This is a genomic window from Marinobacter sp. (assembly GCF_048269445.1).
Lineage (GTDB): Bacteria > Pseudomonadota > Gammaproteobacteria > Pseudomonadales > Oleiphilaceae > Marinobacter.
Genome location: NZ_JBLXIQ010000002.1, coordinates 457082 through 514015 on the forward strand (window position 1 = coordinate 457082; position 56934 = coordinate 514015).

The window sequence follows — 56934 nt, forward strand, 5'->3', positions numbered from 1 at the left end:
TCGCGGCGACAGTTGCGGGCAGCGCGGACACCGATCGCCGTGTGGGGGTCCAACAGATACTCGTTTTGTTCGTAGGTCTCGCGGATAGTATCGCAGGTGGTTTTATCATCCACAGCGTCACTGTCAAACAGCTTGCGGGCATGCTTCCAGCGATAATCCTCGATACTGACCGGGCCTTTGGCGGCATTTTCCAGCAGTGCTTTCACTGCCAGCCCATCCCGGCCATGAAGGTCAAACAAAAGGCGCTCGAAGTTGCTGGACACCATGATATCCATACTCGGAGAGAGCGTGTGCTCAAGCTGATGCTGCTCGTATTTATTGCCACTCATGAAGCGATGCAGGATATCGTTCCGGTTGGTGGCAATGACCAGTTGAGAAATCGGCAGCCCCATCTTCTTGGCCAGGTAGCCCGCAAAGATATCACCGAAGTTGCCGGTGGGGACTGAGAATGCCATGCTGCGATCCGGGCCGCCCAGCGCCAGTGAGGCATGGAAGTAGTAAACGATCTGGGCCATGATCCGTGCCCAGTTAATGGAATTCACAGCAGCAAGCTGGGTCTTTCCGCCCAGGAAAGACTGGTTGCCAAAGCTCTCCTTCACCATCCGCTGGCAGTCATCAAAATTGCCGCGCACGGCAATGTTGTGAATGTTTTCACCTTCAACGGTGGTCATCTGGCGGCGCTGGACCTCTGACACCCGCTGGTAGGGATGCAAGATGAAGATGTCCACGTGTTTACAGCGACGGCAACCTTCAATGGCCGCCGAGCCGGTATCACCGGAAGTAGCCCCCATGATGACCACATGCTGCTGGCGCTTCTCCAGCACATAGTCCAGCAAACGACCCAGCAATTGCAGAGCAAAATCCTTGAACGCCAGAGTCGGACCATGGAACAGCTCCATCACCCACTCATTGGTGTCCAGCTGCACCAGCGGTGCAACGGCCTTGTGAGCAAACACGGCGTAGGTTTCTTCCAGCATCTTGCGGAAGACGTCCGCAGGAATGGCATCATCTACAAACGGGTGCATGACGTTAAAGGCAAGCTCGCTGTAGGAAAGCCCGCGCCAGCTACGGATTTCCTCCAGACTGAAATGCGGGAGCGATTCCGGAACATAAAGGCCACCGTCGGTGGCCAGTCCAGTCAGCAAAACGTCTTCAAAGCCCAGTGCGGGCGCTTCACCCCGCGTACTGATGTATCTCACGTGCGTACCTGTCAGTTAAAGTTTTCAGCGCGGATGCGGACAACCTGACCATCGGTGTCGGACAGGGCTTCCAACTCTTCGATCGCACGGTTGATCTGCCGTTCCTGAACCGTGTGGGTCAGGATAATCACCGGAATTCGGCCGTCTTTCAGCTCGGACTCCTTCTGCATGATCGACTCTATATTGATGCCGTGCTCACTCAGGATGGAGGCAATCTTCGCCAGCACGCCCGGGCGGTCCAGAGCAGTAATGCGAAGGTAATAGGCTGACTGGATATCCTCCATGGGAAGAACATCCAGATCCTCCATGGCATCCGGTGAGAAACCGAGGTAAGGGACACGCTGCTTGCTTTCGCTGGCCACGGCGCGGGCGACATCCACGATATCGGCGATAACGGCAGAGGCGGTCGCTTCGTCGCCGGCGCCCGGGCCGTAGTACATGGTCTGACCCACGGCATCGCCATCAACCAGTACCGCGTTCAGTACGCCATCCACCTGGGCAATCAGGTGGCTCTGGGGAACCAGAGTGGGATGTACCCGCAGTTCGATGCCATCGTCCCGGCGACGGGCAATGCCCAGATGCTTGATTCGATAGCCCAGCAATTCGGCGTGGGCGATATCGTAGGGAGTTATTTTCGAAATCCCTTCGGTGTAGGCTTTTTCAAACTGCAGCGGCACGCCGAAGCCAGCAGAGGCGAGAATGGTCAGCTTATGGGCTGCATCAATACCTTCCACGTCAAAAGTCGGATCTGCTTCGGCGTAGCCCAGATCCTGAGCCTCCTTGAGCACTTCGGTAAACTCCCGACCTGCACGCATTTCGGTGAGGATGTAATTGCCTGTACCATTGATAATGCCGGCAATCCAATCGATACGGTTTGCCGCCATGCCTTCACGCACAGCCTTGATCACCGGAATGCCACCAGCTACACCGGCCTCGTAGGCAACCACAACGCCGGCCTTCTCGGCGGCCTCGAAGATTTCGTTGCCGTGCACGGCAATCAGGGCCTTGTTGGCCGTCACAACATGCTTGCCATTGCGGATGGCCGCCAGCACGAGTTCACGGGCAGCGTCGTAACCGCCGATAAGCTCCACCACGATATCCACGCCTGGATCATTCACCACGTCGTAAATGTCGGTGCTGAAGGGTACGTCTCCGAGGTCCATGTCCTCGCGAGCGCGGCGACTGGCGATCCGGGCAATCCGGATATTGCAGCCGGCCCGACCGGCAATAAGCCTGGCATTTCGGGTCAAGACATTAAAGGTTCCGCCGCCGACGGTTCCCAGTCCGCAGATTCCGACACTGACGTCTTTCAAACTCTCACCTCTGATCCCGAAGGGGTGCTGATGAATTGCAATAAGGGGGCATAGTATACCGATTCAGGCGTCACTGAATAAGCCCTGAATCGGAACCAACTCAAATACCGAAACTTTCCGGGAGCCCTCACGATCAAAACTGCTGTCAGAGCAGCCCAAGACCCTCTGCCAAACGTTTCGCCGGGACATAACCACGGACCATGTTGCCATCTTCCAGCACAATGGCCGGCGTACCAGTTACGCCAACCCGGCCGCCAAGCTGGTACTGCTCCTGAACCGGATTTTCGCAGTTTGCCTCATCAACCTTGCGGCCTGCCTTGGCAGCGTCCATGGCAGCCTGCTGATTACCCGCACACCAGACCGATTCGTACTTCCTGAATGACGCCGTATTGGGGCCTGAGCGGGGAAACGCGTAGTAATTGACCGTAATGCCATACTCGTTGAGTTGCGGCACCTCGTCGTGCAGCTTCCGGCAGTAAGGGCAGTCGATATCGGTAAAGACGCTCACCACGGCCTTTTCATTCTTTGCCGGAAAACTGATTACGCCATCGTCACCAAACTCCGTCATCGTCGCTTTCCGAGCGTCCGCACGGGCAACTTCAGTGACGTTTGCGATGCCCTGCTCAGTAACCTTCAGAAGGTCACCGGTCATCAGGTACTGACCATCTTCGGTGGCGTAGATGGTATCGCCATTATTGCTCTGCACCTCATAGAGGCCTTTCGCCTCCGATTTCCGCACCGACATAACTTTCAGACCCGGCACCGCTTTGGTCAGGCTCTGGGCAATCCGATCTTCCACTTCACCAGCGCTGACGCTGGCCGCCCCCAACAAGCTGGCAAAGACACCGAGCACCACGACAAGACTTTTAATGTTCATTCTGGCAGACAACCCTTTTACAGTAATCGGTTAAATAACCCGGGCAGTATTGCCACAGGCGGGGAATCAATTCAATGCGACATCCCGTTGCCGGGAAAGTTCACCCTGAACCCTGCCTTCACTCAGCCACGGGGATGATGGGCCTGGTGCAGCGAATGCAGCCGCTGGCGAGCCACATGCGTGTAGATCTGGGTGGTGGACAAGTCCGAGTGACCGAGCAGCATCTGGACAACCCGCAAGTCTGCACCATGATTGAGGAGATGGGTGGCAAACGCATGCCTGAGCGTATGGGGCGAAAGGTGTTTCCGGATACCCACTCTCAGGGCGTAGTGCTTGATGCGATGCCAGAAGGTCTGACGCGTCATGGCAGCCGCCCGGTTGCCCGGGAATAGCGCATCACAGGACCGACCCTTCAAGAGTCCAGGACGCCCCTCTTTCATATACTGGAGCAACCAGTCCACAGCCTCTTCTCCCAGGGGTACCAGCCGTTCCTTGTCACCCTTACCGGTAATCCGAACCACGCCCTGGCGCAGATTCACCTGATCTACCCTAAGCTCCGTCAGCTCGGACACCCGCAGACCACAGCCATAGAGAATCTCCAGCATGGCCTTGTCGCGGAGCTCAATGGCAACACCGGGGTCGGGCTCGGCGAGGAGCGCATCGACTTCCTCCTCCGTCAGGGAATCCGGGAGACGTCGTGGCAACCTCGGACTGTCAATACGCAGGGTCGGGTCCTCGGCGATAAGGCTTTCCCGCAACAAAAACCGGTAAAACCGGCGAAGCCCCGAGAGGCGTCTTGCGGCCGTGGAGCTCTTTATCCCTTCCGCCAGTCCTCGGGACATCCAGGCCAGAAGGTCGGTTCGGCGAACTTCCTTCAGTAATGGTTGACCCGGCTGGTCCATTAGCCATTCCGACAACCGGGACAGATCACTCCGGTATGCCTGCCTTGTCTTTTCGCCAAGCCCGTCTTCAAGCCAGATGGCATCAACAAACCGGGCAATCATTGATTCGTCTTCTGATCTCACGCCCAAGCCCTCAAACCGTGATTAAGCCACAGCAAGCCTACCGGATCGTCAGACGCAAAAAAGGCAGCCGTGGGCTGCCTTTTTTCTTGCCTGGTGTTCAGCAATACGCTGATCAGCCCAGCTTTTCCTTGATACGAGCAGCCTTACCAGACAGGTCGCGCAGGTAGTAAAGCTTGGCCTGACGCACGTCACCGCGACGCTTCACGCTGAGGCTGTCAATCAGCTTGGAGAAGGTCTGAAACGTACGCTCAACACCCACACCGTAAGAGATCTTGCGCACGGTGAAGGAGGAGTTCATACCGCGGTTACGCTTACCGATGACAACACCTTCGAACGCTTGCAGACGCTCACGGTTACCCTCGGTTACGCGAACCTGAACGACCACGGTGTCACCCGGCGCAAACGCAGGGATTTCCTTGGCCATCTGTTCTGTTTCAAGTTGACTGATGATGTTGTTCTTGCCGCTCATCGTAATGCTCCTGATACCCAATCTGTTAATGCCCTGATCATTCAGAGGCACCCGGTTCGTTCAAAATCTCTTCCAGCAACTGACGCTCTTCTTCCGTAAACACCCGCTTTTCAAGCAGGTCGGGGCGTCGCTGCCGGGTTCGCCTCAGCGACTGCTTGAGTCGCCAACGCCGGATCTGATCATGGTGACCGCCCAATAAAACATCCGGCACCGCCTGACCTTCGTAAACCTCGGGCCGGGTGTAGTGCGGACAATCCAGCAAACCGTCAGCAAAAGAATCCTGCTCTGCCGACTGCGCATGACCCAGCGCTCCGGGGATGAGGCGTGTAACCGCATCGATAACAGCCATCGCTGCCAGCTCGCCACCGGAAAGAACAAAATCACCCAGTGACACTTCCCGATCGACTTCCGTCGTTATCAGGCGCTCGTCAACACCTTCGTACCGGCCCGCCACCAGAATCAGCTGCTCTTCGGCCGCAAGCGACTCGACGACAGTCTGACTCAGCGTCTCGCCCTGGGGCGATAGATAAACCACGCAGGCCTTGCCAGGCGCTGATTCCCGTGCCGCATGAATGGCATCCCGCAGGGGCTGAATTTTCATCAGCATACCCGGGCCGCCACCATAGGGCCGGTCGTCCACGGTGCGGTGCCGGTCGTGGGTATAGTCTCGGGGATTCCAGCTCCGGAAAGTCAGAAGACCGTCCCGGACTGCCCTACCCGTGATCCCATAGTCCGTTACCGCACTGAACATGTCCGGAAACAGACTGACTGCGCCAATCCACACTCGTCAGAACTCCGGATCCCAGTCCACAACAATGCGCTTGGCAGCCAGATCAACCTTCTGGACCACTTGGTCTGGAAGGTAGGGAATCAGGCGCTCACGCTGATCGATGGAGCCCACTGTCGCTTGCACCACCAGAACATCGTTGGAACCGGTTTCAATCAGATGATGCACTTTACCAAGGCACTCATCGTCGACCGTGAAAACTTCAAGACCTTCCAGCTGAAACCAGTAGAACTCGCCCTCGGGGAGCTCGGGCAACTCTGCCCTGGAAACCCTGACCTCGGCGCCACAATAAGTACGCGCCAGCTCACGATCATCAATTCCTTTCAGCCTGACGACAATCGCCTGCCCTTGGCGGCGACCTTCCTCCAGCTTGACCGGAATACGTTTACCGTCCAGATCCAGAGTCCAGTCCGGATAGTTCAGTATTCCTTCCTTGGGATCCGTGAAGGAGAAGACTTTCAGCCACCCCTTGACCCCAAACACCGAGGTAATCCGGCCGATCACAGTTTCCTGCGAATTCTGTGTCATGCCATAAACCCCGGCGTCAATACTGAGTTACTCAGCAGCCTTCAGCAGCTGGGCAACGCGATCGCTGGCCTGAGCACCCTGGCCAAGCCAGTGATTAACACGGTCGCGATCTACGCGCAGACGCTCTTCCTGACCCCGGGCGACCGGATTGAAAAAGCCAACACGTTCAATAAAACGACCGTCGCGTGATTTGCGGCTGTCGGTGACTGTCAGATGGTAGAACGGGCGCTTCTTGGAGCCGCCGCGAGCCAAACGGATTATTACCATTTAACCAATATCCTGTTCTGTTGTACGAACTTTGTACGATTCCCGCCTGCTGAACAACAGCTGACGCGAAGAGCCATACTCGAAAGGGGCGCTATTCTATGCTAAATGAACGCCAAAGAAAACAGGAAAACCGGCTGTTTCCCAGTTTTCCGTGTAAGGCTTTTTACATACGGCCGAATGGAGGCGCGCCACCGCCTCCGCCGCCCGGCGGCATCATACCACCCATGCCGCGCATCATATTCGCCATGCCACCTTTTTTGCCAAACTTTTTCATCATTTTCTGCATTTGCTTGTGCTGTTTCAGCAGACGATTCACATCCTGGATCTGCGTGCCAGACCCGGTGGCAATCCGGCGCTTGCGGGAGTTGTTGATAACGTCCGGGTACCGACGCTCCTTCGGCGTCATCGAGCAAATGATGGCTTCCATCTGCCCCATGGATTTGTCGTTTACCTGCTGCTGGGCCACCTGGGCCATCTGCCCCATACCCGGAAGCTTGTCGAGCAAACCACCAATACCGCCCATATTTTTCATTTGCTGTAACTGGTCACGAAAATCTTCCAGGTCAAAGCTCTTGCCCTTCTTGATCTTCTTGGTGAGCTTCTGGGCCTTTTTCTGGTCCAGCTTTCGCTCCGCCTCTTCTATCAGGGAAAGCACATCGCCCATACCCAGAATCCGGGAAGCGACCCGGTCCGGGTAGAACGGCTCCAGGGCATCGGACTTCTCCCCCACGCCCAGGAATTTGATCGGCTTGCCTGTGATGTGACGGACGGACAGGGCCGCGCCACCCCTGGCGTCGCCATCGGTCTTGGTCAACACCACACCTGTCAGCGGCAAGGCGTCGTTGAACGCCTTGGCTGTGTTGGCGGCATCCTGACCAGTCATGGCATCAACCACAAACAGGGTTTCGACCGGATTAACGGCTTTGTGTAGCCTGCCGATCTCACCCATCATCTGCTCATCAACATGGAGGCGGCCGGCGGTATCGAGAATCACTACATCAATATGCTTCTTCCGAGCGGCAGCGATCGCGCCTTCAGCAATAGCCACGGGATCCTGATCAGCAGTGCTCGGGAAAAACTCGACACCTACCTCGCCCGCCAGGGTTTCCAGCTGGCGAATCGCGGCCGGACGGTATATGTCGGCACTGACAACCATTACGGATTTCTTCTGGCGTTCCTTGAGAAAGCGGGAAAGCTTGGCAACGGTGGTTGTCTTACCCGCACCCTGCAAGCCGGCCATCATAATCACGGCCGGCGGCTGAACGTTCAGGTTGAGGGACTCGTTACCCTCACCCATCACCCGTTCAAGCTCCTGCTGAACGACCTTCACGAATACCTGGCCCGGCGTAAGGCTGCGCTGCACCTCCTGCCCGATAGCACGCGTGCGGACACCTTCGACAAAATCTTTCACTACCGGAAGAGCAACGTCGGCCTCCAGCAGTGCCATCCGCACCTCTCTGAGGGTGTCCTTTATGTTGTCATCGGTGAGGCGCGCCTGGCCGGAAATCTTGCGCAGACTGCCGGAAAGTCGGTCTTGGAGGTTATCAAACATGTTGCTCTTCCGTACCCCGGATAAATTGAGTGCACGAACCACAGAGCCGGCGTCGGCTCCTTGATTCCAGTTGCATAATCACGACATTATAACCAGACTATCGCCCTGAAACGACCAGCCCGGTCAAATCGGCTGAAACCAATGCCGATCCCCAGTCTGAACAGTGGTTAATAAGGAAGTCATGGGAACGCTGATTCTCGCGGTCACCTCTCTTTTTCTGTACAGCGTTGGTACTGCGCTGCAAGCCCTGCATTTCAGGGGCCGGGTTCAAAGTAATCTTGCCATTACCACTCTGATTGGCGTACTCGCCCTGACCAGTCATGGCCTTCTGATAGCCCAAACCGTTCACCATGATGGTGGCTTCGACTTCAGCTTTTTCAAAAGCTCAGTGCTGATATCCTGGCTTATCGTCTTCCTTCTGCTTGGGCTGAATCTGAAAAAGCCGGTTCAAAGCCTGTTCCTGGGCGTGTATCCGTTGGCCGGACTCACGATTATCCTTGCACTGGTCACCCATGGACCCTCAAGACTGGTATCAGACCAAAGCTACGGCATGCTGTCCCATATCGCATTATCAGTGACAGCCTACAGCCTCTTTACACTTGCGGCTATCCAGGCTGTACTCCTCTATTTCCAGAATCGCCAACTGAAGCATAATTACAACAGCTTGCTGGTACGCAACCTGCCGCCGCTACAAACCATGGAGTCGTTGCTGTTCGAGATGGTATGGGCCGGCGTTGTAATGCTCATTCTGGCGATTGTTACCGGCGCGCTTTTCATTGAGGATCTTTTCGCCCAGAACCTCGCCCACAAAACCCTGTTTTCAATACTCTCCCTGCTAGTCTTCGTGGCACTACTGATTGGTCGCTACACCAAGGGCTGGCGCGGCATCACGGCTAGCCGATGGACGCTGGCGGGCTGCGCATTGCTGATGCTGGCATTCTATGGCAGCAAATTTGTGCTGGAACTTATCTTCCAGCGAGGCGGCTGACTCCCTGAAACGCCCTTTACTCTCTTGACACGGGGCTCACCCACACCCTATTTTCGCTACTTGTCAGCAATATAAGGACACCTCTTTTGAACGAAACATCGCTTACCGCGCTGTTTATTCTCCTTGTCGGACTGATCGTGCTTTCCGGATTCTTCTCCAGTTCAGAAACGGGGATGATGTCTCTCAACCGGTATCGCCTCAAACATATGGCCAAGACCGGCCATAAAGGTGCCAAGCGGGCCCAGGGTTTGTTGCAGCGCACAGACCAGCTGATCGGCGTTATTCTCATCGGCAACAACTTCGTCAATATCTTCGCATCGTCGATTGCCACGGTTATTGCAATACGTGTCTGGGGCGACGCCGGCATAGCAATAGCTACGGTTCTGCTGACCATCGTGATCCTGATCTTTGCGGAAGTGACCCCCAAAACCCTGGCTGCACTGTTCCCGGAGAAGATTGCATTTCCCGCCAGCTACATACTAGGGCCGCTGCTGAAAATTCTTTACCCCATTGTCTGGGCAGTGAACCTGTTTACCGGCGGCATATTGAAGCTCCTTGGAGTTTCTGCGGCAGATGCTGCCAATGACCACCTCAGCCGAGAGGAGCTCAGAACCCTCGTCAATGAGGCCGGCGCGCTGATTCCCGCCAAACACAAAGATATGCTGGTCAGCATTCTCGATCTGGAAAAAGTGACTGTGAACGACATCATGGTGCCCCGGAACGAGGTGGTTGGCATCGATCTCGAGGACGACACCGACACGATCCTGCGCCAGTTACGGAGCAGTCAGCACACCCGACTGCCGGTTTACAAAGGTGACATAAACAATATCCAGGGCATCCTGCACCTTCGGAGCGCGTCCAAGCTGCTTCAGCAGGAGGAAATCAACAAGGCCATGATCATGCAGCTTTGCCAGGAACCCTACTTCGTCCCGGAAAGTACACCGCTGAATACCCAGCTGATCAATTTCCAGAAAGGCCGACGCAGGTTTGGTGTGGTGGTCGACGAGTATGGTGACGTTCTCGGCCTTGCGACGCTGGAAGACATACTGGAAGAGATTGTTGGCGACTTCACAACCGATTACGCGGCAACCAGCCCGGACATCATTCCCCAGGACGACGGCACCTTTATCATTGACGGCGCATCCGCCGTGCGCACCATCAACAAGACCCTGGGATGGAAACTTCCCACTGATGGCCCCAAAACCCTCAACGGCCTGATTACCGAAACCCTGGAAAATATCCCGGACACCAACGTCTGCCTGAAAGTGGGTGGGCACCGGGTGGAAGTGCTGCAGATTAAGGACAATGTCGTGAAAGCAGCTATTGTGCATCCGAAAAAGCGCAGAAAGCGCTCACTTTCGCTAACCTGAATAAACCCGCCCTTCCCCTGTCGCTATAGACTCTTTAGTTATAGTGGCGCCCTTTCTTGAAAGATCAAAATGTAATCACTGGCTTGACCACTATCAATCCCCCACCAACACTGAAGGGGCGTGCGACACAAAAACAAACACAAGGAATTCGTCCATGAGTCTGACTCACAGTTTTGGCCTGCTTACTCATCCGGATCAGGAATGGGAAGCGATACGCAAAGAATCCGAATCTGTTACGAGACTATATGCCGGCCACATTTTGCTGCTGGCTCTGATCCCAGCAGTAGCAGGGTTTTATGGAACCACTCAGGTTGGCTGGCAAATTGGCGATGGCCAGATAGTCCGACTTTCCACAGCCAGCGCGTTTCAGCTATCGGCGCTGTTCTATGTCGCCGTTCTTGCGGGCATTTTTGTATTGGGCAAGTTCATCGATTTTTTTGCCTCCACCTACGATGCGGTTGAGAGGATACCCAGGGGCGTCACCCTTGCAGCTTACACAGCTACGCCGATCTTCCTGATCGGCGTTATCGCTGCGTACCCTAATATCTGGGTCAATATGCTGGCAGGGCTCGTCGCTGCTGCCTATGCAGTCTACCTGCTCTACGAAGGACTCCCTATCCTGATGAAAATCCCGGAAGAGCGGGGATTCATGTTTGCATCTGCTGTACTTACGGTTGGCCTGGTGATGTTTGTTGCCTTGCTGGCCATCAGCGTGGTCATCTGGAGTATGGGTATAGGCCCTGTTTATGTAAACTGACCGCGATATCTCTGGCCAGTCAGCAACCTGTATGAGGGTGTCCTGAGGGGCACCCTGTGTTTTTTGAACTCGGTCCCACGTTAGCGTTTAGTCATGTTAACTTTAGCGAAAATGCGGTAAATTTAGCCGATAACGAGAATACAAGGATCTTGAGCTCGGTCATGTATCCGGTTGAGGCGTAAACAGGAGTCTGCCATGAACAAGCAGTCCGGCATACATTACCTCCGCGAGCATCGGGAAGCAGGAAGTAACAAACCGGTTCCTGCGGAGGTCACCCGCATACGGGACACCGTCGTCGCCGGGCTGGGTGACTTGCTGCAGGGCGCTTTCGACGCCGTCGACGATTCACTGTTCGAATTGGCCAACAACGCACGCAGCAATAACGAACAGAATCGGTATTTTGAAGCGATGCGTGAAATCCGCATAAAGCGAAAAGGTGTGGAGCGGCATTTCCAGAACACAGTCGCCCAGTACTTCGCGAACCCACCCCATACCGGCCCTCTACAGGAAGAAAATCTGAGCAAGCAGGCAAGCGCCGACAGCCTGTCTCTGGTTGGCAATGACGAACTGGAAGAGCAGGTTGCGCTCAACGCCATGATTACTAAAGCGAAAGCCCATTTTCAGGGTCCACTGCTCCAACTTCAGACCCGCTTCAGTCAGGTTTATCCCGAGGCCACCGACGAATCACCGGTTAACCCGATGGCGCCGGAACACCTTTGCAGCGCCTTTACTGAGGCAATACAGGCACTGGAAATTCAGATCCGGGAACGCCTGATTCTGCTCAAGCAATTTGACAGGTACGTTGTCTCCAACCTCGGGATGCTGCTGGACGAAGCAAACCGCATTCTGATTCAGGCCGGCATCATCCCGAATTTTCGTTATCACGGCAAAGCAGGACAGCAACCTGATGCTTCCAAGGCGCAAGACACCAGCAAAGAGGCATCCGGAGCCTCAGACGCAGCAACCCACACAGCGGCAGGAATGTCCGCTCCCAGCAGCGCCGTTTTTAACCAGATCAGGCAGATGCTGGCACTTCAAAGGGCCAATGCAGGGATTCCGCCTCGATCAGCCGACCCCAATGTTCGCGTCGTTGGCGATTCCGAGCTGGCCAGTCTGCTGAATTCGCTGCCTCTGGCTAGCGCCCGGCACGACCAAGGCGACCTGAGTTACGGGCAGCCCGTCAGTATCGATCTAAGAGAGCTGATGCAACAGTTGCTTGCCAAGGCAGATGCAGGGGATGGCCGAAAACCGGCGTTGAACGAGGTCGACGAAGACCTTATCAACCTGGTCTCCATGTTGTTCGAATTTATTCTTGATGATTACAACCTGTCTGCTCCGGTCCAGGTATTAATCAGCCGCCTTCAGATTCCGATACTCAAAGTGGTCATTCGGGACAAAAGCTTCTTTAGCCAGGCCACACACCCGGCCAGACGTTTGCTGAACTCCCTTGCCCGGGCAGGCATCGGGTGGAGTAGCAGCGACGAGAAAACTAAGGATAAGCTGTACAGCCAGATCCACAACATCGTTCAGAGGATTCTCAACGAATTTGATGGGAACATAGCGCTGTTCGAGACATTGAACCAGGAGTTTGAGCAGTTCCTGGAACGGGAAAACCGCAAAGCCTCGCTGGTTGAGCAGCGGACACGGGAATCGGAACGAGGCCGAATCAAGTCTCAGACAGCACAGCAAACCGTCGACAACTTGCTGAAAGAAAAAGTATCACGCTACAAACTGCCAGAATCGATCCATGACATTCTGATGAATGGCTGGAGTCGAGTGATGTTTCTTGCTTACCTCCGGGACGACGTTGAGCATCGCTGGAATGCGACGGTGAAGGTGGTTGATGATCTGATCTGGTGCCTGCATCCCCACCAGGAGGATGAGGAGAGAGACCAGTGGGTTCGGGTTGTCCCGGGCCTTTTGAAAGCTCTGAAATCAGGCCTGGAGGAAGTTTCCTACAATTCGTCCAGGCTGGACGAAATGATGGGTCACCTGAAACATGAACTGGCCGAAGCATTCAGAACCAATGCGGCCATAGAAGCACGGCAGGACTCGCCGCAAGAGGCTGAAGAAGAGGAGATCGCGACCGTTCATCAGACCGCGGTCGAAAGGCAACAGGAGCTGGAAGAAGCTGCAATTTCCGAGTATGTCGCCCAGATTGAGAGCGTTGAAATAGGTAACTGGGTAGAATTTCGCATGGTCAATGGCGCCAACTTCCGCTGCAAGCTTTCCGCCATTATCGAGGAAGCCGACTGCTTTGTTTTTGTGAATCGGATGGGGCTGAAGGTAATCGAGAAAACACGGATACAGCTGGCCCATGAAATGCGCCGTGGCCGCCTGACTCTGCTGGAGCAGGGCGCTCTGATCGACCGCGCCCTAGACGCTGTTGTCGGCACCCTGCGGAGCAAAACGGCCTGACATTAATGGTCGAAGAAGGCAGCGCCAGCAGCCTTCCGGCAAGGTACCGGATCGGCCTTGCGTTATCCCTGGCGCTACTGTTGCACACCCTTTTGCTCTCTGGCATTCCCTCGCCGGTCAGAGAGCAAAAGGAGCCCCATCGCGAAAGCCTGAAATTTGAACTGATTTATCCGGGGGACCACGAGACTTCTCACCCCAGCCCGGAATCCTCTGCAACCGATCGTCCGATAGCTCCCATTCCACGTTTCTCGGCGGAGCCTGTCGAACCGATAATAACCCGGCAGAAGCCTGCGCCCCCAGATGCATCCAAACAGATTCCCTCCGAGGCGCCTGCACCAAAGTCCGAAACATCGGAGAGCACCAGCAAATCAACCACCAGCAACAGCGCCCGCGCCTGGGAGGTTGCCCAGCCGGAAGTGAAAACCACTGACGCAACGATAACCCGCATAACCAAATTTCCAGCGGAGCAGGATCCATACACGGCAATCCTGGCAACACACCTGGCACGCCAGCTTGAACAAGTCAGGGTTCCGGCAATAAGGGAACTGTCCCGGACTGTGGCAATGGAGGTGGAATTGCAGCTGCTTGGTAACGGTGCCCTGACCCGGGCAAAGGTGCTCAAATCGACGGGAATTGAAGGTATCGATGAAGCCGCCTATCGGGCGGCTCTAGCGGCAAGTCCCTACCCCAGACCGCCCGAGGGCGGAAACAGCCAGAATCGTTTCGAGGTTGAACTGGTGTTTACCCCGAAACGGCTCTGACCAAGGACTGGTTTCAGGCTTCTGCCTGCTTTGCTGCCTCTTTGACCATCTTGGCCAGCTCACCACTCTCAGACATTTCCAGAATGATGTCACAACCGCCAACGAGCTCGCCGTTGATGTACAGCTGGGGATAGGTCGGCCAGCTGGAGTAGACCTTGAGGCCCTCTCGGAGCTCCTGGTTGTCCAGGATATTCACAAACGCAAAACGCTCGCCACAGGCCATCAGAGCCTGCACGGTTTTGGCGGAAAAGCCACACTGGGGCGCTTGGGGACTGCCCTTCATGTAGAGGATGATCGGGTTTTCGTCTAGCTGGCTTTTGATGGTTTCATTAATATCCATGAACATTCACCTCTGTTGGAACAGTCTTGCCACACGGCAATTTAATTAAAGCTATTGTACACGGGTGCTTGACCGCTCACCAAACACCGTGATTTGACCTCAGACAACGCCACTGGTTCCGGCCCGGTTGCAGCGTTGTCATACCTGCCCCGAAGGGCTAGACTTGATGCCCCGTTTTTACAGCCAACGTTCAGGCAATCCCGCCCGCCGCGGGGTTCGTTGAGATAAGGGCCATTTCATGGCGGCAAGACATTTTCTGACATTGAATGACATGACAACCAGTGAGCTGGAAAGCCTGGTTGATCATGCCACGGCTCTGCGCAAAGAATGGCGTCAGGGCAAGGTTCGCAACTCTCTCGAAAATCGTGTGCTTGCGATGATTTTCGAAAAGTCATCAACGCGAACCCGGGTTTCCTTTGAAGCCGGCATGGCTCAGCTTGGCGGTTCCGCATTGTTCCTGTCGCCACGGGATACCCAGCTTGGCCGGGGCGAACCCATTGAAGACTCCGCCATCGTTATTTCGAGCATGGTGGATGCGGTGATGATACGCACCTTTGCGCATGAAACTGTCGAGTGTTTCGCCGCTGCTTCCCGGGTGCCCGTTATCAATGCCCTGACGGATGAGTTCCACCCCTGCCAGTTGCTTGCCGATATGCAGACTTACCGAGAGCATCGGGGCAGCATTCGCGGCGCCACCGTGACCTGGATCGGCGATGGCAACAACATGTGCCATTCCTACATCAACGCGGCGGCCCAGTTTGATTTCCACCTGAATATTGCCTGCCCCGAAGGCTACGAGCCCGCCGAATCCCTGATCAAGGCACACAGCGATCGGATAACCCTGTTTCGAGAACCGACGGAGGCCGCGCGCAATGCCAACCTGTTGGTAACCGATGTCTGGGCCTCCATGGGCCAGGAGGACGAACAAAAAGCCCGTGAGCAAGCCTTCAGTGGCTACCAGATCAACTCGAAACTGCTGGCCGTGGCGGATAAAGACGCCTTGTTCATGCATTGCCTCCCGGCACACCGGGGCGAAGAGATTTCCGCAGACATGATGGAACATCCCGCCTCGGTGGTGTGGGACGAGGCTGAAAACCGCCTGCACGCCCAGAAGGCCCTGCTTGAGTTTCTCATCCTGAACCACCTGGACTGACCCCCATGAGTACGACCGCGCAATCTTCTGCAGACTGGCTGCTTGAGGTCAACAACCTGTCTTGTGGCTACGGCGGGGATTCCGTGGTCAAGGATGTCAGCTTCGCCCTGAGCCACGGGGACATCGGCTGCCTACTGGGTCCCAGCGGCTGCGGTAAAAGCACCATTTTGCGGGCCCTCGCCGGCTTTCTACCGCTGACGGGTGGTGAAATCTGCCTCCAGTCTCAGGCCATCAGCCTGCCCGGCCGCACCCTTCCGCCCGAGAAGCGTCGGATCGGCATGGTATTCCAGGACTATGCCCTGTTTCCGCACCTGACAATTGCCGATAACGTTGGCTTTGGCCTGCGCACTCTGGGCAAGGCGGAAAAACGACAGAAGATCATGGAGCTGCTCAATGTCGTTCACCTCCAGGACCTGGCCGAGAACTACCCCCATGAACTGTCCGGCGGCCAGCAGCAACGAGTTGCCCTGGCTCGCGCGCTGGCACCCGAACCGACCCTGATCCTGCTGGACGAGCCATTTTCCAATCTGGATGCGGACTTGCGCCGACGCCTGAGCCTGGACGTTCGTGAAATTCTCAAGACACTGGGGATCAGCGCTATCCTGGTGACCCACGATCAACAGGAAGCCTTCGCCATGTGCGACCAGGTTGCGGTGTTGCGGGACGGCATGATCCAGCAGTGGGACGTGCCTTACAACCTCTATCATGAGCCGGCAAACCGCTTCGTGGCCAGCTTCGTCGGCCAAGGAGGATTCATCCCAGGTACGGCACTGGGGCCGGACACTATTGAATCGGAACTCGGCATTATTCACGGCAACCGGGCCTACAAGTGGTCCTCGGGCACTCTCGTAGACGTACTGATCCGGCCGGATGACATTGTCCACGATCCAGACTCGAATCTTCGACCTAAGGTCATTGAGAAAACCTTCGCAGGCACCTCAACGCTCTACCGTTTCCGCTGTTCGGAAGACACCGAATTTGAGGCGCTGTTCCGAAGCCACCTGGACTTTCATCTGGGCGAGCATGTGCCGGTGCGCGTGGAGGCGGATCACCTGATCGCTTTTGAGCGCACCGCCTGAACCACGATCAGTTGTTACAGACCCGCTCCACGGCATCAATCCAACCGGCATAGAGGGATTCTCGCAGGGCTGACCGCATGCCGGGATGGAACTGCCGCTCACATTCCCAAAGACCGGATATCTGCTCAAGACTCTCAAACACGCCCGTCTGCAGTCCGGCGAGGTAGGCGACCCCAAGTGCCGTTGTTTCCGTTACCCGTGGCCGATCAACGGTGACATTCAAAATGTCCGCCAGGAACTGCATCACCCAGTCATTCACCACCATACCGCCATCTACTCGCAGGGATTCAAGCCGGGCGCCATCATTCTGGATAGCGCGAACCAGGTCTTTCGTTTGGTAACACACCGATTGCAAACCCGCCGTGACTATCTCGCCAATCCCCGTATCCCGAGTCAGGCCCATGATTGCCCCTCGGGCATGGGGGTCCCAGTGCGGCGCGCCCAGACCGGTGAATGCCGGCACCAGATAAACCGGGTTCTCCACACCAACGACCTCTGCGTGGGCTGCGGACTCATTGGCATGTGCAATCAGCTTCAGCCCGTCCCTCAGCCACTGCATGGCAGCACCGGCGACAAAAATGCTGCCCTCCACTGCGTAACAGGGCTTGCCATTGAGGCGGTAGGCCATAGTTGTCAGCAAACGGTTCTCAGACCGAACGGCCTGATCCCCCGTATTGAGCATCAGAAAGCACCCGGTGCCATAGGTGCTCTTGGCCATGCCTGGTTTGAAACAGGCCTGCCCCACCAGAGCAGCGTGTTGATCGCCGGCAATACCCGCAATCATGACCGGGCCTCCCAGCCAATGTGATTCCGACGTGCCATAGTCCGCGGCACTGTCCAGCACATCCGGCAGCAGGGCTCGGGGCACACGGAACAGGGCCAGAAGTTCGTCGTCCCAGTCCTGCTCGTGAATGTTGAAAAGCGCTGTGCGCGAGGCATTGGTGGCGTCGGTGTAATGCGACTTTCCGCCAGTAAGATTCCAGAGCAACCAACTGTCCACTGTGCCGAACGCCAGGTCGCCGGATTCTGCCCGCGCACGGGCACCCTCCACATTGTCCAGTATCCAGGCGATCTTGGTCGCGGAGAAATAGGGGTCGATTAGCAGCCCCGTCCGCTCGACAATGCTATCTTCGTGCCCGTCTGCCTTGAGTTTGGTACACCAGGAGGCCGTCCGCCGGTCCTGCCAGACAATGGCATGATGTATGGGCTTGCCGGTGGCCCGTTCCCAGACCACTGTGGTTTCGCGCTGATTGGTGATGCCGATGCCGGCCAGGTCACCGGCCTCAATACCAGCCTTGTCCAGGACACCCCGGCACACCGCCAGAGTACTGTCCCAGATTTCCAGGGCATCATGCTCAACCCAACCGTCCCTTGGGAAATACTGATGGAACTCCAGTTGCTCAGTAGCAAGGCTGTTGCCCGTCTGGTCGAAAACGATGGCTCGGGAGCTGGTTGTGCCCTGGTCAATGGCGAGCAGATAGCGGGTCATGAACGGCCTCCTGTTGTTTATTTGATTCTAACAGCAGAGCAGCCGGGAAAGCGTGACTAATCCGGAATTTGGCGGCAGACAAAAAAAAGGGCCGGAAAACCGGCCCTCAAATGACGAATGAAACAAGGAAAGTTCGTAAGAACTACAACCTCAAAAGTCATCCCTTACGCTTATTATTATTGACGCGGACACAGGAAACTTCAGTAGCGCTTGTGTAGCAGCTTTGTTACATCAGGTGAGTCAGCGAGGACTGGTTCACACAATTGAATCCAGTGGTTTCTTTCTGGGCCAGACCAGGCTGAACCTGGCGCCGCCGAGGTTGTCACTTCTGCTGACGAAGGCCTGGCCGCCATGCCAATACAGAATCCGTCGGACGATGGACAAACCCAGTCCGTAACCTCCGGAGGTGCGGGTACGGCTGTCGTCGAGACGGGCAAAGGCCGTGAACACCTTTTCCCAATCCCCCTCTGGAATTCCGGGGCCATCATCCTCGACATCAATCCGGCAGTTATCCTCGTCAAAATGACAGCTCACGACGACCTTACCAGCCGCGTAGCGACCTGCATTACCAACCAGATTCTGAATAGCCCGGTGCAGATAGCGGGGTTCAACATCCGACAGTGCCCAACGTTCGGACATCTCATCAATATTGCCCTGAATACTCAGCTCCGGTCGTACCAGTTGTTGCTCCGAAACCACCTGCCGGACAATGTCGGTTACCGAGGTTTCCTGAAGAGAGAAGACCGGGCCACCCTGCTCCAGCCTGGCATAGGTAAGAATCTCGTCAATCAGCTCATCCAGCTCCTGAATATCGCCGTCGATGCCGTCCAGCTGTTTTTGCAAGGAAGCCTGATCCTGGCAATCTTCGATCATCTGCACACCAAACCGGATTCGAGCCACCGGGGTGCGCAATTCGTGGGATACCGCATGAATCATTTCCCGCTGCACCTGTACCAGCCGCTGGATATGTTCCGCCATGCCATTAAAGGAAGAGGCCAGTCTGGAAACCAGGGTCCCTTCGCCCGCCTGAACCCTCGCTCCCATTTCACCGCGAGCTATGCGAACCGCCACCGACTCGACGGTTCTGAGATTGTTATCCACTTCCCGTAGCGCCAGGAACAGGGCGGCCGCAAGCACTCCACCCATCACCATAACCAACAGCAGAACAACGGGCCAAGACCAGGCATTGAAAGGAGCTGGTATATCAATCCGGAACAGCTCACCGTCCGACAGTTGAATAATGACTCGGCCACAACCATCAGAGCCTTCTGTGTAGAATGCCAGGCCACGCTCGGCAACCTGGTCCAGAACATCCGAACCCGGCAAAAGGGTCGAGTCATCCAGAGCACGAACCTCAACATCGAGAGCCTGCGCCATTTGAGCAGCAACATCGGGACGATTCTCGGGCGATGCTGAGTCAAGATGCCAACGGAAGAACAGCCCGGTGGTTTCAGCCACACCGCGGTAGGGGTCGGTCAGGCGCAGTTGCAAAATCTGCCCGGAGAGACCCATGATGAGAACCCGATATCCGGCACCACTCTCAATTCCGACCACCTGGCCGTAACCCAGCCTCTCAAGCGCAACCTGAGAAATTTCGAACTCCGAAGCGGGCCCGACACGCAGATCAACGGTTGATCTCAGCCAATGATATTGCTGCGCCGGCGCCGGCGCTGCTGCCAGCCACCGCATCACAGGCTCAGGAAAACGCTCATGCCAGAACTGGGAACGAACTGAATTGATGCCGGTAAACAGGAGAACACACAAAAGAACAACCAGCGCAGTGAGGCCGGCAAGACGGGCATAGAGTTTGAATAAGAACTTCAGGGGCATAGTACCAACCCTGGCTTGGACCACCGGTGAGCAGGGGGTTTGCACACCGGTTCCCGAGACCGAATCGTCAGGCTTCCTTTACGAACAGATAGCCTTTACTGCGAACGGTCTTGATGCGCCGCGGATGGATAGGGTCATCGCCGATTTTGGGGCGAATCCGAGACACCCTCACGTCGATGGAGCGGTCCTGGCCGTCATACTCGATGCCGCGCAGTGCCGTAAAGATTTCTTCCCGGCTCAACACCCGGCCCGCATTGCTGGCCAGCAGCCAGAGCAGGTCGAATTCAGCGCTGGTCAGATCGATACTCTCTTCATTCAACCAGGCTTCCCGCATGGAGCGGTCGACAACCAGATCATTGAATTGAAGACGCACCGGCTCTTCACCGCTCGATTCATCAGCCGACCCCTGCCCAGTTTCGGTTACCCGTCTCAGCATGGCGCGGATACGGGCAAGTAAAACCCTCGGCTTAACTGGCTTGCCGATGTAATCGTCTGCACCCATCTCCAGACCAAGAACCTGATCCAGGTCATCCGTGCGGGCTGTCAGCATGATGATAGGGCCGGAATAGAAGGGACGCACCCGGCGGCAGATGGACAGGCCATCTTCCCCCGGCAACATCAGATCCAGCACCACCAGGTCGGGCTGTTCGTTGCGGATCCGCTCCACCGCTGGACCACCATGAGTTTCCAGGGAGACGGTCAACCCATTGCTTTCAAGATACTCACGGGTTAACTCAGCCAACCGCTCGTCGTCCTCGACAATCAGAATTCGCCAACTTTCGTTTGTCTGTTCCACGCCATCCATCTCTGGTTTTGTTATTCCGGTTTCAGGTCATTCTGTGTACCTGACAATACAGGCAACCTGCTGTAACAGCAATTATACATGCTATTCAGAAATATACATGGAACCGCGGCTTCGTTACAGCCCGTCACACAGCTCGCGGCGAAGTCGGTTTGCCCTGCAATGTCATAGACACGTCACCTCGTGGTCACTGATGTGTCACACCGACTTCATAGGCTTGTCGGGAAATGGAAACAAAAGAGACCATGCCATGACCACACAGACCGCGAAAGCCCGTCGCAGTGCACGTCAGCTGAAAACCGACATGACCCGGTGCCCGAAACTGGTGGGCGCAGCGCAGCGCCTACGATACCGGGTGTTCTCGGAAGAGTACGGAAGTGACCTGGGTGCGGAAACAACGGGAATCGATGCCGACGCGTTCGATGCCGTGTGTGACCACCTCATTGTGACGGACCTGGATTCCGGCGAACTGGTGGCAACTACCCGGATCCTGCACCAGGCAAATACCCGGGCCGTTGGCGGCTTTTACTCAGCGGGCGAGTTCGACCTGAGCACCCTGGAAAAACTGCCGGGGACCCTCGCCGAACTGGGACGCACCTGTGTCCATCCGGACTATCGTAATGGCGCAACTATCGGCCTGCTCTGGTCTGCGGTCGCTGAATACATGGTTGAACGGGGCGTGAACTATATTATTGGCTGCGCCAGCATCGGTATGTCCGACGGCGGCCTGAGAGCCTGGCGCATTGCCCGCCATCTCCAGAAAGAATATCTGGCTGATCCGGCGTTTTGGGTCAAACCGCTCCGGGAGCTGCCGCATCTGACCCATACCCGGGACAACGACCGCCCGGTTGACGTACCCGCACTTATTCGCGCCTACATGCGCCTGGGTGCGAGAGTCTGCGGTGAACCATGCTGGGATCCGGAATTCCGTTGCGCGGACCTTCTGGTTGTGCTGGAAGTCAGCAAGCTGGCCGGCCGCTATAGCCGGCACTTCATGCGCACGGCATCCTGAACCCGTAAATCAGAGGAGGTTGAGGGATGGGCTGGTTCCGACTGGGTGTTCGCCTCACCGGTTTTGTTGCTTTTCTGGCAGCGACCACGATGTTGGCTGCGGGATTGCGGCTCACTGAACTGGCCACCGGGAAACCCATCGACCGGACGCCCTGGGCAGGATTCTGCTTCCGGTGGGCCTGCCGCTGCCTGGGACTGGACATACACCAGCACGGCAGTCCCTCAGATAGCACCGTTCTGTTTGTCAGCAATCACATCAGCTGGCTGGACATTCCAATTCTGGGAAGCCTGGCACAGGTCCGGTTCCTATCCAAAGCGGAGGTCGGTCAGTGGCCGTTGATTGGCTGGCTCGCCAGACAGGCGGGCACGCTTTTTATCAGGCGCGGTGGTGGTCAGGCCAGGCGGGTCCGCAGCCAGATCATGGAAAACCTGGGGGCGGGAGAGTCCGTTCTGGTTTTCCCGGAGGGCACAACCAGTGCCGGATTGACCGTACTTCCTTTCCACGGACTGCTACTGAAGGCTGGCCCGGACAGCAATACTCCGGTTCAGCCGGTCACCATCAGCTACCGGCGCGCAGGGCGGCCAGACCATCTGGCCCCGTTCATTGGTGACGATGAGTTTCACACCCACCTGCTGAGAATGCTCCAACAGCCATCGGCAAGGGTCGACGTGATTTTCCATACGTCCGTGGATCCAGCGGTTGAAACCGGAACCGGCGACCTTAGCCGCCGGCTCCGTGAGCTGATACTGGATGGACTCGCCCGCACCCACAGGGGCGAGCTGGATCAGGGCGATGACTGCCCGATCAGAACAGCGGGCGACCCTGAGCGACCTCGTCTTCCGTCGCTTCACGGCGGCCGACAATCTCCAGGTCAAAGTACAGTGTAAAACCCGCCAACGGGTGGTTGGCATCAACCCGGACCAGGTTGCCATCAATACCGACGACCTGCACGATTTGCGCCTCATCCCCGGTGTTGGTCTGAAATTTCATGCCAACCTGCAGGTTTTCAATCCCTTCAAACAGTGAGCGCGGTACCTTGCGCACCAGCTCCGGCTTGTGCTCGCCATAGGCCATCGCCGGCGGTACGGTCACTTCAAGGCAGTCACCCACATTGCGGTCCTTCACGGCTTGCTGGATACCCTCAATAATCTCAGGGCTGCCATAGACAAAATGCAGAGGCTCGCTGCCTTCAGAAGTATCAACCAGTTCGCCAATCTTGTTCTTCAGCACATAGTGGATAGTAAAAACGTCGGGTCTTGCTTGTGAAGCTGTCATCAGGTTTACGAGTTTCCTGTATCCGGTGGTGATTCGAGCTGTTGCAGACCATGAACAACCAGTTGCTGATCCAGCCTTTCCCGCAACCCGGAAGGGCTAGATAGCCCCATGCGCTCAAGCAGAGCCGCATAACGGCCTTCGTCATCCCGGGCCCGGAGGGCCTGCCACAGGGTTGCCACTTTACCACGGCGAGTAGCCGTTGCGGCCTTTAGCCCCTTAAGGGCTTTCCCTAACGTTAGCTCTTCATCAGTAAAATCCCGACCAAACGGGAATGGGGGGAACAGGCCAGGGTCACCGGTCACCGACACAGCACGACGGATCGCCTCCGGGGTGTTGTTGCACCAGGAGTCCGGCAATTTGAAGGCGGGATCCACCTTGCCGACCTTCTGGGCCTTGCTGAGAAGGTCCTGCTGGAACCGGGAATCGGCAATGCGTATCAGCCTCAGGAACACCTGCTCATCGGACTGCCCTCTCAGATCCGCAATACCGTACTCGGTAATCACGATATCCCGGAGATGGCGCGGAATGGTGCAGTGGCCATAGCTGAATACAATATTCGACAATACCTTGCCGTGGGACTGCCGGGTGCTGCGCAGAGTCAGGATGGAGCGGGCGCCAGGTAGCTCGTGAGCCATGGCTACGAAGTTGTATTGGCCGCCCACACCACTGACAACGCGGCCGTCTTCCAGACCATCCGAAACGCCCGCGCCATTCAGGGTGTACATCATCGCCGAATTGATAAACCGGCCATGAACCCGTTGCGCCACCTTCAGCTTCTGATCGCCAAACTGGTGATCATAGAGGTGATTGATGTAATTCACGCTGGTCATGCAGATTCTGCCACGCTGCTCGTCCGACAGTTCCCTGAGGGACTGGTAGAACCTTTCCGGGCCCACATAAAAGCCACCATGCATGGCTATGCCACCGGCGAGCCGGTCTCCCAGCACAAGCGTTTCGATGGCGTCCCGTGCTTCGGGATTGTCCAGATCGCCCTCAACGGACTGATCGCCGGCGCGCAGCCGGCCACCCTTGAATTCCACGGTTTCCCTGAAAATTCCGTAACGGACCAGCCAGCGCACATCCCGGGCCCGCAACGGGCTGTCGATCAGCTTCTCCCGGCGTAACACATCCAGCGTGGCCAGGGATACCTGCTCGCTTATTTCCCCTTTATTGATCAGGGACTGAAGGCCAGCATGGTCATACACTTCGCGACTCAGAATGCCTTGCTCCATCAGATAGAGAAAGCCATCAACCATCATCTCGCTGCAGCCATACAGCCCCTGCTCAAACGGACCGGTACCGCCGGCTTCGCTAACCAGAGGGAAATGCTCATCAACCCGGAGGTGATCAAACACAGCTCGCCAGGCATCGTTGTGCTTGTGCCTCAGAATGGCACTGTGTACCAGGGCAGCACCGAGCGAACCGATGCCGACCTGAAGCGTGCCACCGTCTTTCAGCAGGGCACTGGCATAAAACCCGATCAGATGATCTTCCGAGCTCACTGACATCTGGGGCGCGGAAAACAGCGGGTGATCGCTGGAGGGCTGATCAAGCACTATGTCAAAACGATCTGCCCCGATGGCGGCATCGTGCCCGAACCAAGGCAGGTTATGGTTCATCTCTGCGACCAGCGCCACGGGCGTACCGGCTTCTTCCCGCTCCCGAAGCCGTGGGATCAGATCCAGCGTCAGGTCCGGATTACAGCTCAGACTGACCTGTCCGGGTTGGTCGTGAGCTTCGCCCGGCGCCACCATCTGTGCGACCACATTGACACCTACAGCCATCAGGTCGCGGACAGCATGGGTGTAGTTGGTGCAAACATAATGGCGTTGCTGGGAGCGATTATTGAGGTAACTCCCGGCTTTGAAGAAAAACTCAGAGACCTGGACATTGACTGGCAGACGATTTGACGTTACGTCCCGAGCATAGGCCAGTTCCGGAACAGCGCCGTACAGACGCTCCACGAATGGCCCGAGGAAGCGCTGCTCCAGCGCCGAACCGCCTTTCGGCGCCAGCAACGACAACGCTGTAACGATATGCAAACGGATTTCGGGATCATCCTTGGCTCGCTGGTAGAGTGCGTTAACAAACCGGACAGGCTTCCCCAGCCCCAGAGGTAACCCCAGCGTGATGTTCTTGCCAACCCGGCGAACTACCTCATCAATACAGGCGTTCACATCGTTCGATACCTGCCCTCTTTCCACTGCCATCACCAAGCTCCTTATTGGCCAAAACCCGACGTCACCAGAGCGATGATCACACGAGCCTCCAGCACAGACAATGCGCCAGATCATGATTCAGGGGTTTGCAGCAGGTAGTAGTGGTGGAAGACGGGCGCGGAAGCCCCAACTACGAAGGATTCAAGGCAGGAGAGAGAAAGTGTTCAGAAGTTCCATTTCAGGTTCAGGCAGGCGCCCTCGTTCAGTAACGCAATACCATGGTCGGCCACGGCCGGATCAGACGCATAATGCTTGCCGGAACTTTTGGAGCGGGTCAGAGTGAGGCTCAGCAGCCGTGAGCCAATTTCCGTAAAGGCTTCGGAGCTGTCGTTATCAAAATCGCCGGACATCCGCTCCTGCAGCTCATAAATTTCTTCAGTGGTCGGGGCGTTTTCGACTGCCTCAAACACACGCCCGGAAGCTTCGGCGCGAACGACAAAAGCGACGAGATTGAGAGCTAGTAATGCGACAAAGATGCGAATAATCATGACACTGACTGAGACCTTTTTTCCGGGACGGGAGTCTACGGATACCTATGGCTAAAGTCTAATGGTTCAGCGCCAGAAAGATGTGAATTTGCACACAAACACGCCATCTTTTTGTCACCAGATCAGCACGTTTTTGTCAAAAAATAATCCCCGATATTTCAAACTGTAACTGCAGCCCCGCCCGGCCAAGTCGACGAACAGGGCTGCAGCCAGTCAGCCAGAAGTATCTCAGGGACAGGGATAGGTGAACTCCTGGTGGATAGCCTCAATGGCCTCCAGTACTGCGGGGCTCAGGGAGACCTGCGCGGATCCAATGTTCTCCCGTAACTGCTCCATGGACGTCGCACCGATGATATTGCTGGTTACAAAGCTGCGGCTGTTGACATAAGCCAGCGCCATCTGGACCGGAGACAATCCATTTTCCCGGGCCAGCTCAACGTACGCCCGGGTGGCATCCATGCCACGGCCACTTGTGTAACGGCTGAAACGCTCGTACAAGGTCATTCTGGCCTTTTCCGGCCACTTGCCGCCCAGATATTTGCCAGACAACATGCCGAACGCCAGCGGCGAATAGGCCAGCAAACCAGCCTGCTCCCGGTGGGCAATTTCCGCCATACCCACCTCGAATGAGCGATTCAGGAGGTTATAGGGGTTCTGGATACTGGCCACGCGGGGCCAGCCCTTCTCAGCGGCCAGACGAAGATACTCCATGGTGCCCCACGGCGTTTCATTGGACAGCCCGATGTGCCGGACCTTACCCGACTGCACCAGTTCATCCAGCGCCTCGAGTGTTTCCTCGATGGGCGTAAAGGACTCTTCCGGGTTGTGCTCATAACCGAGCTTGCCGAAAAAGTTCGTGCTGCGATCCGGCCAGTGCACCTGGTAAAGATCGATGTAATCGGTCTGCAAGCGTTTCAGACTAGCGTCGCAAGCTTCCAGAATGTGGTCGCGGGTCAGACGCGGACCATTGCGCAGGTACTTCAGACCATTGCCTGGGCCCGCCACTTTGGAAGCAATCACCAGGTCGTCGCGTTTGCCCCTGCTGGCAAGCCAGTTACCCAGGTAGGTTTCGGTCAGCCCCTGAGTTTCCGCCCGTGGCGGCACCGGGTACATCTCAGCGGCATCAATAAAGTTAATGCCCTCGTTTACCGCGTAATCCAGTTGCTCAAACGCTTCCTTTTCGCTGTTCTGTTCGCCCCAGGTCATGGTGCCCAGGCAAATCAGGGTAACGTCGATATCCGTCTTTCCAAGTTTTCGTGTTTGCATATCGTCTCCGAATCAATGTGGTTAACGGGTAAAGGGAATGTCACGGGAGTGTCACCCAACTGTCACAACAGATTTTCATAGTAGAGGTAAGTCAGAGGAAGCACAGGAAAGACAGTGACCGAGACCGTGCAGGCCACCCGGCGCCAACAACACATTACCATTGTTTCGGAGACTTTTCCGCCGGAAATCAATGGCGTGGCAAATACCCTCAGACACCTTTGCCAGGGGCTGATGCAGCGTGGGCACCGGGTAACCGTTATACGGCCGCGACAGCAACATGAGAGCAAAGGCCATTTCGCCAGCGCTGGCGAGGCCCTGTTTACCAGCGAGCATGTGGTGACCGGATGCCCCCTGCCCGGCTACGCCGACCTGCGCTTCGGGCTCGTGCGCGGCAGCCGCCTGAAAAAACTCTGGACGGCCGATCGTCCCGACGCCGTTTACGTGGCAACCCAGGGCCCGCTGGGCGTTGCCGCCACATCTGCGGCACAGAAACTGGGCATCCCTGTGAGTTCCGGGTTCCATACCAATTTCCACACTTACAGCCGTTACTACGGTGTTGGCATGCTTGAACGGCTGCTGTGCCTCTACGGCCGCTGGTTCCACAATCGTACTGCCATCACCCTGGTACCAACCCGGAGAATGCTACAGAAAACCGGCGCCATGGGCATTCCGGCAACGGGACTTTGGAGCCGGGGCGTCGACTGCCACCGCTTCACCCCCCATAAAAGGGACAACGCCCTGCGGGAAGCCTGGGGGCTGCATGGCAACGACCGGGCTGTCCTCTATGTGGGGCGGCTGGCACCGGAGAAAAACCTTCGCATGGCCGTTGCGTGCTTCGAGCGCATCCGCGGGCTTCACCCCCAGGCAAAATTTGTACTGGTGGGCGACGGCCCCCTGCGGCAGCAACTGGCCGAGCGACACCCGGATTACATTTTTTGTGGCACCCGGCGGGACAACGACCTTGCCAGACACTTCGCCTCCGGCGACCTGCTCCTGTTCCCAAGCAAAACCGACACCTTCGGTAACGTGGTTCTTGAAGCTATGGCCAGCGGTCTTGGCGTGGTTGCGTTTGATGATGCAGCTGCCGCTGAACACATTCGGCACAAAGAAAATGGCATGAAGGCACCTCTGGATCAGGACGAAGCCTACGTTGACGGCGCACTCCGCCTGGCTGACCAGCCGACACTGCTTAGCCGGGTCCGGGCCCAGGCACGGCTCGACGCCCTGGAGCTGTGCTGGAGCTCGCAAATCGAACAGTTCGAACAACTGGTTTTCAACCAAACCGCACAGGCCGGATACCATGGCATCAACAAGCAAAGCGTCTCGCTTCTTTGAACTGGCAGACCAGCGGGAAGTCGCCTTCTGCCAGTCTATCAACCGCGCTGTTCGTTTCCGGCCAGCCCTTGATTACTTCCGGCTGGTCAGCAGACTCGGAGACGGCTGGTTCTGGTACGTCCTGATCCTGTCCATCCCCTTTCTACATCCGGAATCGGGCCCGGGTCTGGCCCTCCTCATGGCGCTGACCGGTCTCACCTGTACCATCGGCTACAAGCTGCTGAAGCGCTGGCTTATCCGGGAACGCCCCTTTATATCCTTTCCGGCCATCAACTGCGGCACACCACCCCTGGACCGCTACAGTTTTCCCTCCGGCCATACACTTCACGCTGCCTGCTTTCAGGTTATGCTCACCGTAGCCGAACCGGCGCTGGCGCTGATCGTGCTTCCATTCACCCTCAGTGTCGCCGCATCGCGGGTGGTTCTGGGGCTGCATTACCCCAGCGACGTCGCCGCGGGCGCCCTGATTGGGGGACTGATGGGTTACGTGGCCATGAGCTGTCTTCACTCAGATTTCGTCAGGTTAGTTGCAGTATCTGTCTGAACACTAATCGAACAGACGCAACTGGGTAACAGGGGCGTCATCATTGCGAAAACGCACACCCAAACCCAACAGCCGCACCGGTCGCTCCCGGTTGGTCACCAGTTCTGCAAGCAGCGGCAGATAATCTTCCAAAGCGGGCTCTTTGATTTGCTCCCGAACCCGCTCCAGAGTATGAGTTGAAAAATCACTGTAGCGGATCTTGATGAAGAGCTTGTGGATCGGTTTCCGACGGGCCTTGCGCGACAATCGAAAGTTGAGGTCGGCTACCAGAGAGGCCATGACGGTCTCGCAGGCGGCCATGTCCGGCAAATCCTGAGAAAAGGTTCGTTCGACACTGACCGACTTGGCAATCCGCGACACCACTACGACCCGCTCATCCCGGCCGTGGGCCATCTCGTGAAGACGATAACCCTGCTTGCCGAACCGTTCAATCAGTACATCGGCCCCAAGCGCCTGCATATCACCGCAGGTCTTGACCCCGAGCGCGTGCAGTTTCGACGCAGTCACCTGCCCTACCCCGAACAGCTTCTCAACCGGCAATCCCTGCACGAATTCCTCAACGTCCTCCGGGCGAATCACAAACAGCCCGTCCGGCTTCTTCCAGTCGCTGGCGATCTTGGCGAGGAACTTGTTGGGCGCAACGCCAGCGGAAATGGTGATGCCCACTTCCCGGAGCACCCGCTCCCGAAGGTAGCGAGCCATCAGGGTGGCACTGCCTTTGTGATCCGACACATCAGAGACATCAATAAAGGCTTCATCAAGGGAAAGAGGTTCCACCAGATCTGTCAGTTCCCGCAGGATGGCCATCACCTGCTGTGACACCGCCCGGTACCGTCCCATGTCCGTCGGTACCGTCACCAGCCCGGGACACAGCCGCCGCGCCTCGCTACCCGGCATCGCCGAACGCACACCATACGCGCGGGCCTTGTAGTTGCAGGTGGTTACCACGCCCCGTCCGCCATCGCCCCCCACTGCCAGCGGCACATCCCGGAGGCTGGGATCGTCCCGCATCTCCACGGCCGCGTAGAAGCAGTCACAATCCACATGGATGATCTTGCGTTGTGGCATAATCAGGGGGCTCGCGTCGACTTTCTGTACATTTATACAGCCTTGTATCTTAAGCTAACATGCAGAGAATGTCAGGAACCCTAACAACCGGCGCACCAACCATTGCGAGGCCAACATGAGCAACCCGATTCCTGAAGCAGAACGCACCGAAATAGAAGCCGCAGCGTTCCGTCGCCTGATCAAACACCTGCGTGATAACACCGATGCGCAAAACATCGACCTGATGAACCTGGCGGGTTTCTGCCGTAACTGCCTGTCCAAATGGTATCGAGCAGAGGCGGATGAGCGAGGTTACGAGATTTCTGACCCGCAAGCGCGGGAAGAGATTTATGGCATGCCCTATGAGGACTGGAAGGCCCTTTATCAGAAAGGCCCCAAGCAGGATCATAAATGATGAGCGTCAATGATGCCGTGAGGATCCATCTGGCATCCCTGGACGCTGGCCATGCCAGCTTCAAAGACTCCCTGGCCCTGATCGAACAGCACTTTGAGTACCAGCCCTGTAGCTTCCGGAACGGCCCAATGGTGAACGCGGAAGATGAGAACGCAGGGTCCTGCCGGATCTTTGGCCTTGGCCAGTACTGCAATTTGAGTGAAGTCGACACACTCAAACTGTTTGCCGAACACTATCAGCAGGTTCTGGACGACCCGACCGGCGAGAGCCATGGCAATATCCGCCAGTTTATCAGCACGGGTTGGTCAGGCATCCGATTCGAAGGCGTACCACTCCGGCAGCGCCCGAACCCAACCGACAACATGACCAGGGAAGAGACTCCTTCATGAGCGATACCGCCACCTCCGGGGTAAAACAGGGTTTTCAGCTAAAAAGCGCCAGCGTATCCATGACCGCCCTGGAGCTCTATTATTTTGATGACAGTGAGTTCGAGGAAGTCCTACGGGACAAGATCAGCCAAGCACCGGGGTTCTTTAAGGACACGCCACTGATCATCAGCCTGGAAAAGTACCAGGGGCTGGACAGTGAACTCGACTTCTTCAAGATTATTGGCACCTGCCGGCGTAATCACATCCACGTGATCGGCGTCCGGGGTGGCAATGAAGACCAGCGCCGCTTGGCCCGCGGCGCGGCCCTGGCACTCCTGCCCGGCAGCGGCCAGCGGGACCGGACCCACGAAACCGATCAGGCCGCTGCTCCTGAAACGGAGGCAGCGGTAGCCCAGGCTCCCTCAGCTGGCGCCGGTGCCCCACCCCCTGCCCGCATCATCACTCAGCCCGTTCGCTCCGGCCAGCAAATCCACGCCCCGGAAGGCGACCTGGTGATTCTGGCACCGGTCCAGGCCGGTGCCGAAGTACTTGCGGCAGGTAACATTCACGTATATGGCCCCTTGAGGGGGCGGGCACTGGCAGGCATCCACGGGGCGGAGTCCGCACGGATATTCTGCCAATCCCTGGAAGCAGAGCTTGTGTCCATTGCCGGACACTATAAAATCTCTGAAGATCTTCAGGACAATGGCTGGAAAAGCGCTGTGCAGATCCAGCTCAGGGACGACCTGCTGGTGGTAACGCCACTGGACAAGGCCTGATATTGGAGCTGAATACAATAATTTGACCGGATAATTCGGCAGACACGACGAATCCACCGAGAAACAGGAACAGAACCTTGGCTAGAATCATTGTCGTTACCTCAGGAAAAGGCGGCGTTGGCAAAACCACCACCAGCGCCTCAATCAGCACTGGCCTTGCCAAACGAGGCCACAAAACCGTCGTTATTGATTTCGACGTGGGCCTGCGCAACCTTGATCTGATCATGAACTGCGAGCGCCGCGTTGTGTACGATTTTGTCAATGTCATTCAGGGCGAGGCGTCCCTCAATCAGGCACTGATCCGGGACAAACGGGTCAACACGCTGTATATCCTCCCCGCGTCCCAGACCCGGGAGAAGGAAGCCCTTACCAAGGAAGGCGTTGAAAAAATCATTAACGAGCTGTCCGAGACATTTGACTACATCGTCTGTGACTCTCCGGCTGGCATCGAACACGGCGCCATGATGGCCCTGTACTATGCCGACGAGGCTGTGGTGGTCACCAACCCGGAAGTGTCTTCGGTCCGGGATTCGGATCGCATACTGGGCATTCTGCAGAGCAAATCCCGACGGGCCGAAATGAGCCAGGATCCGGTGAAAGAACACCTGCTGCTCACCCGCTATAACCCTGCTCGCGTGGAAAGGGGCGAGATGCTGTCGGTGGCCGATGTTGAGGAAATTCTCGCCATTCCGTTGCTGGGCGTTATTCCGGAAAGCCAGATTGTGCTGAACGCCTCCAACCAGGGCGTGCCGGTTATTCTGGAAGAGGAGAGCGACGCGGGCCAGGCATACGACGACGCAGTAGCACGTCTGTTGGGCGAGGAACGGGAACACCGTTTCATGACCTCCCAGAAAAAGGGTTTCTTCTCACGGATGTTCAAGGGAGGCTAAGGAATGAGTTTCCTGGATTATTTCAAAGGTAAAAAGAGTAACAACACCGCCAGCGTGGCCAAAGAACGGCTCCAGATCATTGTCGCCCATGAACGTGGCCAGCGTGATCAGCCGGATTACCTGCCACAGCTGCAACAGGAACTGCTCGCGGTCATCCGCAAGTATGTTCAGATCAGCGATGACATGGTTCAGGTAGAAGTCGACCGCAACGAAAGCTGTTCCGTCCTGGAACTGAACGTCACGCTACCGGAGCGATAACCCGAAAGCCTGCCCTGCCCGGGGCAGGTTTTTCCTACCACCGGGCAAAATGATCCTCCATCACCCCACGTAAGCCCTTTACGGGAATACGGGTGCCCGCGCCATCGGTCACCGTTCCATTAAACGTGCCTACGTACTGGCGAAAATTGGAGGCCAGCACCAGCGCATTCAACTTCTCCTTGCGCACACCGGCCGGAATAAAGTGCAGATCAACGCGACCATCTTCTGTGGTCACCTGCCAGTCATTGCCCGGCTGATAGCGGTCGAAACGGAATTGTGCCGCGCCAAGCCTGTGGCACTTGCCATCCAGCCAGAGCGCGTTTTCGGTCATACCTGTCTCGTTCACGCCGGCAGCCAGGTTCAGCCCCAGGGAACAGCCATCCGGTAACAGGCCAGCCAGGCAGGCCCAGTTCCAGGCAGTCTCCCGGCGCATAAAGCCGCAGCTCCAGTCGATGGATCCCCGGGTAGACTCATCACAACGCCAGATGCGATGGTCCCAGCGCACCTCTCCCTCCACCGGCAAGCCTGCCGATTTTCGGGTAAACACCCAGCCGTTGTAACCGGCGGGACTAACCAGGCGGAGAGGGTCCCGGTCCTCCTTCAGGGTCAGCTCGATCCGGATACCGCCGGGGGCAGACACCGAGACATTGCGACCACCGGCGAACGGGAGTATGCGCATGGCAACGTCGCCTTTTGTAAAAGACGTCATTCCATGCTCGGGGAAGGGCTCAATCCGGGTTTCCCGGGCCAGGGGCTGCAAAAACGTCTGTTCCATCATCTGGCCGGTCTCGAAGTCGTAGAGATAGAAAAACCCGTTCCCGAGCAGTTTCAAATCCACTACCGCCAGACCAAAGACCCACCCGGGCCCCATGGCGCTGACAAACTGGAACTGGTTGAACCGCCAGCGCCGGGCCAGAACAGAGCGGGGCCGGTCCATCACGGTGCGCAGGTCATAATCCAGGTAGTTGATCTCTTCTACCGGCTGATCCAAAACGCCGGGAGCCACCTGCCCTTTACCATCGATCAGTTGAGTTATTGTCATCGTCATCGTCAGATCAGGCCAATTTGAAGGACGCGTCTAACAGGTAGTTACCTGGTTCACAATCCCCGGTTTCCGTGGCCGTGCCGGTCAGAACCTCATGCTAGACTCGGCCCACCATCATCAAGGAAGTGTACCTTATGAGAAAGACAAGAGCCCATGGCATTGCGGGCTGGGCCTCTGTCATCAGCGGGCTTGTCTGTGCATTCCTGGTAACTGCCCTTGCGGCCGCCACGGCCAGGGCTGAACTGCCGGCTGAAGATAACGAAGCATGGACACTGCGCAAAGACGCAGACCTCATTCGCATCTATACCATCGATCAGCCAGGCTCCAGCTTCAAGGCTTTCAAGGCCGTCGGCGTACTTGATGCCCCCATCGAAAACCTGATGGCGGTAATGGCAAACCCCGGTTCCTGTGTCGAATGGGTCCACAACTGCATCGAATCCTATGCCTTTGGTAACGGCGACTTCCACGATCGGTACGCCTACTCGGTGAACGATATGCCTTGGCCCGTAGCTGACAGAGATTATGTACTGCGCATCCGGACCCGGGGAGACAGGTCTTCCGGAGAAGTCGTCATGGACCTGAACGCCACCCCGAATCAGCGGGCGGAAAACAGTCACCGGGTCCGAGTTGACCGTTCCGATACCCTGTACCGGTTCATACCGGAAGGTGACAAAACCCGGATGGTGTGGATTCAGCATACCGACCCCAACGGTTCGTTGCCCGGCTGGCTGGTGAATTCGCTGGTGGTGGATATCCCGGTGCGGTCCATGGAGGAACTGGAGCGGGTGGCTGGCCTGGAGAAGTACCAGGGATACAAGCTGATTTACGGCGAAGACGGAGAACTGACCGGGGTCAGCCGCCGTCCCTCTGAGCCGTCGGATCCCCGAAAGGATGACGGCCAAGACATCACGCGCTAAGCTTTGGGAAAGGACTTCATAAAGCAGGCCCCAGTTAATGACCGTTCTCGCTTACGAGATAATGACACCGAGTATCAAAGCCGTCCCGCAATCCTGGACCATGGACCGGCTTGCCCGCTTCCTCACTGACAACGAAATAACCGGCAGCCCGGTAACCGATGACGACGGTGAGATTGTCGGCATCGCTACCTTGAAGGACATCACCGAGTTCCGCTGGAATGCCACTCGCTCCGGTGCTGACCGGCACCTGACGCCCGACGAACGTCAGGCAGCCCGCCAGCTGCGCATGGTCATCTTTGAAGAAATGGGTAAGGTACCCGTCGAGGTGCGGGATATCATGACGCCTATCGTATTATCAGTTGACGAGACGACGCCAGTGCGCGACATTGCGAATATCATGATGCGCGAGCACCTGCACCGGATCTTTGTCACCAGGGATTCAAAAATCACTGGCATCATAACCACTTACGATATGCTGAAAGTGATCTCGGATGAGGCGCTCACGCAACGCTGTGCCCAAAACGACTGAGCCACCAGAGAGGTAGCGCTACCTATGCCCAGAGCATCGCAAGCTCGCCGAAAAATGTACGTCCTCGACACCAACGTCCTGATTCACGACCCGAACGCCCTCCTGAACTTTGAAGAACATGATGTCATCATCCCGATGACGGTCCTCGAAGAACTCGACAGCCTCAAATCCGGCAAGCAGGCCGTGGCCGCCGACTGCCGGCAGGCGATCCGTAACATCGACAAACTGCTGGGCGATGCCAGCCCGAAAGAGATCGAGAAAGGCGTTCCTATCGTGCGGGGCAAAAAGGCGGAGCCCCTGGGCAGCCTGTCTATATTGATGAGCACGGAACACACGGGCAACCACTCACTCCCGGAGCACCTCAACGACAACAAGATCATCAACACCCTCGCCGCATTGCAGGACCGGCATAAGTCCCGGGACATCATCCTGGTGTCCAAAGACATCAACATGCGCCTGAAAGCGCGCGGCTTCGGGGTCGAAGCACAGGACTATCACAACGACCAACTGCTCGACGACATTGATCTGCTGCCCAAAGGGTACCGGGAATTTCCCAACTCGTTCTGGGACACCATAGAAAAGGTGGAGACTGTCCAGCGGGAAGGCTCGACGGAACACATTCTGAAGCGCGAAGGTGAGCTGGCCAAGCTTAAGATCAACGAGTTTGTGGTGGATGAACTGGGTTTCGTCGGCAAGGTGGTAGACCTCACGGACACCAAGGTCATCATCAAAGACCTGCATCAGCACGATCTTCTGAACGAGGAGGTCTGGGGTCTGGTGCCCCGAGATATCTACCAGGCCATGGCCCTGAACCTGCTCCTGGACCCCGATATCCATCTGGTTAACCTAACCGGCTCCGCCGGTTCCGGCAAAACCATACTGGCTCTGGCCGCCTGCATCGAAATGACCGTGGCCAGCAAACTGTACAAGCGGATCATCGCCACCCGCTCCACCCAGGGGCTGGACGAAGACATCGGGTTCCTGCCCGGTACCGAAGCCGAGAAAATGGAGCCGTGGCTCGGCGCCATCGTCGACAACCTGGAAGCGCTGCACGAAGACGATGAGAACATGACTGCCAGCGTGGACTACATCCTCAGCAAGGTGCCTCTGCACTTCAAGTCCATGAACTACATCCGCGGCCGCAGCTTCCAGCACAGCCTGATTATCATCGATGAGTCCCAGAACCTGACACCACACCAGATCAAGACCATCATTACCCGCGCCGGCAACGGCTCGAAAGTGATCTGCCTGGGCAACCTGGCCCAGATCGATACACCTTACCTGAGCGCCCTGAGCTCCGGCCTTACCTACATGACTGAACGCTTCAAGGCCTTCCGCCACGGCGGCCACATTCACCTGCAGGGTGTTCCACGTTCGGTACTGGCGGAATTTGCTGAAGCCAACCTCTGACCAGGCGTTGACGAAGGCGGGGGGCAGAACCACAGTTCTGCCCCCTTTATTTCACTGCCTTCCTATTCTGCCTACCTGCGTCACACCCGGTAACGACTGACCTGCTCCGACATGTCGGAGGCCAGATTCCTCAGGCGCTGAGTCGCATTACCGGCACGCCGGGTTCCCTGGGCGGTCTGTTCGGTAATGGCAACAATTTCATGCACGTTCTGGTTGATGGTTTCAGAGACACTGGTCTGCTCTTCGGCGGCACTGGCGATCTGGGTGTTCATATCCGTGATGGTAGCAACCGCCTGGCCGATGCGTTGCAGGGCTTCGTTCACCTGGCGGGTTTCCTCAACGGTCGCGTCACTGCGTTCGCTGATTGAGCCGATCAGTTTCACCGCATTGCCGGCGCCGGACTGCAGGCGCTCGATCATACCCTGGATTTCCTGGGTGCTCTGCTGAGTGCGTCGGGCGAGGGTACGCACTTCATCAGCGACAACGGCAAAGCCACGACCAGCATCACCGGCCCGGGCCGCCTCGATGGCTGCGTTCAGGGCCAGCAGATTGGTTTGGTCCGCAATTTCGCGGATCACCTCCAGCACACTGTCAATCCGGCGGGAATCGGCTCCCAACCTCTCAATAACCTGGACACCTTCTTCAACCTGCTCCGAAAGCCCGCCAATTACCCCAATGGCCTGATGCACAAGCCCCTGAGCATCGCAAACCTGCACGTTGGCGTGATCGGCCGCCTCCGACGCTTCACTGGCGTTGCCAGCGACTTCCTGGGCTGCGGCGGTCATTTCGTTCATGGCCGTTGCCACCTGGTCACTTTCAGATTTCTGCCGCTCGACGCCCCGCTCCGCCTCGCTCATAACCTGAGTAAGATCGGCGGTGGCTTCATTCAGGGTTCGGGTTGACGCCAGCACGCGCTCAACCAGTCCATGTACCTGGTCAGCGAAGCTATTGAATGCCGTGGCCAGCTGGCCGAGTTCGTCCTTCCCAGAGACATCCAGCCGACGGGTCAGATCACCGTCTCCGCTGGCAATATCATTCATGGCGGAGACAGCGGATTTCAGGGGCCGGATAATACTACGCACCACAATCAGGGCAAGAATAACAATGATCGCCAGGGCAGCCAGCGAGGTGGTAACTGAACCGATCACCGCATCCGCCAAAGAGTCGCCGACCTGGGCTTCCATCTCGACCACCTGAGCTTCCAGACCGTCGACCCAGAAACCGGTTCCAATCATGATGCCCCACTTCGGGAGCATCTCCGCGTAACCCAGCTTGGGCGCCACTTCGCCGTTGTCGCTGTTCTTCCAGCCATAGGGCACATAGTCGCCACCACTGCGGGCGGCCTTCACCAGCCCGCGGATCAGGTAGGTACCGTTGGGGTCCTGAAAGTCCCAGAGATTCTTGCCCTCCAGTGACTGATTAGCCCCATGCATCACGTTGACACCGCGAGTGTCGTAGGCAAAGAAATAGCCGGCGCTTCCGGAGTCATTGAACCGAAGCTGGCGCAGGATTTCCCAGGCCTGCTCGCGTAATTCCCGATCATCGGCGGAGCCCGGCTGATTATATAAATGTGCGATAGATGATCTGGCCAGCTCCAGATAATTCTTCAGCTCTTGGCGTTTGCTTGCCTCCATGTCTGAAGAAAAGCCGGCCACAGCCTCTTCGCCAATGTCGCGAGCCTGGTTCAGGTTATAACTGGTAAGGAAGGCAGTCAGTACAATGACCGGGACAAGTGCGAGCAACAGCACTCGGGTCTGGATGGTCAGGTTTTTCATGGCAGGTGGTCTTCTTTATTGAGCGAGCGGTCAGCCGGAGCGTCCAGCCCTGACAAAAGGACAGCAACCCTACGAAAAAAAGACCGGCAATGTCATTGATGATACTGCCTATTTTGTTTCTACCCTGTAACCGCGACAGTAAGTTTTTGTAGCTCAGTCCTTGAACTGCGCCTTATCGAGGCCGTGTTTGCGCATTTTGTCATACAGGGTTTTGCGGGCAATTCCGAGCTGCACCATGGTGTCCTTGATGCTACCGTGGCAGGCATTCAGGGCAGTGATAATGGCCGAACGCTCGAATCCGTCTGTCATCTCGGCGAGGGTCTGCCGGCCTGGCACATTGGCAGTAGCCCCCGGCTCATTTTCGTCCAGCGCGGCGGGCCCCAGCAACACATAACGTTCGGCCAGGTTCCTCAGCTCCCGAACGTTGCCGGGCCATGAGTGCTGCATCAGACGAGCCGCCTGGCCGGCGTCCAGAGGAATACTCTCCCGGTCATACCGGGCGGCAGCGATCAGTACGAAGTGGTGAAACAGTGTCGGAATATCTTCCTCGCGCTCCCGCAATGGCGGAATATCCACCTTCACAACATTCAGGCGATAGTAGAGATCGGATCGGAAGTTACCCTCGTCACTGAGCTTTTTCAGGTCTGCCTTGGTGGCCGCTATGATACGCACATCCACTTCCTGAACCTGATTGCTGCCCAGGCGCTCCACCCGCTGTTCTTCCAGTACGCGTAGCAGTTTCACCTGCAGCGGCATGGGCATGCTTTCTAACTCATCCAGAAACAGAGTGCCCTTGTGGGCATGCTCGATTTTACCGATGCGGCGTTTGTCCGCGCCGGTAAAGGCACCGGCCTCGTGGCCGAACAGCTCGCTCTCGATCAGGTTCTCCGGAACCGCGCCACAATTGATGGCGACAAAATTGTGGGCACTGCGAGAACTGTTCTCGTGAATGTAACGGGCCAGGGCATCCTTGCCGGAGCCGGTTTCGCCATAGAGCAGGACATTAGCGGAGATATCCAGAATCGGGTCGATGGTCGCCATCACTTTCTGCATTGGCGGGGAATCCCCCAGAATCCGGGGTCCCGGCCTTGCCAGTTGGCGCAACTGCGCCTTCAGACGACGGTTTTCAAGGGCCAGATGGCGCTTCTCCAGCGCGTGCCGCAGGAGTTCAATCAACTCGTCGTGGTCAAAGGGCTTTTCGATAAAATCATAGGCACCCTGCTGCATGGCCGTTACGGCGGTGCTTATATCCCCCTGGCCAGTCAGTATGATCACCGGGATAGCCTCATCGACAGCCCGAATCCGCGCCAGCATTTCCAGGCCGTTCATCTCCGGCATGTTGTAGTCACACAGGACAACGCCGTCATAGTCGGCATTAATGTGCCCGAGAGCGGACGGCGCACCTTCATAGCAGCTCACCGGCAGGTCTTCCAGTGTCAGGGTCTGGGCTATGGCTTGGCGGATATGGGGGTCGTCGTCCACAAAGATTACCGAGGGTTCTGTCATTCCGTGGCCTCCCGCTTCCTGAGGGTTAACACAAATTCGGCACCCGGCCCGTCCAAACGGTTCCGCCCCGTGAGGGTGCCACCGAGGGCGTCGACAATCTGGCGTGAAATTGACAATCCCAGACCCAACCCCTGCTTCACTGATTTGGTGGTAAAAAACGGTTCAAAGATCTGCTCGGTATTGCCCTGAAGGCCGGGGCCGTTATCCCGAACCAGGCATTTCCAGCAGTCATAGCCTTCCTCAACATCAATCCGGACCCGCGGACACCGTGATCCGTCCACCGCCTGCACCGCATTGGCCATCAGATTCACCATCACCTGCTCAATACGAATCAGGTCACCGTGGCACATAACCGGGTGTTCCGGCCGATTCCATTGAATGTCGATATCAGAACTGGATTTTTGGGCAGCAATGATCTTGAGGGACGCATCAACCGATTGCCGCAAGTCCACCACCGCAGGTGGCCCCTCGGATTTGCGCGCGAACACCTTGAATTGCCGCGTCAACTCCGCCATCTTGTCGCACAGTGCGATAATCTCGGACAGGTTGGCGTCGACCATGTCCTCCGCGCCTTTCTCCAGGAAGCGACGGCTATTTCTGGCGTAGGTCTGGATTGCCGTCAATGGCTGGTTCATTTCATGGTTCAGGCCCGCCGACATCTGTCCCAGAACGGCCAGTTTGGCGGCCTGAATGAGCTCCTGCTGGGTTTCCCTTAGTTCGTTCTGGGTGCGCTCGCGCTCGCGAATCTCTTCCAGTAGCTTGCGGTTTGAGCTCTCCAGATCGACGGTTCGCTCGGCCACGCGCCGTTCCAACTGCTCGCCCCTCAAAGCCAATTCGGCCTCACGGCGATAGCGCTCCCGAAGATAGAGCCAGGTCAGCAAGCCGCCAAAAAACAGGGCCGCACCGCCAACAAGAAAGGCCAGCCGGGTCCAAATGACGGACCGGGTGCTCACCATTACCTGCAGCGTCCAATCCAGCCTCGGCAGATCGGTACGCACACTGAGATAATCCCCACCCGCGTCGCTCCCAACGAGATGAATTTTTTCCGACCGGTCAGACACACCCCAGGGACGCCCAAGCCGCTCCATATTGATGGGTGTCAGCTCCCGGTCAGGATAGCGCTGGTAGGATTCAGACGTCGGCGTGTTACCCGAATAGGGTTCGAAATCCCGGTAAAGCCATCGTGGTTTGCTGGCCAGAAAGCTGATACCGGCCCGGTCCAGCACCACCATTTCCGCTTCACTCAACGATGCAGGGCGGTGCCACTGGGACTCCAACTCATGGACAAGGACCTTGACGGCAATTACGCCCAGCACCTCGCCCCGGCTATCTAAAACGGGATGGGAAAAATAAAGGCCGCGCACATTGGACATCAGCCCCAGGGCAAAGTAGATGGCTGACCCCCCAGTTGCCAAAGCCTCTGAAAAGTACGGGCGAAAGGCGTAGTTGCTGCCTACAAAGCTATCTTCCTGCAGATAGTTGTTGGCGGCAATGGTCAGGCCGTTCACATCCATCAGGTAGACATCAGAGCTGCCGACGATCGTGGCCATCCGCTGCATCTCTTCGTTGGCCTGCAAAATGACGCCCGGGTCGTCCGGGTTTCTCAGGGCTTTCTCGAGCAGGGGGTGCTCGGCCATGAGTTCGGGGATGGGGAGGTACCGGTTCAGCTCGTTGGCAACAAGCTGACGGTAACGAAACGATTCCTCCAGGCTTTCCTGTTCCACCTGCCGATAGCCGGTCCAGCCTCCCAGTGTCCAGGACACGAGGAGGGTCAGGCCAAAAACAACAAACGCGCCAATCCGGTAGGACATAAGCCGGGTTCCTGAAAAACCGCAAGCGTAACGCCGGGAACCAGGCAGGACAACCACGCACTCGCACAATTGTCCTGCCCTGCGCCGGATCAGACTGCCGCAGGCGCCAAACGCTGCCTGCGCTGGCGCTGAACCAGGAATGACATCACCGCGAGGGCCACACCGGCTATATCGGTCCACAGACCGCCTTCGATCATCAGCAGCGCCGCGGCAATCAGCATGATACGGACCAGCCAGGCAGCACTGACCTTACCGAACCAGCCCAGCACGCCACCAGACAACAGGTATACACCAAAGGTTGCGGTCAGAACGGCGCGGGCGATAACGAACCAGTCCCCATCCATCAACAGCGCACTGTTATAGAAGAACATGAACGGAACGATAAACGCCGCAATACCAATCCGGAACGAAGCCACTGACGTTTCCATGGCATTGGCTCCGGAAATTCCGGCCGCCGCATAGGAAGCCAGGGCGACTGGCGGCGTGATGGCCGACACCACAGCAAAGTAGAACACAAAGAAGTGCGCCGTGAGAGGTTCGATCCCCAGTTGCACCAGGCCTGGTGCAACCACCGACGCAGCCACCGCATAGGCCGCCGTGGTGGGCATTCCCATGCCCAGCAGGATGGAAATGAACATGGCGAAGATCAGTGCCAGCAGCTGGCTCGCTTCGGCCACATCCAACAGCAACACAGAGAATCGCGCCCCGACACCGGTGAGTGAGATCACACCTACAATGATACCGGCTGCCGCACAGACGACGATGATCTGGATGGCCATCATTGAGGCAATATCCAGGGCCCTGAGGATGTCACGGAACCCCATCTTGTTCGGGGAGAACCAGCTCACCACCGCCGCCGAGACGGTCGCCAGGGTGCCGGCACGGATTACCGAATACCCCTGGAACAGGGCGTAAATCAGAATGATAATGGGAATGAACAGGTAGACCTGCTTGATCAGCTTGCGAAGCTTTGGCAGCTCGTCCTCGCGCATCCCACGCATGCCCAGTTTTGCCGCCTCGAAATCCACCATGAAGTAGACCGATGCGAAATACAGGATCGCGGGAATGATCGCAGCAATGGCAATTTCGGTATAGGGGATACCGGTGATTTCCGCCATGATGAAGGCGCCCGCGCCCATGATCGGCGGCATGATCTGCCCACCTGTCGATGCCGCAGCCTCGACCGCGCCGGCAGATTTCTTGGAGTAGCCCACTTTCTTCATCAGCGGGATAGTCAGCGAACCGGTGGAAACCACGTTGCCGGCACTGGTGCCATTGATCATGCCCATCAGGCCGGAAGCAAAGATGGCCACCTTGGCCGGGCCCCCGCGGGAACGACCTGCCGCTGCGAAGGCGAAGTTCACAAAGTAGTCACCCACCTTCGACGCCTGAAGGAAAGCAGCAAAGACGATGAACAGAATAATGTAGGTGGAGGACACCGCCGTGGTGGGCCCCAGAATACCGGCATCGGTATACACCTGACTGAAGAAGCGCTGCACCGACAACCCCGGAAAACCCAGGAAGCCAGGCAGATAAGGACCGACAAAAACATAGACCAGGAAAACCAGACCAATCACCACCAGCGCCAGACCGGCGACCCGGCGGGTCAACTCCATGATCAGGGCGGTGCCGGCAACGGCGGCGAAGGAAATGCCCACGGGCGCAAACGACGTGCCAGTGGACATGCGCATGTTTGTGTTGTATGCCATCAGGAAATAGGCCGCAACGGCAATTGAGCACACAATCAGCACCAGATCGGGCACGCTGAACCGTGAGCGCTCACGCTGATGGAACCAGCTCAGAACAATGCCAAGAGCGGTGGCCGCCAGCAAGGGCCAGCCGAAATGCCAGCTCTCCAGTTCGGGCGGAATGCGCATGGCGCCGTCGGCTACCATCTTGCTGAAGGAAAACGTCTGGTAAAGCGCATAGAGGGCAGGCAGCAGGGCAACGCCACCAACCCAGGTGGTCCACTTGTGCCGGACGCCACCCTCTTCATGGGATACAAACCGGGCACCGGCATACAGTATAAAACCCAGCACCAACGCGCCCGCCACGTGAACAATACGGTAACTCCAGGTTTCCATCGGCGCGATGTTCAGGGAGTAGAGATGGAATGACGAATAGCCGATTGTCAGCAAGGTAACGAATTTCAGCAACCAGCCTTCAAACAGGCGGCGATTGGCCTCAACTGGCTCCTCGTCAACATCGTGGGCAAGAATATGGTCGTCGTCCGGCAACGCCGGGGTCGGACCCTTGGGAGAGTGTTCGGTGGTCATGATAAACCCTGCCTACAAGAAAAACTGGGCCGGCTGAATGCCGGCCGTCCAACGGGGGCCAGCCTCGGGCCCCCTGACACACAACGGTCGTTACTTGATCTGGCTTTCAGGAATGTCGTAACCGTTTTCGTTGAACCAGCGAGCTGCACCCGGATGCCAGGGCAGAACCGTGTTCTTGGTGTAGTTTTTCGGGATAGACGTCTGCGCCGCCTTGTGGATGGAGACCATCTTGTCGTTGTTCTCCATGGTCAGCTTGGTGATTTCATACACCATGCTTTCCGGAACGTCACAATTGGCGATGGAAAAGTTCCACATGGATACCACACGGGAATCGTTTTCCAGGGACTGGTAAGTGCTCGCCGGGATGATGAACTCGGAGACCGGGAAGTTATCAGTGATCTTCTTGGCTTCCGCATCGGTCATGCCGATGATGTTCACATCCGTCTGAACTTCCAGCTGACTAACAGCCGGGATAGGAATACCCGCAGCAAAAGCCACCACATCAATCAGTCCATCCTGCAACTGGGTGCCCAGGTCAGACCAGCTACCGTTACGACGCTCGAAATCCACACCCAGGGTTTCCATCATGCGCGGGAAATAGGTGTCAGACGTGGAGCCTGCGGGGCCAAAACCGATGGTAGCGCCGTCGGGAATGTCAGAAATTGAGGTGATGCCAGAATCAGACAGTGCTGTAACCGAGAACGGAGTCTCATACATCGGGAAGATGGCGCACACGTTGTCCATATTCACACCCGGCGCTATTGGGCTGTTGCCTTCCATGGATTCCCGGGCCGGGCCCATGGTAGTCAGACCAAATTGCAGGTTGCCGGTGTGTACCAGAGCCATGTTCTGCATCGGGCCACCGGTGATCTCGGCGCCGCCGGATACTCCCAGGTTCTCGGCTACAAAGTTGGCCCAGCCAGAACCATAGGCGAAGTAGGTTCCGCCCTGACTTGCCGTACCCACGGTAAAGTTGTCCGGCCAGCCTTCACGATCCTGAGCGGCAACCGGATTGGCTACAACCAGAGTAGAGGCGAACGCTGCCGCCATAACCATTTGGGTTTTCATAAGGAATGCTCCCCGTTTCATTGTGTTTGTTGGGTGTTCCACGAAGCGCTACAAGCTTCGGTGTCGATAATGGACGCAAAGAGCAGACCAGGTTCGAAAACTGCTTAAAAAACAGCGGGCTTTTCAATGACGTCGGACTAAGGCGCGTCAAAATGGGTGAGATTGCACCCAGAGTATTCTAGCGATGGGTGGGAACCGCCCCAAACTGTCAAATGTTGTGCGACATCTTCCATTGCCGGAATTTACTGTTCAAACTATATACAGATCAGTCTCACCAATCATATTCCGCCCAGCCCACTCTGGAACAGTCGCACCTAGCAAGGCAGATCGCCATGTCGATTTCCGCAAAAACCACTGCATTGATTTTGCTGATGGGTATTTTGCTGTCATTTTCAGCCTCTTATATTCAGCGCAGCATTGTCTATCCCGCCTTTGATGAAATAGAGGCAGATTACGCCAGGGACAGCATTGACCGGGTGGTCCGGAGGCTGGACGCGCAGCGACAAGCCATTGATTTCACGGTATACGATTGGTCGGCATGGAATGATACCTATTCGTTTATACAAAGCGGCGATCCGGACTACATCGAGTCCAACCTGTATCCGGACACCTTCCTTAACTTCGGTTTCGATGTTGCTTTATTTCTTGATCTTGACGGGGAGGTGGTCTGGGGCGGAGTTTACGACTTCCCATCGGACGGTGGCATCGTCGATTTGACCGCGACCTACCTGGATGAGGTAGTGGTGGCAATGGCCAAGTTCACTGGCCGAATTGATCCTGACGAAAAAATTGATGACCAGACAACGAGCGGTGTTGTCCAGGTGGATGACATCCCGGTTCTATTTGCCATGCGACCGGTCGTGCGAAGCGACGGCGCTGGCCCCCACAACGGTTATGTGGTCTTTGGCCAGTTTTTGGACGACGAGCTGATAACCGCGCTTTCAGAGCAGATTATCCAGGATTTCAGCATTGAGCCAGTCTCGGAAACCACCGTCCCCGCTGCCCAGGACAACTACTCACTGGACATCATTGACCAGAGCACGCTCTCCGCCTCGAAAATTTACAGTATCGAAGGCATACCACGCCTGCGGGCAGCAGCCATTCTGCCCCGAAATATCACCGAACTTGGCAGAGACATTACCTATTACGGCCTCGCCCTGCTCATTTTGTTGTGCATTGCTCTCGCAGCGGCACTACTGGCACTGTTCCGCTGGATCGTCGTAAAGCCCATCATGAGCCTGACGGCAGATGTGTCGAGTATATCCAATGCCATGGATTATTCCCTTCGGGCCAGCATCAACAACAACGACGAAATCGGAGCCCTCTCACGGGAATTCAACTCCATGCTGGGGATGATTGAGTCAAACAACACGGAATTGCTGCGGCTGAATGCCGAGCTGACCTCGAGGCATCAAACGGTGCTTGAAGTCCAAAGTGACCTTCAGGCAGCGAACGCGGAATTAAAGCGTCTGTCAGAGCACGACCCTCTCACTGGCCTCTCAAACCGGCTGGCTCTCGAGAAGAAGCTGGAGCAAGCCTGGGAAATACTCTGCCGAACCGGCGACCCTCTCACGGTCATGCTTGTAGATATCGACTTCTTCAAACTTTACAACGACCGCTATGGGCACCAAGCGGGCGACAAATCCCTGACGCAGGTTGCGGACATCCTGGCGAGTGCCATGCAGCGGAAATCGGACATGGCAGCACGATACGGAGGCGAGGAATTCCTCTTGGTTCTCCCGGGCACATCCGCCGAAGACGCTATGAGTATCGCCGCGGCCATAAGGGAGCAAATCATTGCAGCAAATATTGAGCACGACTGCAGCCCTATTGAGCCCTTCCTGACCATCAGCATCGGAATTTCATCGGTAGTGCCTCATGGGGGCCTGACAATGGGGGATCTTGTCAGAGCGTCAGACAGAGCTCTCTACACTGCCAAGGGGAGCGGCAGAAACAGATTCAGATACGAGCCGGTTGGTGCAATTCGGGAACAGCAGCAGCTATAAGCTCACCACCGCCCCTGCAACGTCGCCACGATCCGGCGACCGCCCGCACGGTCCCGGTGTTCGCAGAGGTATAGTCCCTGCCAGGTTCCGAGAGCGAGGCGGCCATGGCTGACCGGCAAGGTCAGTGAGGGGCCGATCAGGATATTCTTGATATGAGCCGGCATGTCGTCCGGGCCTTCCATGAGGTGTTCATAGTGCGGTGCATTATCGGGCACCATCACATTGAAGTGTCGCTCCAGATCGCCTCGTACATCCGGGTCGGCATTCTCATTAACCGCGAGAGACGCGGAGGTATGCTGAATGAACAGATGCAACAGGCCAACTTCACAGTGAGTGAGCTCCGGCGCCTGGGCAATGATCTCATTGGTTACCAGGTGAAACCCTCGCGGCAGCGGCGCCAGTTCAATAAAGGTCTGATCCCAGATCATGGCTCACCTCGTCATTATCTCTGCCGGTCGTCCCAGGGGTGAACAGGAACGACATCGTCACCCACGTCGCCCTCATAGCTACTGCGGAAGTAATCCATGGCCTTTTCCGCCTCACCGAGTTCGTCGAACCGGGCAATGTGGTAGATGGCTTCCCCTTCGTTCACCAGTGGCAAATTATTAACGCAAATAACGATGCCGGAACAGGGCGATAACACGGCAGTTTCGGACTCGCCGAACGGATCTGCAACCATGGCCAGCTTCTGGCCTTTGCGTACCTTCTGGCCCAGGCTTGCCACCGGGCGCATGATCCCGTCTGTGTCAGTTCGCACCCATTGGGAATTGGCGGCGGTTTCCGATCGTTTCCTCGGGGCCTTTGGGCCCTTCTTGGCAGGAATCATTTCCAGCTCCCGCATCACCCGGATAACACCCTTCACGCCACTGGAGATCACCACATCATCAAAACGCAGGGCTTCACCCCCTTCGAAGGTGACGACCGGTATATCCTGCGAATCGGCGTAGGCGCGGAGGCTACCCTCCCGCAAGCCGGCATTGATGATAATGGGCGCACCAAAGGCCTCAGCCATGCGCGTGGTCTCGGGGTTTTTCAGTTCAGCCCGGATCTGCGGCAGATTGAAACGGTGAATGGCACCGGTATGGAGGTCGATAATATGGGTGACCTTTTCCATGATCTGCGTACGCAGCAAATAGGCAATCCGGCCGCCCAGGGAGCCGGTTTCACTGCCGGGAAAACACCGATTCAGGTCTCGCCTGTCCGGTAGGTAGCGGGTACGTTGCACAAACCCGAAAATATTAACGATCGGCACCGCCACCAAAGTGCCTCGCAAGTGCCGCAGGGCCGAGTTGGTCAAAACCCTACGGACAATCTCCACACCGTTGATCTCGTCGCCGTGAATGGCACTGCACACCATGAGCACCGGACCATCCCGCCGACCATGCACCACTTCGACCGGAATATGCAGTGGCGTATGGGTGTAAAGCTTGGCCACCGGCACTTCAACGGTCTGGCGGGTGCCGGCCTTGATCTGGTTACCGACAAATTCAAAGGGTGCTCGGGCCATTGTCTAGCCTCTCCCCTTGGTCCGGGTTTTCCAGGGTTGCTGGTTCTTCTCTATCCAACTGACAATCATTCCGGCCACGTTCTTGCCGGTCGCGTTTTCAATACCCTCGAGACCCGGCGAGGAGTTGACTTCCATCACCAATGGCCCCCGGCTGGAGCGCAACAGGTCAACGCCAGCCACGTTCAGGCCCATGGCCTTGGCCGCGGTGATGGCGGTCCTCCGCTCTTCCGGCGTAATCCGGATCAGCGAGGCGGTACCGCCCCGGTGAAGGTTGGAGCGGAATTCACCCTCGGCGCCCTGCCGCTTCATGGCGGCAATCACCTTGTCACCAATGACGAAGCAGCGGATATCCGCGCCGCCAGCTTCCTTGATAAATTCCTGCACGAGGATATCGGCTTTCAGGCCCATAAAGGCCTCAATGACACTCTCGGCCGCCTTCCGGGTTTCCGCGAGTACCACGCCAATACCCTGGGTACCCTGCAGCAATTTGATCACCACCGGCGCACCGCCAACCATCTCCAGCAGTTCTGGTACGTTGTCCGGCTTGTTGGCGAAGCCAGTGACCGGCATGCCCACGCCTTTTCGTGCCAGCAGTTGCAGCGAGCGCAACTTGTCCCGGGAACGGGTGACGGCAACGGATTCGTTGACCGGAAACACACCCATCATCTCGAACTGGCGCAATACCGCTGTTCCGTAGAAGGTAACCGACGCCCCGATCCGGGGGACCACCACATCGAAATTCTCGAGCACTTCTTCGTGGTAGTGGATCTGAGGCTTGGCTGAGGTGATATTCATGGAGCAGTGAAGGCAGTCAATAACCTTAACTTCGTGGCCACGGTTAATACCTTCCTCAACCAGACGACGGGTCGAGTAGAGGTGGCGATTTCGCGACAATACTGCAATTTTCATTTTTCAGTCCTTAGGGGCCGGCTCACCGGCAAGATAAGAAGCTTCGGGATAGATCTCTGAGCGGCCGGCCATGGCGGTTCGGCCCAGCAGCATCCGGAACCGCATGGAATCGCGATTGGTCAATGTCATTTCAATGGGCCAGCTCTGATCACCGATAACCAGCGTGGTTTCGATCACCAGGCGCATTTCCTGGTGCCCTCCCGAATCGGATACGTTTCGTTCATCCAGGACCCTGGCATCGCACTCCACAACCTGATGTAAATCATTCTGTACTGGGTGGACCCAGAAGCGCACCCGCCGCTCGCCGTTTTCGGTGTACGGCTCGGTGCGGAAGGTGTGAAGGCAGGAAGTTCGGGCCCCGGTATCAATCTTCGCCTTGATGCGGCCAATATCCAGATCCGGCAGCGCCACCCACTCACGCCAGCCGAGGCTGATCTTGTTCTCGCCGGGTGTAGAGGCAACGGTTTTGATTACTTCAGCTGTCTTTGTCGACATCCAGGAGATCCTTTTCTGTGTTTTGTTCCGGCCCCAACAGCTGAACACGGAAGGGCTCCGAATGGCTGCCCGCATAAATACTGGTATGGGGGAACGGAATTTCAATGCCTTCACGGTCCAGGGCTTTCTTGATCGCCACCATCATACCGCTTCGACCCTCAAGCACCTTGTCTTTCGGAACCCAGAGGGAAAACTGCATATCCACGGAAGACGTACCAAACGCAGTGACCAGAGTGAAAGGCTTGGGTTCCTCCAGGCAGAGTGGATTCTTCTCAGCCAGCTTCAGCAACAACGCCTCAACTCGCTCCACATCTTCAGCGTAGGCAATCCCCACAGTCAGGTCGAGCCGGCGGATCGGGAACCGGGACCGGTTAACCACCCGGGTCTTGATCAGGGTTTCGTTGGGAATACGCACATACAGGTTGTCCGGGGTGCGCAACTTCACGCTGAGCATATCAATGCCAATCACTTCACCAATGGTGGCATCCACCTCAATAAAGTCACCAATTTCAAAAGGCTTCTCAACCAAAAGAAACAGACCGCTGATCATGTTGGACGCAGAGGTCTGTGACGCAAAACCGATCGCCACTGTGAGTATGCCGGCCGCGCCCAGTACCACATCCAGAGAGAAGCCGGCTTCCCGCAGCGCTGCAATGCTGAACACAACAACAATGACGTAAAACACGAGCCGCCGCACCATCACGGTGTGGTGGCGGGAGGAACGCTGCGCCATGAACCCGGAAACACTCCGGGCCGCTATCGACCCGAGAAACAGCCCGAGTACCAGCAAAAAGGCGGAACTCAGCCACTGGCTCCAGGCAATGTCGGTAAACACCCCCATAACGCCGGTTTGAATTGCTTCTAGCAAAGTATCGACTCCGTCAGATCCGTTTTAACCAAACATCCGGTCGAAAGCCCGCACCAGTCGACCACGGGCCAACTTTTCCCGGGCATCTGCCACTGGTCGGCAGGGTCCGGCGGCCGCCAACACTGTCTCGTCGACATGCAGGCTGGCGGAATTCATATCCGTCTCTATCTCCACGGTTACCCCGGGCGTCCAAAGCTGCCCGCGCTCATTCTGATGCAGCGAAAGCAACGGAGTAGGCAGACTGAAGCGCTCGAGCAGTAAAGGCTCGGAACGCCCGTTGATCAGGGTAACCGGAGTCACCGCCCGCCAGGGTCGTTTGGGCACAGCCTCAAGCACCAGCCGCGCGAAACTCGTCGAGGAGTAGCATAGCTCGCCTTCCATGGTGTTCCGGCCCACCCAGGTCAGCGAGGGGAGCGAAAGGGGGACTTCCGTTAACACCGATTTCTGTTCGCCCACACAAATTTTCATCCATAGGGGCGTTCCCACGTAAATCGTGCAGCGCCCGCCCGCGGGAATCGTCAGGGGCTGGTAAGGACGGATCACGGTGGGAAGGTTGGCGGCTGCCGGTATAAACGTTACGGTCGATGACTGGCTTTCCCGGACAAACCGTTGCAGAGGAACAGTAGCGGCCGGCAAGGTGTGACCAATAGTTTCTGTCCAGCTGGCCGGATCGGTGTCCAGATCAAGCGTTTCCGAGCGAATCTGCCATTCCAGGTCCAGCAAAGTAACCCATAAACGAATGTGTCCCAGCTGGTGATACTGGGTCTGCCCGGAGGCCAGAGCGTATGGCTGGGCCCAGACGCCGTCTCGAAGGCCTTCGGTATTATTCTCCATTCCCGGCACAAAACTCCCTGAAACGCTACAGCCTGAAGTGCAGGCGAAATTGAGGGTAAAGTCACTTTACTATAATCCAATCGGGCACCCCGGGCGAATATCCAAGTTAGTGATTTTATTGAACACCGGGCTGTAATTACCCCTACACCAACTCCTCAGATGACGAGGGAAGACGGATGACGCAACTGGTCTGGTTCCGAAACGATCTCCGGGTTGCCGACAACCCGGCTCTCACGGCCGCCTGCAAGGGGGCCGAACAGGTACAAGCCTGCTTTATTCTCACCCCGGGCCAGTGGCGCGAGCACGACTGGTCACCGGCTCGCGTGCAGTTTGTAATCGCTCACGCCAATGCCCTCTCTGAGGAACTGGCCAAACTGGGCATACCGCTTTCTTTCATCCATGCCGAGCGCTTCGAAGACAGCATCCGTAGGCTGGAAAGCTACTGCGCTGAACGCAGTATTAATACGCTGCATTGCAACGAAGAGTACGGGGTAAACGAGCGTAAACGGGACAAGGACATCAAGCACCGCTTTGATAACCTGAACATACGCGTGTGCAAATACCGTGACCAGACCGTTGCACCGGTAGGCGAGATCCTTACCCAGCAAAACGAGCCCTATTCAGTATTTACCCCCTTCTCAAGACGCTGGCGCACCTGGATCGACGAAACGCGGCCCGGCCTGTTCCCGGTTCCGAAAGTCCGAGGCAATCCGTTAGTCCCTGAAAAAATCGACATCATTCCGGAAGTGTTCCAGAACGCGCCGAAGCCATTGGTCCCCACTGGCGAAGACGCAGCCCACGACCGGCTCGAACGTTTTCTGCAGGAGCGCGCCGGTTATTACAAAGCCGAACGGGATTTCCCCGCCATCGACGGAACCAGCCAACTCTCCCCTTACCTGGCCAACGGCGTACTGTCCGGCCGCCAATGCCTGCTGGCCGCGAAACAGGCCCAGGGGATGGGCGGCAACCAGGAAGGCCTGATTACCTGGATCAACGAAATCGCCTGGCGGGACTTCTACATCAACATCCTGTACCACTACCCCCGGGTCAGCATGCACCGCGCCTTCAAACCGGAAACCGAAGCCCTGACGTGGAACCAAGCCGGCGATAAATTCGATGCCTGGAAAACCGGCAACACCGGCGTCCCCATCGTCGACGCAGCCATGCGGCAGCTCAACGAAACCGGCTGGATGCACAACCGCCTGCGCATGATCACCGCCATGTACCTGACCAAAAACCTGTTCATAGACTGGCGCCTTGGTGAAGCCTACTTCATGTCCCATCTGGTTGACGGATTCCTCGCCTCCAACAATGGCGGCTGGCAATGGAGCGCCTCCACCGGCACCGACGCCGCACCCTACTTCCGGGTTTTCAACCCGGTCACCCAAAGCGAACGCTTCGACCCCAACGGCGACTTCATCCGCCAGTGGGTCCCGGAACTGGCCAAGCTGGACAACAAACGGATTCACGATCCCGGCGCAAAAGCTGGTGTTATTCCGAAAGGGTATCCGAGGCAGATCGTTGATCTGAAAGAAAGCAGGAAAGAGGCAATTGCCAAGTTTCAGGCCCTGAAAAACTGAGACGAACCTTCAGGAGGGCCGCTTCAAAGTCACGACGCGGGGTTGGGCTGGTCTGTCCAAAACTGTGCGGAGCCATGGATGGCGGAGCTCAAGCGTCACAAGAACGTGCCGCAAGGAGCGTGTTTTGGACAGACCAGCCCAATCCCGCAGCCTCCAAAACTAGGCAGCAAACTCCACATTAGCCAGAACAAACAGGACAGGAAGGGTCGCGAGCCAGCTTCATCTCCCGCCACTGCATCTCCCAGGCATCCAGAATCAACAGCCGCCCGACCAATGGTGTACCAATGCCAGAAATCACCTTGATGGCCTCCATCGCCTGGGCCGCGCCGATCATCCCCACCAACGGCGCAATAACCCCCGCCTCCGAACAGGTCAGATCCTCATTGCCCTGTTCAGGGTACAAGCAGTGATAACAGGGACTGCGCTCCTGCCGGCTGTCATAAACCGAGAGCTGCCCTTCCCCGCGAATAGCAGCGCCGGAGACCAGTGGAACTTTTGCTGCCACACAGGCCCGACTCAGAGCAAAACGGGTGTTGAAGTTATCGCTGCAGTCCACCACCAGGTTCACTTCTTCAACCTGCCGGACCAGCTCTTCACCATCCAGGCGCTGATTCAGGGCGGTCACCGACACCAGCGGATTGATCCGGTGAACACGGCCCGCCAGGCTCTCTGCCTTGGGATCGCCCAACTGGTCCTGCTCAAAACCGATCTGGCGCTGAAGATTGGCCAGCTCGATGGTGTCGTCATCCACCAGGGTAAGATGCCCAACTCCCGCCGCACCAAGATAGAGCGCCACCGGGCACCCCAGACCGCCGGCGCCAATCACCAGCACCCGGGCGGATTTCAGCCTTTCCTGGCCGGCAATATCGAACCTCGGCATCAGGATTTGCCGGCTGTAGCGTAATAATTCCTCGTCACTGAGCATCCGCGTCTCCCCTGTTGAAATCCCGACCGTTCACCGCGGTTGGGCGGCACCATTGCCCGTCCATTGCCCGAGAGTCATCCGATCACGACGCCCATAGTCCTGCAGGGTGTGCACCCTGGCAAATCCCCGCTCCCGGAACAACGCAGCCACCGCCTCAGCCTGCTCAAAACCATGCTCCACCAACAGCCAGCCACCTTCAAACAGCCAGCCCGGCGACTGTGTCACTATCAACCGGAGATCATCCAGACCATCACTGCCAGAGACCAGGGCCGAGGCCGGCTCGAAGCGCACATCGCCTTCGCCCAGATGACGGTCGTTGTCCGGTATATAGGGTGGGTTGGAGACAATCAGATCAAACCGGGCGGGTTCCAGCTGTGAGAACCAGGAACTCTTAACCACCGAAACCGGCAAACCCAGCACTCTGGCATTTTCCCGTGCCAGCTCTACCGCCGCTTCCACTTCATCGCACGCCGTTATCCGCCAGCCCGGGTGCTCACTGGCCAGCGCCAGGGCAATGGCGCCGGTACCGGTACCAAGATCGAGAACGTTGGCCTGTTCCGGCAACGACAGCCCAAGGGCGGCCTCCACCAGGCACTCGGTATCCGGGCGGGGAATCAGGGTGGAAGCACTCACTTTCAGGGGCAGAGACCAGAATTCCTGATGCCCGAGCAGGTAGGCCACCGGCTTGCCGGCAACGCGCTCTGCCACCAGCGCTTCGAAAGCCCCAGCCTGTGCTTCCGTGACTTCGCGCTCCGGCCAGGCCCGGAAGCTGGTCCGGCCAAGCCCGGTGATGTCACTTAACAGCAGCTCGGCATCCAGCCTTGGCGAATCACTGTTGATGCGATCCGCCGCCTGCTTTATCAGCGCTTCACAGGTCAGTGAGGGTTTACTGGTCATCGGCGAGGGAGGCAAGCAGTTCCGCCTGGTGCTCCTGCTGCAACGGCACTACCACTGCATCCAGATCACCGGCAATCACTTCATCGAGCTTGTAGAGCGTCAGGTTAATCCGGTGGTCTGTTACCCGGCCCTGAGGGAAATTGTAGGTACGAATGCGCTCTGAACGATCACCACTGCCCACAAGGCTTTTGCGGGTTTCCGCCATGGTCTTCTGCTGACGGTCGGTTTCCGCATTCTGCAGCCGGGACGCCAGCAGACTCATGGCCTTGGCCCGATTCTTGTGCTGCGAACGTTCCTCCTGACACTCCACGACCATACCTGTAGGCAGGTGGGTTATCCGGATGGCCGAGTCGGTCTTGTTGACATGCTGACCACCTGCGCCTGATGAGCGGAACGTGTCCACCCGCAGATCCGCCTTGTTGATCTCGATGGCTTCGGCTTCGTCGGCTTCCGGCATCACAGCCACCGTGCAGGCCGAGGTATGAATACGGCCCTGGGACTCGGTTTCCGGAACCCGCTGCACACGGTGAGCGCCGGATTCAAACTTGAGGGCACCATAGACGCCCTCGCCTGCGACCCGGGCAATCAGCTCCTTGTAACCACCGTGTTCGCCTTCACTCTCGCTCAGCACTTCAACCTGCCAGCGGCGCCGCTCAGCGTAACGCAGATACATTTTGAACAAGTCCCCGGCAAAAATGGCTGCTTCGTCTCCGCCGGTGCCAGCGCGGATTTCAAGGAATACGTTCTTGCCGTCGTTGGGGTCTTTCGGCAGCATCAGGCGCTGGAGCTCTTCATCCAGCTCCTCGTTTTTCTGCTCCGCGAGTTTCAGCTCTTCCTCGGCCATCTCTCGCATGTCTGCATCGCCATCGTTCGCCAGCTCTCTGGCAGCCTCGATATCATCAAGCGACTCCTGCCAGGCCTGGAAGCAATGAACAACAGGCTCAATCTCTGCAAACTCCCGGGAAAGATCCCGAAATTTGTCCTGTTGCGAGATGGTAGTGGAATCGCTGAGCAACGCACTGACTTCCTCGAAGCGCTCAGTGAGCCTCTCGAGGCGGGATTGAATCGATGGCTTCATAGTTTTTCCGGGGTAGTCGTCGCGTCCGCATCCAGTGCATCAAGCTGGTGCAACTCACGCAGCCACTCTGTCACCTCGGTCCGACCTTCTGTCGTGGCCTTGCGAACCTGAACAGAAGGCTCGTGCAGGAGTTTGTTGGTAAGACCCCGTGCCATGCTCCGAAGCACGGTCTCAGGGTCTGTTCCGTTGCGCAGGGCGCGCAGGGCTTTTTCCGTCTCGGCATCACGCAGTATTTCGGCACGCTGGCGGAACTGTTTGAGTGTAGACACCGCATCCAGCGCTCTCAGCTGGTTCAGAAAATCCTGAACCCCCGCAGTCACCAGATTCTCCGCTTCCCGGGCAGCGCCCTCACGGGAACGGATGTTTTCTTCAATGACCTGGCGCAAGTCATCGACGGTATACAGATAGACATCTGCCAGCGAGGCCACTTCCGGCTCTATATCCCGGGGCACCGCAATATCCACCATAAAGTAAGGTCGGTGCTTGCGCTTCTTCAGGGCACGCTCAACAGCGCCTTTGCCAAGAATCGGGAGCGGGCTGGCGGTGGAGGAGATAATAATGTCGACATCGGCCAGATGCTCCGGAATCTCGGAGAGGA

General features: G+C 57.1%; 55 protein-coding genes (2 of these 55 only partly in view). 21 read left to right on the forward strand and 34 right to left on the reverse strand.

The annotated features are described in order from the left end of the window. The 9 genes from thrC to ffh all read right to left on the reverse strand — a co-directional run. Positions 1 to 1199, reverse strand: the 5' portion of a protein-coding gene (gene thrC / locus ACN0XM_RS05455; RefSeq protein ID WP_417565904.1) for a threonine synthase. 202 nt of this gene lie to the left of the window's left edge; only the first 1199 of its 1401 coding nucleotides appear in the window; it begins with the start codon at positions 1197 to 1199; its stop codon lies beyond the left edge, outside the window. Positions 1200 to 1210: 11 nt separating this feature from the next. Next, the gene (locus ACN0XM_RS05460) at positions 1211 to 2512 is read right to left on the reverse strand and encodes a homoserine dehydrogenase (RefSeq protein WP_417565905.1); all 1302 of its coding nucleotides are present in this window, start codon (positions 2510 to 2512) and stop codon (positions 1211 to 1213) included. A gap of 145 nt (positions 2513 to 2657) precedes the next feature. Next, entirely contained in the window at positions 2658 to 3389 is a 732-nt protein-coding gene (locus ACN0XM_RS05465) for a DsbC family protein (RefSeq protein ID WP_417565906.1), read from the reverse strand. Between the two features lie 122 nt (positions 3390 to 3511). Beyond that, positions 3512 to 4414 (reverse strand): site-specific tyrosine recombinase XerD, encoded by a 903-nt coding sequence (gene xerD / locus ACN0XM_RS05470; protein ID WP_417565907.1) that lies wholly within the window; start codon positions 4412 to 4414, stop codon positions 3512 to 3514. 112 nt (positions 4415 to 4526) lie between these two features. Beyond that, a complete protein-coding gene (gene rplS / locus ACN0XM_RS05475; protein WP_417565908.1) occupies positions 4527 to 4883 on the reverse strand; it encodes a 50S ribosomal protein L19 in 357 nt (118 codons plus the stop codon). A gap of 37 nt (positions 4884 to 4920) precedes the next feature. Next, positions 4921 to 5667 carry a tRNA (guanosine(37)-N1)-methyltransferase TrmD gene (gene trmD / locus ACN0XM_RS05480; protein ID WP_417565909.1) on the reverse strand — a complete coding sequence of 249 codons (747 nt, stop codon included), beginning with the start codon at positions 5665 to 5667 and terminating at the stop codon, positions 4921 to 4923. A 3-nt stretch (positions 5668 to 5670) separates the two neighbouring features. Next, positions 5671 to 6198, reverse strand: a complete 528-nt coding sequence (rimM, locus tag ACN0XM_RS05485; protein WP_417565910.1) for a ribosome maturation factor RimM — start codon at positions 6196 to 6198, stop codon at positions 5671 to 5673. A gap of 27 nt (positions 6199 to 6225) precedes the next feature. Next, a complete protein-coding gene (gene rpsP / locus ACN0XM_RS05490; RefSeq protein WP_417565911.1) occupies positions 6226 to 6465 on the reverse strand; it encodes a 30S ribosomal protein S16 in 240 nt (79 codons plus the stop codon). 163 nt (positions 6466 to 6628) lie between these two features. Then, positions 6629 to 8017 carry a signal recognition particle protein gene (gene ffh / locus ACN0XM_RS05495; RefSeq protein WP_417565912.1) on the reverse strand — a complete coding sequence of 463 codons (1389 nt, stop codon included), beginning with the start codon at positions 8015 to 8017 and terminating at the stop codon, positions 6629 to 6631. A gap of 181 nt (positions 8018 to 8198) precedes the next feature. Here ffh and ACN0XM_RS05500 point away from each other — a divergent pair, with 181 nt between their 5' ends. The 5 genes from ACN0XM_RS05500 to ACN0XM_RS05520 all read left to right on the forward strand — a co-directional run bounded on the left by ACN0XM_RS05500 (position 8199) and on the right by ACN0XM_RS05520 (position 14311). Beyond that, positions 8199 to 9005, forward strand: a complete 807-nt coding sequence (locus ACN0XM_RS05500; RefSeq protein ID WP_417565913.1) for a cytochrome C assembly family protein — start codon at positions 8199 to 8201, stop codon at positions 9003 to 9005. An 86-nt stretch (positions 9006 to 9091) separates the two neighbouring features. Then, positions 9092 to 10375, forward strand: coding sequence for an HlyC/CorC family transporter (locus ACN0XM_RS05505; protein WP_417565914.1), 1284 nt, complete (start codon positions 9092 to 9094; stop codon positions 10373 to 10375). A 154-nt stretch (positions 10376 to 10529) separates the two neighbouring features. Beyond that, positions 10530 to 11132: a Yip1 family protein gene (locus ACN0XM_RS05510; RefSeq protein ID WP_417565915.1), complete on the forward strand. Its 603-nt coding sequence runs from the start codon at positions 10530 to 10532 to the stop codon at positions 11130 to 11132. A gap of 195 nt (positions 11133 to 11327) precedes the next feature. Continuing rightward, positions 11328 to 13550: a DUF1631 domain-containing protein gene (locus tag ACN0XM_RS05515; RefSeq protein WP_417565916.1), complete on the forward strand. Its 2223-nt coding sequence runs from the start codon at positions 11328 to 11330 to the stop codon at positions 13548 to 13550. Between the two features lie 5 nt (positions 13551 to 13555). Beyond that, complete coding sequence (locus tag ACN0XM_RS05520) at positions 13556 to 14311, forward strand: energy transducer TonB family protein (RefSeq protein ID WP_417565917.1); 756 nt, start codon at positions 13556 to 13558, stop codon at positions 14309 to 14311. 13 nt (positions 14312 to 14324) lie between these two features. On the opposite strand, the gene grxD is transcribed toward ACN0XM_RS05520, so the two are convergent. Further along, positions 14325 to 14651 (reverse strand): Grx4 family monothiol glutaredoxin, encoded by a 327-nt coding sequence (grxD, locus tag ACN0XM_RS05525; protein WP_417565918.1) that lies wholly within the window; start codon positions 14649 to 14651, stop codon positions 14325 to 14327. 238 nt (positions 14652 to 14889) lie between these two features. Between grxD and argF the strand changes: the two genes are divergently transcribed. Then, on the forward strand, positions 14890 to 15804 hold the full coding sequence (gene argF / locus ACN0XM_RS05530; protein ID WP_417565919.1) for an ornithine carbamoyltransferase: 915 nt from the start codon (positions 14890 to 14892) through the stop codon (positions 15802 to 15804). 5 nt (positions 15805 to 15809) lie between these two features. Then, a complete protein-coding gene (locus ACN0XM_RS05535; protein ID WP_417565920.1) occupies positions 15810 to 16883 on the forward strand; it encodes an ABC transporter ATP-binding protein in 1074 nt (357 codons plus the stop codon). A 7-nt stretch (positions 16884 to 16890) separates the two neighbouring features. Here the strand turns inward: ACN0XM_RS05535 and glpK are convergent, their stop codons facing one another. From glpK to ACN0XM_RS05550, 3 genes are all read right to left on the reverse strand, one after another. After that, positions 16891 to 18372 (reverse strand): glycerol kinase GlpK, encoded by a 1482-nt coding sequence (glpK, locus tag ACN0XM_RS05540; RefSeq protein WP_417565921.1) that lies wholly within the window; start codon positions 18370 to 18372, stop codon positions 16891 to 16893. Positions 18373 to 18627: 255 nt separating this feature from the next. Continuing rightward, positions 18628 to 20202, reverse strand: a complete 1575-nt coding sequence (locus ACN0XM_RS05545; RefSeq protein WP_417565922.1) for an ATP-binding protein — start codon at positions 20200 to 20202, stop codon at positions 18628 to 18630. Between the two features lie 67 nt (positions 20203 to 20269). Continuing rightward, entirely contained in the window at positions 20270 to 21007 is a 738-nt protein-coding gene (locus tag ACN0XM_RS05550) for a response regulator (RefSeq protein WP_417565923.1), read from the reverse strand. Positions 21008 to 21254: 247 nt separating this feature from the next. Here ACN0XM_RS05550 and ACN0XM_RS05555 point away from each other — a divergent pair, with 247 nt between their 5' ends. Both ACN0XM_RS05555 and ACN0XM_RS05560 read left to right on the forward strand, forming a co-directional pair. Beyond that, complete coding sequence (locus ACN0XM_RS05555) at positions 21255 to 22016, forward strand: GNAT family N-acetyltransferase (RefSeq protein ID WP_417565924.1); 762 nt, start codon at positions 21255 to 21257, stop codon at positions 22014 to 22016. Between the two features lie 26 nt (positions 22017 to 22042). After that, positions 22043 to 22903: a lysophospholipid acyltransferase family protein gene (locus ACN0XM_RS05560; protein WP_417565925.1), complete on the forward strand. Its 861-nt coding sequence runs from the start codon at positions 22043 to 22045 to the stop codon at positions 22901 to 22903. Here the strand turns inward: ACN0XM_RS05560 and ACN0XM_RS05565 are convergent. From ACN0XM_RS05565 to ACN0XM_RS05580, 4 genes are all read right to left on the reverse strand, one after another. Further along, positions 22821 to 23291 (reverse strand): FKBP-type peptidyl-prolyl cis-trans isomerase, encoded by a 471-nt coding sequence (locus ACN0XM_RS05565; protein WP_099619327.1) that lies wholly within the window; start codon positions 23289 to 23291, stop codon positions 22821 to 22823. The two genes, ACN0XM_RS05560 and ACN0XM_RS05565, sit on opposite strands and share 83 nt — an antisense overlap. A gap of 5 nt (positions 23292 to 23296) precedes the next feature. Then, positions 23297 to 25501: an acetyl-CoA hydrolase/transferase C-terminal domain-containing protein gene (locus ACN0XM_RS05570; protein ID WP_417565926.1), complete on the reverse strand. Its 2205-nt coding sequence runs from the start codon at positions 25499 to 25501 to the stop codon at positions 23297 to 23299. Positions 25502 to 25674: 173 nt separating this feature from the next. Then, complete coding sequence (locus ACN0XM_RS05575; protein ID WP_417565927.1) at positions 25675 to 25998, reverse strand: hypothetical protein; 324 nt, start codon at positions 25996 to 25998, stop codon at positions 25675 to 25677. Positions 25999 to 26226: 228 nt separating this feature from the next. Continuing rightward, entirely contained in the window at positions 26227 to 27264 is a 1038-nt protein-coding gene (locus tag ACN0XM_RS05580; RefSeq protein ID WP_417565928.1) for an NADP(H)-dependent aldo-keto reductase, read from the reverse strand. A gap of 114 nt (positions 27265 to 27378) precedes the next feature. Between ACN0XM_RS05580 and ACN0XM_RS05585 the strand changes: the two genes are divergently transcribed. Beyond that, entirely contained in the window at positions 27379 to 28599 is a 1221-nt protein-coding gene (locus tag ACN0XM_RS05585; RefSeq protein ID WP_417565929.1) for a glycosyltransferase family 4 protein, read from the forward strand. After that, positions 28565 to 29143, forward strand: a complete 579-nt coding sequence (locus ACN0XM_RS05590; protein ID WP_417565930.1) for a phosphatase PAP2 family protein — start codon at positions 28565 to 28567, stop codon at positions 29141 to 29143. The genes ACN0XM_RS05585 and ACN0XM_RS05590 overlap by 35 nt, the downstream gene beginning before the upstream one ends. A 3-nt stretch (positions 29144 to 29146) precedes the next feature. Here ACN0XM_RS05590 and dinB read toward each other — a convergent pair whose 3' ends face one another. Continuing rightward, positions 29147 to 30211: a DNA polymerase IV gene (dinB, locus tag ACN0XM_RS05595; RefSeq protein ID WP_417565931.1), complete on the reverse strand. Its 1065-nt coding sequence runs from the start codon at positions 30209 to 30211 to the stop codon at positions 29147 to 29149. 115 nt (positions 30212 to 30326) lie between these two features. Between dinB and ACN0XM_RS05600 the strand changes: the two genes are divergently transcribed. From ACN0XM_RS05600 to minE, 5 genes are all read left to right on the forward strand, one after another. Continuing rightward, complete coding sequence (locus ACN0XM_RS05600; protein WP_417565932.1) at positions 30327 to 30605, forward strand: DUF1244 domain-containing protein; 279 nt, start codon at positions 30327 to 30329, stop codon at positions 30603 to 30605. Further along, a complete protein-coding gene (locus tag ACN0XM_RS05605) occupies positions 30605 to 30994 on the forward strand; it encodes a HopJ type III effector protein (RefSeq protein ID WP_417566071.1) in 390 nt (129 codons plus the stop codon). The genes ACN0XM_RS05600 and ACN0XM_RS05605 overlap by 1 nt, the downstream gene beginning before the upstream one ends. Beyond that, positions 30991 to 31752, forward strand: coding sequence for a septum site-determining protein MinC (minC, locus tag ACN0XM_RS05610; protein ID WP_417565933.1), 762 nt, complete (start codon positions 30991 to 30993; stop codon positions 31750 to 31752). The genes ACN0XM_RS05605 and minC overlap by 4 nt, the downstream gene beginning before the upstream one ends. Before the next feature lie 77 nt (positions 31753 to 31829). After that, positions 31830 to 32642, forward strand: coding sequence for a septum site-determining protein MinD (gene minD / locus ACN0XM_RS05615; RefSeq protein WP_417565934.1), 813 nt, complete (start codon positions 31830 to 31832; stop codon positions 32640 to 32642). Between the two features lie 3 nt (positions 32643 to 32645). Beyond that, on the forward strand, positions 32646 to 32900 hold the full coding sequence (gene minE / locus ACN0XM_RS05620; protein WP_117619764.1) for a cell division topological specificity factor MinE: 255 nt from the start codon (positions 32646 to 32648) through the stop codon (positions 32898 to 32900). Between the two features lie 34 nt (positions 32901 to 32934). Here minE and ACN0XM_RS05625 read toward each other — a convergent pair whose 3' ends face one another. Beyond that, entirely contained in the window at positions 32935 to 33948 is a 1014-nt protein-coding gene (locus tag ACN0XM_RS05625; RefSeq protein ID WP_417565935.1) for a DUF2804 domain-containing protein, read from the reverse strand. 131 nt (positions 33949 to 34079) lie between these two features. Between ACN0XM_RS05625 and ACN0XM_RS05630 the strand changes: the two genes are divergently transcribed. From ACN0XM_RS05630 to ACN0XM_RS05640, 3 genes are read left to right on the forward strand one after another with little or no spacing between them, the layout of a single operon-like run. Continuing rightward, positions 34080 to 34862 (forward strand): START domain-containing protein, encoded by a 783-nt coding sequence (locus tag ACN0XM_RS05630; protein WP_417565936.1) that lies wholly within the window; start codon positions 34080 to 34082, stop codon positions 34860 to 34862. 37 nt (positions 34863 to 34899) lie between these two features. Continuing rightward, positions 34900 to 35391, forward strand: coding sequence for an HPP family protein (locus ACN0XM_RS05635; RefSeq protein ID WP_417565937.1), 492 nt, complete (start codon positions 34900 to 34902; stop codon positions 35389 to 35391). Between the two features lie 24 nt (positions 35392 to 35415). Continuing rightward, positions 35416 to 36801, forward strand: coding sequence for a PhoH family protein (locus ACN0XM_RS05640; protein WP_417565938.1), 1386 nt, complete (start codon positions 35416 to 35418; stop codon positions 36799 to 36801). Positions 36802 to 36881: 80 nt separating this feature from the next. Here ACN0XM_RS05640 and ACN0XM_RS05645 read toward each other — a convergent pair whose 3' ends face one another. The 5 genes from ACN0XM_RS05645 to ACN0XM_RS05665 all read right to left on the reverse strand — a co-directional run bounded on the left by ACN0XM_RS05645 (position 36882) and on the right by ACN0XM_RS05665 (position 45237). Beyond that, positions 36882 to 38576: a methyl-accepting chemotaxis protein gene (locus tag ACN0XM_RS05645; RefSeq protein WP_417565939.1), complete on the reverse strand. Its 1695-nt coding sequence runs from the start codon at positions 38574 to 38576 to the stop codon at positions 36882 to 36884. 153 nt (positions 38577 to 38729) lie between these two features. Then, positions 38730 to 40082 (reverse strand): sigma-54-dependent transcriptional regulator, encoded by a 1353-nt coding sequence (locus ACN0XM_RS05650; RefSeq protein ID WP_417565940.1) that lies wholly within the window; start codon positions 40080 to 40082, stop codon positions 38730 to 38732. Next, entirely contained in the window at positions 40079 to 41893 is a 1815-nt protein-coding gene (locus tag ACN0XM_RS05655; protein WP_417565941.1) for a sensor histidine kinase, read from the reverse strand. Before ACN0XM_RS05655 ends, ACN0XM_RS05650 begins: the two co-directional genes overlap by 4 nt. Positions 41894 to 41982: 89 nt before the next feature. Then, on the reverse strand, positions 41983 to 44169 hold the full coding sequence (locus ACN0XM_RS05660) for a TRAP transporter permease (RefSeq protein WP_417565942.1): 2187 nt from the start codon (positions 44167 to 44169) through the stop codon (positions 41983 to 41985). 90 nt (positions 44170 to 44259) lie between these two features. Then, positions 44260 to 45237: a TAXI family TRAP transporter solute-binding subunit gene (locus ACN0XM_RS05665; RefSeq protein WP_417565943.1), complete on the reverse strand. Its 978-nt coding sequence runs from the start codon at positions 45235 to 45237 to the stop codon at positions 44260 to 44262. Between the two features lie 332 nt (positions 45238 to 45569). Here ACN0XM_RS05665 and ACN0XM_RS05670 point away from each other — a divergent pair, with 332 nt between their 5' ends. Further along, positions 45570 to 47243, forward strand: coding sequence for a diguanylate cyclase (locus ACN0XM_RS05670; RefSeq protein WP_417565944.1), 1674 nt, complete (start codon positions 45570 to 45572; stop codon positions 47241 to 47243). A gap of 2 nt (positions 47244 to 47245) precedes the next feature. Here the strand turns inward: ACN0XM_RS05670 and ACN0XM_RS05675 are convergent, their stop codons facing one another. The 6 genes from ACN0XM_RS05675 to ACN0XM_RS05700 are packed head-to-tail and all read right to left on the reverse strand — an operon-like array spanning position 47246 to position 51856. Further along, positions 47246 to 47671: a secondary thiamine-phosphate synthase enzyme YjbQ gene (locus ACN0XM_RS05675; protein ID WP_417565945.1), complete on the reverse strand. Its 426-nt coding sequence runs from the start codon at positions 47669 to 47671 to the stop codon at positions 47246 to 47248. A gap of 14 nt (positions 47672 to 47685) precedes the next feature. Then, the gene (locus ACN0XM_RS05680) at positions 47686 to 48750 is read right to left on the reverse strand and encodes a succinylglutamate desuccinylase/aspartoacylase family protein (protein ID WP_417565946.1); all 1065 of its coding nucleotides are present in this window, start codon (positions 48748 to 48750) and stop codon (positions 47686 to 47688) included. 3 nt (positions 48751 to 48753) lie between these two features. Then, positions 48754 to 49659 carry a 30S ribosomal protein S6--L-glutamate ligase gene (rimK, locus tag ACN0XM_RS05685; protein WP_417565947.1) on the reverse strand — a complete coding sequence of 302 codons (906 nt, stop codon included), beginning with the start codon at positions 49657 to 49659 and terminating at the stop codon, positions 48754 to 48756. A gap of 3 nt (positions 49660 to 49662) precedes the next feature. Further along, a complete protein-coding gene (locus ACN0XM_RS05690) occupies positions 49663 to 50154 on the reverse strand; it encodes an ATP-dependent zinc protease (RefSeq protein WP_417565948.1) in 492 nt (163 codons plus the stop codon). After that, positions 50135 to 50995, reverse strand: a complete 861-nt coding sequence (locus ACN0XM_RS05695; RefSeq protein ID WP_417566072.1) for a mechanosensitive ion channel family protein — start codon at positions 50993 to 50995, stop codon at positions 50135 to 50137. The genes ACN0XM_RS05690 and ACN0XM_RS05695 overlap by 20 nt, the downstream gene beginning before the upstream one ends. A gap of 51 nt (positions 50996 to 51046) precedes the next feature. After that, a complete protein-coding gene (locus ACN0XM_RS05700; protein ID WP_417565949.1) occupies positions 51047 to 51856 on the reverse strand; it encodes a hypothetical protein in 810 nt (269 codons plus the stop codon). A gap of 176 nt (positions 51857 to 52032) precedes the next feature. Between ACN0XM_RS05700 and phrB the strand changes: the two genes are divergently transcribed. Then, positions 52033 to 53436 carry a deoxyribodipyrimidine photo-lyase gene (phrB, locus tag ACN0XM_RS05705; RefSeq protein WP_417565950.1) on the forward strand — a complete coding sequence of 468 codons (1404 nt, stop codon included), beginning with the start codon at positions 52033 to 52035 and terminating at the stop codon, positions 53434 to 53436. A gap of 178 nt (positions 53437 to 53614) precedes the next feature. Here the strand turns inward: phrB and ACN0XM_RS05710 are convergent, their stop codons facing one another. The 4 genes in view from ACN0XM_RS05710 to hemA are tightly spaced (at most 30 nt apart) and all read right to left on the reverse strand, a layout consistent with a single transcriptional unit that may run on beyond the window. Continuing rightward, positions 53615 to 54361 (reverse strand): molybdopterin-synthase adenylyltransferase MoeB, encoded by a 747-nt coding sequence (locus ACN0XM_RS05710; RefSeq protein WP_417565951.1) that lies wholly within the window; start codon positions 54359 to 54361, stop codon positions 53615 to 53617. A gap of 30 nt (positions 54362 to 54391) precedes the next feature. Continuing rightward, on the reverse strand, positions 54392 to 55258 hold the full coding sequence (gene prmC, locus ACN0XM_RS05715) for a peptide chain release factor N(5)-glutamine methyltransferase (protein ID WP_417565952.1): 867 nt from the start codon (positions 55256 to 55258) through the stop codon (positions 54392 to 54394). Then, a complete protein-coding gene (prfA, locus tag ACN0XM_RS05720; RefSeq protein ID WP_417565953.1) occupies positions 55248 to 56336 on the reverse strand; it encodes a peptide chain release factor 1 in 1089 nt (362 codons plus the stop codon). The genes prmC and prfA overlap by 11 nt, the downstream gene beginning before the upstream one ends. Then, positions 56333 to 56934: the end of a glutamyl-tRNA reductase gene (gene hemA, locus ACN0XM_RS05725; protein ID WP_417565954.1), read on the reverse strand. Its footprint extends 688 nt past the window's final position; the window shows 602 of its 1290 coding nt (coding positions 689–1290); its start codon lies beyond the right edge, outside the window; its stop codon occupies positions 56333 to 56335. The genes prfA and hemA overlap by 4 nt, the downstream gene beginning before the upstream one ends.

Excerpts from the sequence above, each read along its gene's own strand:
- ACN0XM_RS05600 (WP_417565932.1), top strand. The coding sequence starts at position 30,327 with ATGAGCAACCCGATTCCTGAAGCAGAACGCACCGAAATAGAAGCCGCA.
- ACN0XM_RS05700 (WP_417565949.1), bottom strand. The coding sequence starts at position 51,856 with ATGGAGAATAATACCGAAGGCCTTCGAGACGGCGTCTGGGCCCAGCCA.
- ACN0XM_RS05660 (WP_417565942.1), bottom strand. The coding sequence starts at position 44,169 with ATGACCACCGAACACTCTCCCAAGGGTCCGACCCCGGCGTTGCCGGAC.
- ACN0XM_RS05695 (WP_417566072.1), bottom strand. The coding sequence starts at position 50,995 with ATGGGGGTGTTTACCGACATTGCCTGGAGCCAGTGGCTGAGTTCCGCC.
- ACN0XM_RS05655 (WP_417565941.1), bottom strand. The coding sequence starts at position 41,893 with ATGTCCTACCGGATTGGCGCGTTTGTTGTTTTTGGCCTGACCCTCCTC.
- ACN0XM_RS05535 (WP_417565920.1), top strand. The coding sequence starts at position 15,810 with ATGAGTACGACCGCGCAATCTTCTGCAGACTGGCTGCTTGAGGTCAAC.
- ACN0XM_RS05520 (WP_417565917.1), top strand. The coding sequence starts at position 13,556 with ATGGTCGAAGAAGGCAGCGCCAGCAGCCTTCCGGCAAGGTACCGGATC.
- ACN0XM_RS05675 (WP_417565945.1), bottom strand. The coding sequence starts at position 47,671 with ATGATCTGGGATCAGACCTTTATTGAACTGGCGCCGCTGCCGCGAGGG.
- ACN0XM_RS05640 (WP_417565938.1), top strand. The coding sequence starts at position 35,416 with ATGCCCAGAGCATCGCAAGCTCGCCGAAAAATGTACGTCCTCGACACC.
- ACN0XM_RS05565 (WP_099619327.1), bottom strand. The coding sequence starts at position 23,291 with ATGACAGCTTCACAAGCAAGACCCGACGTTTTTACTATCCACTATGTG.
- ACN0XM_RS05590 (WP_417565930.1), top strand. The coding sequence starts at position 28,565 with ATGGCATCAACAAGCAAAGCGTCTCGCTTCTTTGAACTGGCAGACCAG.
- phrB (WP_417565950.1), top strand. The coding sequence starts at position 52,033 with ATGACGCAACTGGTCTGGTTCCGAAACGATCTCCGGGTTGCCGACAAC.
- ACN0XM_RS05635 (WP_417565937.1), top strand. The coding sequence starts at position 34,900 with ATGACCGTTCTCGCTTACGAGATAATGACACCGAGTATCAAAGCCGTC.
- prmC (WP_417565952.1), bottom strand. The coding sequence starts at position 55,258 with ATGACCAGTAAACCCTCACTGACCTGTGAAGCGCTGATAAAGCAGGCG.
- ACN0XM_RS05645 (WP_417565939.1), bottom strand. The coding sequence starts at position 38,576 with ATGAAAAACCTGACCATCCAGACCCGAGTGCTGTTGCTCGCACTTGTC.
- ACN0XM_RS05625 (WP_417565935.1), bottom strand. The coding sequence starts at position 33,948 with ATGACGATGACAATAACTCAACTGATCGATGGTAAAGGGCAGGTGGCT.
- ACN0XM_RS05670 (WP_417565944.1), top strand. The coding sequence starts at position 45,570 with ATGTCGATTTCCGCAAAAACCACTGCATTGATTTTGCTGATGGGTATT.
- ACN0XM_RS05575 (WP_417565927.1), bottom strand. The coding sequence starts at position 25,998 with ATGATTATTCGCATCTTTGTCGCATTACTAGCTCTCAATCTCGTCGCT.
- ACN0XM_RS05650 (WP_417565940.1), bottom strand. The coding sequence starts at position 40,082 with ATGACAGAACCCTCGGTAATCTTTGTGGACGACGACCCCCATATCCGC.
- ACN0XM_RS05630 (WP_417565936.1), top strand. The coding sequence starts at position 34,080 with ATGAGAAAGACAAGAGCCCATGGCATTGCGGGCTGGGCCTCTGTCATC.
- rpsP (WP_417565911.1), bottom strand. The coding sequence starts at position 6,465 with ATGGTAATAATCCGTTTGGCTCGCGGCGGCTCCAAGAAGCGCCCGTTC.
- rplS (WP_417565908.1), bottom strand. The coding sequence starts at position 4,883 with ATGAGCGGCAAGAACAACATCATCAGTCAACTTGAAACAGAACAGATG.
- ACN0XM_RS05515 (WP_417565916.1), top strand. The coding sequence starts at position 11,328 with ATGAACAAGCAGTCCGGCATACATTACCTCCGCGAGCATCGGGAAGCA.
- ACN0XM_RS05510 (WP_417565915.1), top strand. The coding sequence starts at position 10,530 with ATGAGTCTGACTCACAGTTTTGGCCTGCTTACTCATCCGGATCAGGAA.
- rimK (WP_417565947.1), bottom strand. The coding sequence starts at position 49,659 with ATGAAAATTGCAGTATTGTCGCGAAATCGCCACCTCTACTCGACCCGT.
- ACN0XM_RS05710 (WP_417565951.1), bottom strand. The coding sequence starts at position 54,361 with ATGCTCAGTGACGAGGAATTATTACGCTACAGCCGGCAAATCCTGATG.
- ACN0XM_RS05465 (WP_417565906.1), bottom strand. The coding sequence starts at position 3,389 with ATGAACATTAAAAGTCTTGTCGTGGTGCTCGGTGTCTTTGCCAGCTTG.
- dinB (WP_417565931.1), bottom strand. The coding sequence starts at position 30,211 with ATGCCACAACGCAAGATCATCCATGTGGATTGTGACTGCTTCTACGCG.
- ACN0XM_RS05500 (WP_417565913.1), top strand. The coding sequence starts at position 8,199 with ATGGGAACGCTGATTCTCGCGGTCACCTCTCTTTTTCTGTACAGCGTT.
- glpK (WP_417565921.1), bottom strand. The coding sequence starts at position 18,372 with ATGACCCGCTATCTGCTCGCCATTGACCAGGGCACAACCAGCTCCCGA.
- ACN0XM_RS05690 (WP_417565948.1), bottom strand. The coding sequence starts at position 50,154 with ATGTCGACAAAGACAGCTGAAGTAATCAAAACCGTTGCCTCTACACCC.
- minC (WP_417565933.1), top strand. The coding sequence starts at position 30,991 with ATGAGCGATACCGCCACCTCCGGGGTAAAACAGGGTTTTCAGCTAAAA.
- prfA (WP_417565953.1), bottom strand. The coding sequence starts at position 56,336 with ATGAAGCCATCGATTCAATCCCGCCTCGAGAGGCTCACTGAGCGCTTC.
- ACN0XM_RS05550 (WP_417565923.1), bottom strand. The coding sequence starts at position 21,007 with ATGGATGGCGTGGAACAGACAAACGAAAGTTGGCGAATTCTGATTGTC.
- minE (WP_117619764.1), top strand. The coding sequence starts at position 32,646 with ATGAGTTTCCTGGATTATTTCAAAGGTAAAAAGAGTAACAACACCGCC.
- grxD (WP_417565918.1), bottom strand. The coding sequence starts at position 14,651 with ATGGATATTAATGAAACCATCAAAAGCCAGCTAGACGAAAACCCGATC.
- argF (WP_417565919.1), top strand. The coding sequence starts at position 14,890 with ATGGCGGCAAGACATTTTCTGACATTGAATGACATGACAACCAGTGAG.
- ACN0XM_RS05605 (WP_417566071.1), top strand. The coding sequence starts at position 30,605 with ATGAGCGTCAATGATGCCGTGAGGATCCATCTGGCATCCCTGGACGCT.
- ACN0XM_RS05555 (WP_417565924.1), top strand. The coding sequence starts at position 21,255 with ATGACCACACAGACCGCGAAAGCCCGTCGCAGTGCACGTCAGCTGAAA.
- ACN0XM_RS05545 (WP_417565922.1), bottom strand. The coding sequence starts at position 20,202 with ATGCCCCTGAAGTTCTTATTCAAACTCTATGCCCGTCTTGCCGGCCTC.
- ACN0XM_RS05570 (WP_417565926.1), bottom strand. The coding sequence starts at position 25,501 with ATGGCAGTGGAAAGAGGGCAGGTATCGAACGATGTGAACGCCTGTATT.
- ACN0XM_RS05560 (WP_417565925.1), top strand. The coding sequence starts at position 22,043 with ATGGGCTGGTTCCGACTGGGTGTTCGCCTCACCGGTTTTGTTGCTTTT.
- rimM (WP_417565910.1), bottom strand. The coding sequence starts at position 6,198 with ATGACACAGAATTCGCAGGAAACTGTGATCGGCCGGATTACCTCGGTG.
- ACN0XM_RS05680 (WP_417565946.1), bottom strand. The coding sequence starts at position 48,750 with ATGGCCCGAGCACCCTTTGAATTTGTCGGTAACCAGATCAAGGCCGGC.
- ffh (WP_417565912.1), bottom strand. The coding sequence starts at position 8,017 with ATGTTTGATAACCTCCAAGACCGACTTTCCGGCAGTCTGCGCAAGATT.
- ACN0XM_RS05665 (WP_417565943.1), bottom strand. The coding sequence starts at position 45,237 with ATGAAAACCCAAATGGTTATGGCGGCAGCGTTCGCCTCTACTCTGGTT.
- ACN0XM_RS05580 (WP_417565928.1), bottom strand. The coding sequence starts at position 27,264 with ATGCAAACACGAAAACTTGGAAAGACGGATATCGACGTTACCCTGATT.